Source organism: Pseudomonas sp. KCJK9058, from assembly GCF_046230975.1.
Taxonomy (GTDB): Bacteria; Pseudomonadota; Gammaproteobacteria; order Pseudomonadales; family Pseudomonadaceae; genus Aquipseudomonas; species Aquipseudomonas alloputida.
Genome location: NZ_JBJJLR010000013.1, coordinates 57,672 through 114,373 on the forward strand (window position 1 = coordinate 57,672; position 56,702 = coordinate 114,373).

The following is a 56,702-nucleotide window of genomic DNA, read 5'->3' on the forward strand; positions in this document are numbered from 1 at the left end:
CAATCGTTGTTGGAGTGCTGGGGTTGGGGCTGATTGAAACTGCCCCCCTGCGCGCAGTCGGGCGCAGCAACCTGACGGCGGTAAGCGAGTAGCGGTCCAGAGGCTCCGAACCGGGATCCTGGGGACGCCATGCAGCCCCGGGGTTCAGGTATAGCCCTGTTCTGTGAGCCAACGTCGCACCATTTTCTGATGCTCAACCTGCTGTCCCTCAAGCACAGCACTGAGCGCCAGGCCAGCCTGAAGCCCGCGAACTATCGGTGCCAGTTCTACACCTTGCAAATGCCAAACCCCCAGCGGCTGGTCCGCCGTCACCACGACCTCGGCTTCATCCACCAGCCCATCACGCAGTACAGGCCGCCGCTCAACCCGCACCGCTTGCCAATCAGCCGCCTGATGCAGGGGCTGCGCATCCGGCCAACCCTGGCGCCGGGCCCAGAACGGTTGCCCCACCCGGCTTTGTTCCTGGGCATAGAAGTCCCGGCCAATGCGGGCAAAACGCAAGAACAGCTGCTCGACCCGCTGCTGGTGAAACTGCCGCGCCAACTCGGCCCGCTCAGGCCTGCGCAGCAACGTATTGATCACCACCGGCGCCTGCAATGCCGAAGAGAGCGACTGAAAAATCCCGTTGCCCGACAGCGGGTCAACGGCCATGGCGGCATCCCCCACCCGGATCCAGTCCTGCCCGACACATTCACCCGCCAGAATGGCGGTACTGCTGCGTGCATGCACCTGTGCCGGTATCAATGCCTGATCGTCGAACAGTTCAGCGACCAACGCGCTGCGGCCCCGCAACGCCACGCAGTACGCTGCCAGCCCAGCCTTTCCCGGCAGCCCGGCAGCGTCCTGGGTGACTTGCCAGTAACAGCGGCCATCCTCCAGCCGTGCCATCCACGCCCAGCCATCCTCCAGGCTCTCCACCGCCGACGCAGGCGCTCCGGGGCTACCCTGCCAGACATTGAGCAAGCTGACCGTTTCCGGCCCACGCAGGCGGTCTGCGGCCAGGGGTGCCTGACGGCCTCGGGCCTCGACCAGGAAATCAGCAGTCAGCACCTGCCCATCGTCCAGGCGCACATGATGACCGCCCCCCTGCACGACCTCACGCACCCGCCCCTCGACCACACTCACGCCTGCGCGCTGAAGGTCTTCGCGCAGCGCCTGGTCAAAGCGTTGCCGGTCGAGCAAAAACTCCTGGTTCATGTGCAGGTGCTGGCCGTTCCAGAGCACCTGGCGAGTGGCCGGCATGGCCGCCTGGCTCAAGGCCCCGCCAAGGCCTGCGTGACGCAAGCCCTCCAGCACCCGCTGCGAAACGCCTTCAACTGCCGCGAAACGGCGCCATTGCGACACCACCGTCACGGTGTAACCCAACCGCCGCAAGCCAATGGCCGTGGCGGCACCCGCAGGGCCGGCGCCCAGCACCACAATGCGCAACTCAGCCATGGCGGCCACCTCGCCGCTCGGGCCCTTTGAAGGCCGCATGTTCACGCAACCAGTCATGCACTTGCTGGCGGTCCATTCCCTGGGCATCACGCAGCAAGGCGGCAATCTTCCCGCTCAACGCCGCACAACCCAGGCTCGCACCCGCCCGCTCACTCGCACCCACGTACGCGCCAAAATCCGCCTGTCGAGTACCCAGCCACGACCACTGGCCCGGTGCACAGCGGGCATCGCCAGTGACCCGAATGACACCCGGGTAGCTGGCCGGGAACACCGGCCCACCCTGTGCCGGGCTGGATGCACACAACAGCACGCCAGCCGCCAGCGCCTCGGCACAAGCCTGATGCAGCACGGGCCGGTCCTGCTGCAAGCCCAGGCTGAGGTTGATCAGCGTGGCCCCCGACTCCACCAGCCACAGCAATGCGGCAGCCACCTGCAACGCACTGGTGCTGGCCTGGGCACTGAACACCTGAGCCACCAGCACCGACACAGGACCGGCCTGGTGTTGCAAGCTGGCGAGCACCGCACTGCCGTGCCCAAGCTGGTCGGGGAGCATTTCACCTTCGCGCAACTGGCTGTCTTCCAGCCAGAAACGGCGGGCGTCCCGCAAGCCGTTGGCTTGCTCCGGCGAGCAGCCGCTGTCGATGATGCCAACGCGCACGTCAGTGCCCATGCTTGATCACCTCCTGCGCCAGCACCTGCAACTGGCCGTCATGCAGTTGCAGGTGCAGGTCGGCATCGGCCAGGGTCGAAGCCCGGTGGCTGATCAGAATGCGCGTGCGGCCGGCGAACAGCTGGTCGATGGCCGCGATCACTTCACGTTCGGTGGCCTCATCCACCGCCGAAGTGGCCTCGTCCAGCACCAGGATCGCCGGGGCCTGCAACACTGCACGAGCAATGGCGATGCGTTGTTTCTGCCCCCCGGACAACTGCTGGCCGCGCTCGCCCAGCAAGCCATCCAGGCCCAGCGGCAGGCTGTCGACCAGGCTGTCCAGCCGCGCCAGGCGCACCACCCGTTCCAGTTCATCACGGCTGGCCTCGGGCACACCATAAGCCAGGTTCTGCGCCAGGGTGCCACGGAACAGCACGATGTCCTGGCTGACCACGGCGATTCGCCTGCGCAGCGCAGCCAGGTCCAGGTCGCGCAGGTCGGTGCCGTCCAGCAGGATGCGCCCGGCGTCCGGGTCGTAGAAGCGCTGCAGCAGGTCGATCAGGGTTGACTTGCCCACGCCGGAGGCACCGCTGATGGCGACTTTCAGGCCACCCGGGATGCTCACCTGCACGTTGTTCAGTACCGCACCCTGGCGCCCCTCATGGGCAAAGCTCAGCGCCTCCAGGCGTAACTCGCCTGGGCCGTCAGGCATGGGCTGCGGATTGACTGCCTGATGCACGGTTACCGCTTCGCGCTTGAGCTCCATGACCCGCCCCAGGCTCACGGCCATGCGCTGCACCGCCACATACAGGCCCAGCAGGCTCTGCACCGGCCCCACGGCCATGCCCATGTAAGTAGAAAAGGCGATCAACGCGCCCAACTGCCAGGTACCCTGGATCACCCACCAGCCACCGACCAGGAACGCACAGGCGCGGCACCACGAGGTGAGCGTGCCGGGGATGGCCTGGGTGAAGAATTCGGTCACCTGCACCTTTAGCAGCTGGCGCATGTAACCTTGCCCAAGCTGGTCCAGGCGCCCTGCTTCCCGGCCTTGCTGGCCGGCCGCCTGGATGAACTTCATCGCCGGCAGGGTCTCGACCAGAAAAGACGACACATCCGCCGAGCGCTCACGCAGGTTGCGCACTTCGCGTTCCACCTTGCGCCGCATCCAGCGCAGCCACAGCACCTCGATCGGCACCAGCAGCGCCAACAACAGGGACAACTGCCACGACAGCATCAGCATCAACGCCACCGCGCCCACCAGGCCGATCACCGCCGACACCGCCGAGAACAGCGAGTCCACGGCAAAGCGCTGGATCTCGGCCACATCGCCATCCAGCCGCGAAAGGATGTCGCCGATACGCCGCCGCCCGTAGAAGGTCGGCGACAACTGCTGCAGATGGCGGTAAAGGTCGTCGCGCAAGGCGAACAGGATGCGCCCCGACAGGCGCGTGTGCAGGTAGCGGTTGACCCCAGCCAGCACCGTGCCCAGCAGGCCCGCGCCGATCATGATTGCCGCCATGTGCCAGAGGGTCTGGTAGTCCTTGGCCAACAGCCCTTCGTCGATCAGGGTTTTGACCAGCCAGGGTTGCGCCAGCGCCAGCAGCGATGCACCCAGCGACAAGCCGAGCAACAGGCCGATGGCACGCCGGTGTGGGCGCACGAAACCATACAGCCAGGCCAACGCCTGGCGCATGAGTACAGGGTCGCTGGAATCCACCAGCCTTGCGAACAGGCCGCCCACGTCAGCCGCGCAACTGCTTGAGCTTGCGGTACAGCGTCGCCCGGCTGATACCCAGTGCCTCGGCGGCGGCCGAGACGTTGCCCTGGTGGCGCGCCAGAGCACCGCGGATCTGTTCCAGTTCACTGTCCTTGAGGCTGCCGGAGGGCGCTGCGCTGCTGGCCAGTTCGTCCAGCAGGCAGTCGGTAAGGTGATCGAGTGTCAGCACCTGCTCGCCATCCTCGCGCATGGCCAGGGCGGTGCGCACCACCATTTCCAGCTGGCGGATGTTGCCAGGCCAGTCGAAGCCTTCGAGCAACGCGGTCAACGCCGGGTCGAGGGTTACGCCACGCGCATCAGCCTTGTCCAGCAGGCCCTGGATGATCGCCGCCAGGTCATCACGTTCGCGCAGGGCCGGCAGGCGCAGCGACACGCCGTTGACCCGGTAGAACAGGTCTTCACGGAAGTGTTGTTCCTGCACCAGGCGCTTGAGGTCGCGGTGGGTGGCGCAGATCAGCGCCACGTCGATGTCCTGCTCGTCGCCCGCCCCCAAGGGTGCTACGCGGCGCTCCTGCAGCACCCGCAGCAGGCGTGCTTGCAGGGCCAGCGGCATGTCGCCGATTTCGTCGAGGAACAGCGTGCCGCCATGGGCCTGCATCAGCCGCCCGACCATGCCACCCCGGCGCGAACCGGTGAAGGCGCCCTCGCGATAGCCGAACAGCTCGGACTCGATGAGCCCTTCGGGAATGGCCGCGCAGTTGACTGCCACAAACGGTTTGTCGGCACGCGGGCTGGCCTGGTGCAAGGCCCGAGCGACCACTTCCTTGCCGGTACCGGTTTCGCCCAGCAGCAACACTGGCAAACCATTGCCAAGCCCCTGGCGAGCCATGCGCAGGTTGCGCGCCAGGCGTTGATCACCTCCGGCCAGAGCATCGAGTGCAGGCGACTGTTTGCTCAAGGCCGGCTTGCCAGGTGGTGTGCTGGGGCTGACCCGGCCATGGCGCGGCAGCTGTAGGGCACGGAAATAGAACTCGCCCTTGGCGGTCTGCACGCTGCTCACCCCGCCCTGCCACAGGCGAGCGATAAAGGCCGGGGAACGTTCGCCCAGCAGGTCGGTGCTACGCCGCCCAATCAGTTCGTGACGCGGCACCTGCAACAGCTGGCAGGCACTGTCGTTGGCAGCCAGCACTTCGCCGTCCAGGCTCAGGGCCAACAGGCCGTGCCAGGCACTGTTGAGGTACTGCGGGCGGCTGTGGAAGGCCAGCACCAACTGGTCCGGGTGGCACAGGCCAAACAGGCGGCTTTCAATGTTGCCGGCAGCCAGCATCAGGGTCGACAGGCTGTCCTGCGGTTGCGCCATCACCCCTTCGCGGGTGATGTCGAGCACACCGATCACCTCGCCGCGCGGGTCGCGCAGTGGCACGGAAGTACAGGAGAACGGGCTGAGGCGGTCAAGGTAATGTTCGCCGCAGTTGATCAGCGTCGGCCGGCCTTCGACCACAGCGGTGCCGATGGCATTGGTGCCGCGCAGCGATTCGCTCCAGCAACTGCCCGGGTGCAGATCGCGCAGGCCTTCGCGTTGCAGCACGTGCTTCTGGCCTTCGATGGCCAGCACGTTGGCCTGGGCATCGCCGAGGATGACGATGCCAGCCTTGCCCTGGCGCGCGACCAGGTAGTCGAGTTCGGGGGTAACGGCATCGATCAGCAGGCGGTTGCGCTCCAGCAGCAGGCGCAGGTCATGGCCCTGTTCCAGGCCCAGGCCGACCTGCTCGCCTTGCAGGCAGTCCAGGCCGTGGCCCAGGCTGCGGCGCCAGGAGGCGTCGATCTCGTCGCGCAGCATGCCCAGCGGTAGTTCGCCTTCGCTGGCCAGCTTCAGGCGGGCCTCGCGGGATTCGTGCAGCGGGTCGTGGGCGTTTGTTATAAGTTGTCGCGCCATTTTCTACTCCGGCTGTGCCCCGCAATGTGACGGGGTACGGGCTTGGGAATTTTCCGCAGTGTGCGGGAGAAATGGCTGGCCGTCATCTGGTAGTGGATGGATTGGGGTGTAGCTGGCCAGATTACTTGAAGCTGGCGCAATCCCTGTGGGCGCTGGCTTGCCGACGATCACCGGCGTTGCCGGTGCGATACACCGCGTCGCCTGCTTCGCGGGCTTGCCCGCTCCCACAGGGTGGCACCAAGCCTGAGGACTGCGCTGTACCTGTGGGAGCGGGCGAGCCCGCGAAGAGGCCCTCGAGGTCAATCAGGGATATCGATCGCTATCACCAATACCCAAGCCCCGTCAGGCACTCGACGCCGCCTTCCGCCCAGCCAGCTGCTGCCTCTCAACCCCATCCAGCAACGCCTCCACCACCGCCTTGGCCGAATCCAACCCATGGTCATTGCTCAACAGCAGATCACGGCAGGTGCCCTTGGCCAGTTCCAGCGCCTTGAGGTTGGTCGCAAACGCCCCTTTCAGCAGCGTGGACAGGTGCACCAGCGCATCTTCGTAATCCACGCCGGAACGAACGGCGAACAACGGTGGATGGCTGCATTCGCAGGTGGAGAAACTGGAGGCCGCCGTGGTGGCGCGTACAGGAGGATCAGGTAAGCCTTTTGTCATTGTGTCGCTCCTTGATTCACTGGAGTCGCCACACAACGTGACCAAACGAATGGGTGGCGACTGTACGCGGGTTGGTCAACCGGGAATCAAGGAAACCGGCGCGCACGGAGGCGCCCCACGCACAGCCGCCATAAAACGAAACAGCCGGGCACAAAAAAGCGCCAACTGTATCGCAGAGCGGGCGCTTGTGCGCCTTGATGATTGCGGGTGACCAAACCCGACTGCTGGATTGACAGCAGCGGGAAAAGACTACCGAGGTCAGGGAAGGGTTTCAAGCTGAGGGCATGCGCAGTAACACTTCTGTTGCCTGATCGCACTCCTGGCGGGCTGCCACAACCGCCGCTCGATCCCCTGCGCCACCAAGTGCCCCACCGCCGCTTCAATCGCCGACAGCACGCACAGCTGCGCCGGTTCATTGGTGGGATACCCCACCTCGGCTTCCAGCAGTTTCTTGAACTCGATGAACTTGAACACGCAGGCACTGCGCCCTACCGCGTCGATGGTCTTGCTGGTCATCACGTTGGCCAGCACCTGCCGTGCACACGTCCACAGCGCGCAGGTTGACGGTGACCTGGTCCACCCGGTACTCGCCGGAGATGTCGATCCCCAGGTAGCAGGCACCTTCGCCACCGCTGCGCACGTTGGTGTCGGTTGGGCCTCATCTGGTTGATGGAGCCCGTTAGGGTTGAGCAAGGAAGATAAACACTGAGTTACAAATATCAGAAGCTTCCTACTTGGCGCCAAATCATCAACACCCCGTTTATTTCCATCCCTCCACGGCGCTCGTACCCTTCCAGTACACCCTCACCCTGAACGCTACTCCACGTTGCAGCGCCCACAGGGCTGTGCCCCGCGCATCAAGGACATGCCATGTACCGACAATCCGATCTGCGCTTCAGCTTCCAGCCCTTGGCCGGTGATCATGAATTCGAGGTAGTTTCATTCGAACTTGACGAAGCCATCAGCGCACCCTTCCAGCTGAGGCTGGAATTGATCAGTCACGAGGATGACGCCGACTTCGGTAATTTGCTCGATAAACCGGCGCTGTTCACTATTTGGAAAGGGCAGCGCCCACTGCGCTTCGTGCACGGTCTGATCAGCACGTTCAGCCAGGGCGAAACCGGCTTTTACCGCACTCGTTACCACGCCTTGGTCGAGCCGACGCTGGCCCGGGCCGAGTTGCGTTCAAACTGGCGCATCTTCCAGCAAAAAACCGTACCGCAAATCCTTGAACTGATGCTGCAGCGTCAAGGCATCAGCCGTTATGAAATCAGGAGCATCGGTGAGCACCAGGTACGCGAGTTCTGTGTGCAGGCCGGTGAAACCGACCTCCATTTCATCGCCCGCCTGGCGGGCGAAGAGGGTTTCGTCTATTGCTTCGAGCACACGCCGAAACACCATCAACTGGTCATCACCGACCGGCTACTGACGCTGGGACAGATCAGCCGATGGGCAACAACTGCCGATGAAGACAATGAAGGCTTTTTCGAACAGGACGAGGTCGGTCCCGACCAGGTACTGTACCGGGCCATGGGCGGTGGCGATCAGGCCAGGCCTTGCCTGAAGCGCCTGCATTACAGCGAACAGGTTCGTACTTCGCGGCAGGTGCAACGTGACTACACCTTTACTAACCCACAGTATCGGCAGGAACACCGAGCATCCGACAGTCGTATCACCCATCAGTCCCGGAACTATGAGCGTTTCGACTACCCCGGCCGTTACAAGCGTGATGCGGTTGGCGTGCCCTTCACAGCCAACCGTCTCACCGCCCTGCGTCATGATGCCTGCATTGCGGAGGTTGAAGGCGACGATGTACGGCTGCAGCCAGGCCTGAGTTTCACCCTTGTCGAACATCCCCGCAAAGATCTCAACGCACACTGGCGCGTGATGCGTGTGCACCATGAAGGCAGCCAATTCACCAGTCTGCAGGAAGAAGCAAGCGGTGCCGATCAGAGTACACGCTACACACAGGAAGCCGTGCTGGTGCCCGGCCGAATCGAATGGCGACCCGCACCGCTGGACAGGCCTCGTATCGATGGCCCACAGATGGCTACCGTTGTCGGTCCAACCGGCGAAGAGATCTATTGCGACGAATGGGGGCGGGTCAAGGTCAGCTTCCCATGGGATCGGGAAAGCAACAACAATGAGTTCAGCTCCTGCTGGGTACGCGTGTCGCAAGGCTGGGCCGGGGGCAGCTGGGGCTCGATGGCCATCCCGCGCATCGGCCAGGATGTGATCATCCAATACGTCAACGCCGACCCCGACCAACCAATGATCACCGGACGCACCTACTGCGGGGATCAACTGCCACCCTATGACCTGCCGGAACACAAGACCCGCATGACCATCAAGAGCCAGACCCACAAGGGCAATGGCTTCAACGAATTGCGATTCGAAGATGAACTGGGTCGCCAAGAAGTGTTCATGCATGCAGAAAGGGATATGAACACCAAGGTCAAGCACGACCAGACCCTCAATGTCGGTAACGACCGCACCACTGCAACAGGCCGGGACCACACCACCAGCATTGCGCGTGACGAATCAATCGAAACAGGCCGGGACCGCCGCGATCATGTTCACCAGGACCGTTTCACCAGGATCGACCGCAACGACATCCACACGGTCGGTAACTCAAGCCGCACCAAGATCACCGCCGACCACAGCCTGAACATCGGCGGCGACCAGTCTCTTGTCATCGAAGGCACGCGTGCCATTGAGGCCCGCACGGCGCAACGCCTGTTGACCCGGGCGTACATGCTTCAGGGTACGGAACGGATCCACATCCGTGGTCCGAGCGGCAAGATCATTTTCGATGCCGACGGTATCACCATCGAAGCGTCCAACATCCGCTTCAAAGGCAACGTCACCTACCAGACACCGGTACAGGCCCAACTCGATGCCATCGAAGCCGCTGTCCGCGAGGGCTCGCCGCTGATCGAAGAGTGCCCTTTTGCCGGTGAGGATGACGCATGAGCCTGCACCGCCAACTAACTGAGGGAAGCCTGTGCACGGGGACCGTGAACGCAAGCCTGTTCGTGCTTGCCGAAGCGTCGGCCAATCCGGACCTGCTGGGTAGGCTGGAGTTTCATGCCAGCCAACACCACAGCCTTTGGTATCTGGAATATGACGCCGGGTTGGAGAGGCATGCCCCAATACTCTTCCAACTGATCGCGGGCAGCGAAGTGGACGCGTGGCTAGGCGCACTGAAGGGGCGTTTCACCGGTACCGTGATCGAGGCCGCCTTGCCCCTTGAAGCGCTCGCACGGCACCTGCGCCGCTTTGGCAAAGCTCAGGCAGGACGACGTCGTTATTTTTTGAGGCTTGGTGACCCCCAATCATTAAGCCTGTACGTCGCCTCACTGACCTACCGCCCAGACATCCTGGGCCGGCTGTTCGACAACGGACGGGTACGCAGGCTCTACTTCCACGATGCGCGCACCGGGCTTGCGCTCGGCGCACAGCCGCTGTTTGAGCAAGCAGAACATGGCAGCGAACGGGAGGGCTGCCTGGCTTGGCTGCCACTGCGCCATGAGGTGTCGGGATGATTCTGCAAAGTCTGGATCTGGATGCACTACAAGGGGCGGTACTGTGGTCAACCAACCGCAGGCTGTCTGACTTCCTGCTAGAGACGTTGAATGGTTCGCTTCCGCGCTTTCATACCCGCGGCGAGGATGTTCCTCCCTTCGTAGCCAAAGCGGGGGCGCTCGTCAGCAAAAACGGTTACACCTGCGGCAAGGAGTACAGCTTGCTCGTGCTCAGCCATTTATTGTTAGGCCTGGGGTGGTGGGCCGATCCCGCGTGCGAATCGGTGTGGTCAATCAGACAAGCACCTGGCCTCACCCAGAATGAGCAACTTGACCTGCTGACCATGCAGGCGGCAAATCATCGTTCACGGTGGGAGCGTCAGCTTACCCCCATGCACGACATCACACTGGGGATGTTGCGCTGGACCGACGACGACCGCGACCAAGACCGCCGGTGGCGATCGCTGGAACAACTGATGGCCCTGCGTGGCGTACCTGAAGACGCATATCATGCGTGCTATTGCCGCTATGAGTCGGATGCCTGCAGCCGCTATGCGCTGCCCGTCATCAACCACGTGGAGCTTAACGGAAACGAAATCCGCGCCTATCGCTATTACGGCAAACGGCTACCGCAGCCCTCCGACGACCTGCACAAGCTGCCCCAATTGTCCCGCAACCGAGTGCTGCTGCATGTCCTCCTGGCCATAGCATTCGGTCGTTACTTCTTCCTCAACCCTTTGTTCACTCCCTGGGTGAAGTCGCTGGAGGCCACCGACTCGCCCAGCGAGCGATGCCACGCGTTGGCAAGTCAACTTGCAGCTCATCAACAGGCACTCAAGGAGCCGAGCCCGCATGTTTGAATCATCTGCTTTACAAGCCTTGAGTCATGCCGCACTCAACGGAGCGCTACCCATTCCTCCAGACATTTGCGTGCCGTGCTCTCTTCCCGGTGCAATGTTTTCGCTCGACGGTGGTGATGGCTGCGACCAGGTACTGGGCATTCCGTCGCAGAACGGCGTTGGCCCCGCTTGGTTTCGCAACAACCCCTGGATCCGCGACCCAGCACGCAATCACCGCGACACCTTCCTCCAGCAAGTGCTGGAACACGCTGGCGATACGCTGGGCAATGCCTGGCTGGCAGATTTTTACGCCTTTGCCGCTCGCGAAAAGCTGCAATTGGTATGCATCGACGATGAGATCCGCCTGGACGAACTGGCCCCACCAGTACTCGACCACATGGGCAAGCGCGACCAGCAAGGCTTCGGCTTCACCCTGCACAGCAATTTCCTGTTCACCGACCACAAGATCTACTTCGCCACCTTCACCCACGTAGAGTGGCGCGAAGCGCAACGGGAAGAATACATCGACGAGCACGGCACCCAGCGCATCAGTCCACCCTACACCTGGCACACACCCAGCGGCCTGTTCCCAATCAACCTGGCCTGCGAACAGCTGGCCCGCCACTATGCCGAAGCCAAGGGCCGCGCACGCCTGTGGCAAGGCGTTATCGGTGCGGGCGAATTCGCCCTCGGGCTTCTGGCAGTCATCCCTGTGGTGCGGGGTGTCAAGGGTGCCCTCACCCGCGGCCGCTATGCTTTCGTCGCGCTGGAAGCCGCCCTGGCAGCAGACGCCATGATCGATGGCAGCAGCCGCATGATCACCGGCGAAGGCCTGAGTATCGGCGAGCAGTTCTTCACCGACCTGGCGCGCCTGGCCAACCCGGACACCGCCGAGGCACGTGGCAAGCAAGTGTTCATGGCCATCAACCTGGCCTTGCTGCTGCCGGCCGCCATGGGCGGCGCCCGCTGGCTGATGCACAAGCTGCGGCCCGGCAGTATCACTACCGTGCGCCTGGACAACGCCGCACTGTCGCAAGAAGACGTCCGTCGCCTGGGCAACCGCAGCGCTGGCGAAGTCACCGTACTGGAAACCCGCATCCAGCGCCGCACCCGCGAAGGTGAGCTATCGGTCACTGCCCGCGAACTGCACTCGGTAGACCGCAATGCCAGCCAGGTCGCACTCGACGTGGTCGGCGGCAAGGCCGACTACGCCTTCATGGCCACCACCCTGCGTGACCGGCTGGTGGCACTGATCCAGCACAGCGTCGGCCCAGTGCGTATGGGCGGTAGCCTGACCCGCGTCGTCGCCGATGCCGGCGAAGAAGCCCTGGCAGCGGCCCTGGTCAGTCACTGGAAGGTCAAGCCCGAAAACATCCTCGGCATGAGTACCCACCCCTCCCGGCCCAGCCAGTTCGGCTTGAAGAACAAGAGCGACCAAGGCATCGACATGCTGGTGTACGTACCGCCTCCGCCTTCGATGACGGTACGAAATCCGACGACGCAGGAAATGCGCCATCACATTGATGGGCTGAAAGGCACGGCGCCGCTGAACGAGCTGAAGTTCGAGGCGGGAACGTTGTTGGTGATAGAAGTGAAAGCTACGTTGGGCAAGACGAAGACGCCAGGTTTTACCAGTACTCAAAAAGCAGGAGGAAGAGCCAACCTGGAGCGCATACAGGACTTGATTCGCAAGAAAAGGCAGGGTTGGGGAGAAAGCCTGATCCAAGCTGACCCGACCATTCTTACGAAGCACCATGCGATAGAGGACAACTTGGATTCACGAAAGATTTCATACCTGCATGCTCAAGTTTTTTTTGACTCGACAGGCCATTTAAGCAGCGTTACCGGAGCCCGAAACGGAATACAATTGAATCTCTGGAATTGATATGAGCAAACAGCTAAAAGACAAACTTAAAATCAGTCTTAAAACAATAAATGACTGGGCCAAACAAGATCTTTTCGTAAGGATAGACCTATTGGCTTCCTACCTCGCCACTGGGAAAACCATTAGCCTCGCTTGCAACCAAGTATTCAAAGCAGGCATGAATAATATTGGAAAAGGGCTACAGATTGCACCGCAGCATCCATTCGGGCCGGCTTCGCCGGTTTTTGTTCACGGCATCACAAAAATGTTGGTCGCTGAAGCGATCCAAGTCCAACGACTTGAGGGTACTGAAGATCACGCTGTCGGCGACCTGGACGGAATCGCTCACCTCATGTTATGCACACTCGCGATCGGCCAATTCGCGCTGATTGAGCCCTTTCACCAAGCTGTGCTTGCGGGTATTCAAAACGGATACGGCATCCGCGATGGCCACGCGTTGCCCATCGGCACCACCCTACGTTACGCCGCCTTTGGCCTGACCATCATCGGCGACTGGCTAGACAAACCGCTAGACCTCGACAAACACGCCCTGCCCCGCGACCCTGCCTGGGGCCAGCTGGTCGCTCACTGGCGCGAGCCCGACCCCGACAAGCTGATGCCGATGCTGGTCACCGCCTGCGATACCCACGTTGAACGCATCGCCCTGACTTCCCGCGAACTCGACTCCGGCAACTTCGAATTCGGCTCGCCCTTTGAAGCCGTTTACCCTGCCGAAATCCTCGCCATTCTCAACCTGCGGCGCTCGATGGGCCTGCCAAACCCTTCCATCGACCACCCACTGATGAAGACGCCCTACGCTCAGCTGACCTGCCCGCCAGGCATGCGCTTCGAGCCGGATGAGTTACTGATGCGTTTCCTGGCTGCGGCCTGCAAGTATGATCCCGATGCCGTACCGGCTGGGCTTTACGAAGCCGTCGTGCAGAACAGTGCAGAGGATTGAGCGATGTCCAGAAAAGGCGCAATTCGCAAAGGCGACCCTCACAGTGGCGGAGGCCGGATGGGGGAAGGACGCGGGATGGTTGTCAACGGGCGGCCGCAATGCATCCTTGGTGATCATGCGCCCTGCCCGCTTCATGGTGGGACATTTGCACTGGTATCTGGCGGTGATCGTGGTGTGCTGTGCAACGGTATTGCGTTGGTGTTCGAGCCGGCAGAGCTTGCGTGTGGATGCAGGGTTTCATCCACCTGCTCGGGACCTTACGCCAAAGATGAATGAGCGCGCAGCGGATCTTCGGGGCTTGTTCCACACATTGGTTTCGGGCCAATTAATCTTTTGCCAATGCGCCCTCACCTGACAATCAGCGGAGCAACCCTCGATATCGGATCGGACAAACGAGGCGGATAAAGATAACCACACAGAAGTGGCCGGACCGAAACAAGTGTGTGCGGGCTTGCCGCGCGGGCGGCGTTCGATCTTACAGGCGCCCAATCCCGATCGCCAAGCACCTGGACGCCCCGCCCTCAGTCCTGCACCGCATTCCCGCGCCCGGCCAACGGCTGCCTCTCAACCCCATCCAGCAACGCCTCCACCACCGCCTTGGCCGAATCCAACCCATGGTCATTGCTCAACAACAGATCACGGCAGGTGCCCTTGGCCAGTTCCAGCGCCTTGAGGTTGGTCGCAAACGCCCCTTTCAGCAGCGTGGACAGGTGCACCAGCGCATCTTCGTAATCCACGCCGGAACGAACGGCGAACAACGGTGGATGGCTGCATTATCGCGACACAAGGTCCACACATCGACCGCGCAGGTGCCGTTGAATCTGCTTCAAGGCTGCAGATTCTGGCTCAAGAACTTGTCCACCGTGGCCTTGCCATCAGCTGGATCCCCCGCCACCTGCCACAACCGCCGCTCGATCCCCTGCGCCAGCAAGTGCCCCACCGCCGCTTCGATGGCCGACAGCACGCACAGCTGCGCCGGTTCATTGGTGGTATACCCCACCTCGGCTTCCAGCAGCTTCTTGAACTCGATGAACTTGAACACGCCGGCACTGCGCCCTACCGAGTAGATGGTCTTGCTGGTCATCACGTTGGCCAGCACCTGCCCGGTGCGCACGTCCACGGCGCGTAGGTTGACGGTGACCTGGTCGACGCGGTATTCGCGGGAGATGTCGATGCCCAGGTAGCGGGCGCCTTCGCCGCCGCTGCGCACGTTGGTGTCGTAGGCGATGATGCCGCCTTCGAGCATCAGGTTGGCGGCCTGCAACGGTGGCAGCTCGCCCATGATGTTTTCCGCCACATCAGGCTTTTTCTGCGATGCGCGGATGATCTTGCGCTCGGTCAGCAGGTTCTGCAGCCCTTCACGCTCCAGCACCACGAACCAGCCGCTGGCACTCAGGGCGTCCATCAACATGCTGGCCGCGCCTTGGGTGACGCTGGTGGAGAACGAGCTGGCCGGGGTCGGCTTGTACTGCCCGGTCTGGTCGCGGAAGCCGTACACCACGGCCATCAGCCGGCCTTTGGGCCGTGGCATGTTGATCAGGTCGTAATAGGTCGAGGCCCGAGGGGTCAGGGTCGGGGTTTCCGAGTCCTGTTCGGCCGACATGGGTTCGCGCAGGCTGCAACCACTTTGCAGGCCCAGGGCGGTGAGGATCAGCAGCGCGCTCAGCAGACGTTTCATGGTGTTCTCTCCCCAACATAAAAGCCCTTCCCTCTCAGGGGTTCAGGCCGCTGACCTCAATGATCGAAATTTCTCCTGTGGCACGATCGGTGACCTTGATGCTCAAGGCCCCGGAATCGTCGATGACGTCGATGAGAAACGCATCGGTCGCCATGCTGCCGGTGTTGCCGTTGCTGATGTTGTCCAGCAACTGCGACAACATCCGCGACTCCAGCTGGTTGCTGAAGCGCTCAAGGGCTGTGGTGCCGGTAAAGGCCGAGGCACGGTCCTTGAGGTCCGGGTCGTCGTAGTCGTTCTGCGCCTGGGCGTTGTTCAGCAGCCATGTGCCGTTCAACGGGTTGCCGCCAAAGGCCGGGTTGACCGGGGTGTACACCAGCTCGGTGGCCTGGGCAGCACAGGCGCTGGCCAGCAGGCAGGCGGCAATGCAACGTGGAATGCGGTGGTTCATAGCTCGTCCCTCTCCAAGTCGGTGGTGTCCTGTAGCAGGCGTTGCAGCTTGCGTTGAATGATCTGCTGCTTGACCAGGTCGGCAGCGGCGACGGCCTCGTCTTTGAGCTCGGTGGTATTGGGTGGCAGGAAGCGGCGGTACACCACTTCACGCTCGAACTCCACCGTCACCAGGCTGCCCCAGCGGGCATCGGGGCGTTCGCGTACCACCAGGTTGAAGTCCAGACGGCTGGTGGCACGCAGGCGGTCGGCGAAGTAGTAGTAAAAGTCGTGGCCAATGTGCGAGATGGTGTTGTCGACGATAAAACCCTGCATCTCGTCTTCAGCACCCGCCTTGGCGCAGGTAGTCACCCCAGCCATCAGCAGCAGGCTCAGGCACAGCGCAGTCAGGCGCTTCATGGCGTGTCTCCCGGGCCCGCATTCGTCTGCACACCGCGTGCACTTTCGGTAAAGGCCTGCTCGGCGACGAACTGCCAGTCGCTGTAGTGCTCCATCCCCTCGAACCCGCTCCATTCGGCGCTGAAGCCACTGCGCTTGAAAGGGGTGGCGTCCGAGCGGCTGTACACCCCGGTGATACGGCCGTCGATCGAGCGCAGCAGGCCCCATTCGTCGCTGTTGCTGATCGGGTCAGGGTAAAGCCTGCGGATGTGCCGTTTGGCCTGCGGGAAACGGTTGTCCTGCAGCAGGTCGGCCAGGTCTTGCGGGTACTGGGCCAGCCCGGGGGATGCGCGGTAGTAGCTGCGCAGGGCCTGGGCGTACTGGCTGCCGACCCACAGCAACTGGCGTTCGCGGTCGCGCTGGGCGGCGCTCGCCCAGATCGTGCCGGTGGCCGCCAGGGCCACGCTGCTGACCGCAATCAGCAGCAGCACACCCAGGTAGGTGAAGCCGCCGTTGGCCTTACCATTCAGCGAAGAGGCTGCCATCACGCGCCCTCCCTGTGGCACCGCTCTTGATATCGGCCACGCCGCCCGCCACGCCCTCGGGCGGCGGCACCAACTGCCAGGCATCGCTGCGCTCGGTGATCGGGTCGACCGGTGTGTTGCGCAGGTAACGTTGCTCCACCAGTTGTTCCAGCGAATCGGGGTAGTGGCCGGTATCACCGTAGTAGTGGTCCAGCGCCTCGCGTAGCACTGCCAGGCTCTGACGCAGGGTGGCCTCGCGCGAGCTTTCCAGGCTGTTGAAGTAGCGCGGCATGGCGATGGTCATCAGCGTGGCGATGATCGCCATCACCACCAGCAGTTCGATCAGGGTGAAGCCTTTGCTGCGTTTCATGGCTGTCACCATTGCCCGTAAGGGATATTGTTCAGGCCTTTGCCGCGGGCCCTGGAATACACGTCGAACACGTCTTCGCCGTCGCGCGGGTTGTCGGGGCTGCTGTCGTAGGCACGCAGGCCCCAGCCGCCTTCGTCTTCATCCTTTGCCGCCACCAGCGGGTCGTGCGGGATGCGCCGCAGGAAGTAGAACTTGGCGCCCTTGGCACTGCGCACATCGCGCACGCCCTCTACCAGCACCTGCAGGTTCGGCGGGTAGCCACTGCTGTCCACACGCTTCTCGATGTAGCCGGCGTCGAAGGCCCGCTTGTAGGCATCGATGGCGTCGCGAATCTGGTACAGCGCCTCGCGCAGTTGCTGCTCCTTGCCGCGGCGTACCACCGTTTCGGTCAGCGGCGCGGCCATGCTGGCGAGCAACCCGAGCAGTGCCAGGGTCAGCACCACCTCGATCAGGCTGAAGCCGTGCATGCGACGCCGCGCGTTCATGGCCGTGGGCTCCCGTTGACCGGGGCGACCGCCATCTGGCTGTCCACGACCGGTTCATCGGTGGTCGGCGCATTACCGGGTACGTCCATCGGCGGCAGTGGCGCCATCTGGCGCACCTGCATGGCCGACTCGGTGCCCGTGGAAAACTCCATGTCCGACGGGCTCTGGTACGGCAGGTTACGTACGATGCGCGGGGTGATCGCCAGCACCAGCTCACTCTTGCTCATGTCGTCCTTGTTGCTGCCGAACAGCCGGCCCAGCCCTGGGATATCGCCAAGGCCGGGAATCTTGTTGCCACTGGCGTTGTGGTCGTTGCGCACCAGGCCGGCCAGCACCTGGGTTTCGCCGTCATGCAGGCGCAGGCTGGTCTGCGCGTTGCGGGTGTCGACCTGGACCGGGATGGTGCCCTGGCGGGTGGCCTCCAGCGGGGTGGCGTTGCTGACCTCGAGCGCCACCTTGATCGCCACTTCGTTGTTCAGGTGCACGGTGGGCTGCACTTCAAGCTTCAGGCCGACGTCCAGGTAGGTGACGCTCTCGGTTATGACCGGCCCTTGGGTCGACGGCACCGAGGTGGCGCTGATGATCGGTACCCGCTGGCCGATGTGGATGCGCGCTTGCTCGCGGTTGCTGACGCGGATCACCGGGCTGGCCAGGGTGTTGATGTCTTTGTCCTGGGCGTTGATCTTGGCCTGCGGCGCCGGCGCAATGCTGATGCGGCTGGAATTGATGCCCTTGAGCTGGTCGAGCACGCTGACCGGGTTGCCATCGTCGCTCAGCACGCCGAAGGTGTTCGGCCATTGCAAGCCAAGGTCGAGGATGCGCGAGGTCGCCACCTCCATCACCTCCACTTCCAGCACCACCTCGGGGTTGGACTGGTCCTGCGACTGCAGCAGCTTCTCGGCCATGCGCACCGCGTCCGACGTGTCGCGCATGGTCAGGGTGTTGAGGCGCTCGTCAACGAACACGTCGCGGGTCTTGAGCATGGTCTTGACCATGTTCAACGCGGTATTGGCGTCGATGCTGGTCAGGTAGAACGTACGCATGACCAGTTCCTGGTAGTCCTTGGTCTTCTGCGGCGAATCGGGGTAGACCATGACGGTGTTGTCGTTGACGATCTTCTGGCGCAGCTGGTTTTGTTCCAGCAGCAGCGCTATCGCGTCCTCGATGCGCACCTCGCGCACGAAGATGGTGGCTTTCATGTCCGGGCGCAGGTCCTTGTCGAAGATGAAGTTGATGCCGGCCACCTGCGACAGCACTTCGAAGATGGTCTTCAGGTTGGCATCGCGAAACTCCAGGGTGACCGGCCGCTCGAGCTTGCTGCGCAATTGCGGGTACGGCTGCGCGGTGCGTGCCTGCACGTTTTCGATGTCGCTGCGCAGGGTTATGCCCTTCTGGTTCTGCGGGTCCAGACGCAAGACTTCGCGCATGTAACGTTCGGCACCGAACAGGTCGCCCTGGCGCAGCGCCGCCTGGCCAAGCGCTACGCGTTCGTCCAGGGTGCGGATCAGCTCCAACTGGCGAATGCCATCCTGGGCGCGGCGGTTGTTCGGTTCCAGGGTGAGCACCCGGCCATAGCCCATGCGGGCATTGGCGAAGTCGTGGCGGACGCGGTCGCTGTCGGCCTGGCTAATCAGGGCCTCGACTGCCGCCTGGCGGCTGTGGGCCAGGGCGATATTCAGCTCTGTGTCACGCGGGTCGTCGCGCAGGGCCTCTTCCAGGCGGGCGATGCCGGCCTCGTACTGGCCCTCTTTCATCAACTGGTCGCTGTCCTGGCGAACTGCACTGGAGCCGCAACCGGCAATGGCCACGCACAGCGCCACGAGCAGAAACGGAGCAGGCTTGCACAGCTTTGACGACTTCATGGTGCGCTCCCGACAGACAAGGTCTGCGACTGGTGCAAAGGCAGGTAGACCAGGTTCAGCTCGCTGGCCGATACCCGATCGAGGCGATAGGTGTCTTCGATCACGTCGCCTTGGCGCACGACGTAGAGTTTTTCGCCGCTCTGCAGGAAGACCTGCAGGTCGTCGCGGTCACCCATGCGGCCGATGAACTGGAAAGGCAGCTCCGGGGCCGTCGGGGCCGCGGCGACGACAGGTGCGGTCATAACCGGTTGTTCGGTGACCGTGGCCAGGGTTTTGGGTGGCGTCCATTGCTGGGTTGGGAACAGGTCGCGGGCGGCCTGTTCCGGCCCTTTCGCGGGTAAGCCCGCGCCGACCATGGACGCAGCGCTTTCTGTTGCAGGCGCGGGTTTACCCGCGAAGGCCGCGACGCCATCGTCCTGGCCAAACCAATGGTCCGGTGCCCAGGCCAGCGCCGCGCTCACGCCAAGGAAGCCGGCCCAGATGACTGCACGTTGTGTGTTCATCATGACCTCGACAGGTAAAGGGTCATGCGCAGGCGGGCATTGAGCTCGCTGTCGCCGATGCGTTTGCGTTGCAGCTCAAGGTCTTCCAGCACCAGCGTCGGCAGTTGCTTGAGCAGGCCCTTGATAAAGCCGCGAATCTGCGGGTAGCTGCCGCGCACTGGCAACACGATCTGGTAGCGGGCCAGCTGGGTCTTGGGGTCGATGCCCAGCGCGTATTCACCGCGGGCCAAGCTGATGCGCTCGGCGCTGGCCAGGCGGTACAGACGCTCGATCAACTCGCTGGCCTGGGGCTGACCGGGCAGTTGCTGGCGCAGGCTGTCAAGGGCCTGCTGCTCGGGCTGGACCGCAATCTTCAGCTCACCCCGCTTGACACGCCCTACCTGTTCGCTGGCCTGCGCTTCGCTGGCGCGCAGTTCGCGTACGCTTTGCCATTGCGGCAGCACACCGGCACACCCCACGCCAATGGCGAGCAGGCCCACGGCTACGGCAGCCAGGCCTACCGGGCCGACAACGCGCAGGCGCTCCTGGAGGATCAGGCGGCTGAACGATTCAAGGGCGCGCATGGCCGATCTCCCAGGTGGCGGTGAGGGTGAAGCGCACCGGGTGCTCGGGCCGCGCAGCGAGCACTTCGTGGTTGAGCAGCGACACGTCGCTGAGCTCGTCGCTGGCTTCCAGCCGCTGGTGGTACTGCAGCATCGCTTCGAGGTTGCGCGCCTCGGCGGCAATGCGCACCTGGCCCTTGCGCGCATCCGGCGTCAGGCCGAGCAGCGCGACGTCGTCCTGCGGCATGGCTTCAAGCATGGCGAACAGTTGCTGCCAAGGACGTTGCAGTTGCTGCGACACACTGCGCATTTGTGCCAAGCGCTCAGCCTGCTCCCGGCTGGCAGCGCTGTTCTTGGGTTGTGCGATGGCCGGGCGGCGGCCCAGTTGCAGTTCCAGGCTATGGACGCTGGCTTCCAGTGCCACTTGCTCGGTCTGCAAGCGTTGCTGCAGCAGCACCAGGCCGGCGACCATGGCGCTGGCAAGGACGAGCAGCGACCAAACCAGCGGTCCGCTGCGCCGTGGCTGGAATTCCAGGTCGAGGCGGCGCATGTCAGGCCACCGCCCGCCACATGGCGCACAGCGGGTCGGCTTCGCTGGCCGGCTGGCACAATTGCACGGCCGCCAGTTGCGGCACGTCGCAGCGGCCCGGGGCATGCAGGTACACCCGCGGCAGGTGCTCGCCGTACAGCTCACAGGTACGCTCGATCAGTGCTTGCAGGGCCTGGTCGCTGTCAGCGCAACCTTGCGCCAGCACTTGCTGCCAGGCACCGCCGGCGGCCAGCAGCAATACACTGCGGCGTGGCTCGGCCAGCACGAACAGGAAGTCACCCTGCTCCAGCTGTGACCAGCAACGGTTGTAGGCAGCCATCAGGTATGGCTGCACCGAGCGCAGGCTCAGGCGGCTTTCCCGGCCCAGTGCCTGCAGCCGCTGCAGCAAGGCTTCGGGCAGCGCCGTGGCGATGCGGGCGGCACCGGCAGGCTCCGGTGACAGCACGATGCGCCAGTCGTCCAACGGCTGCCCGTAGAGGTTTTCGAAGCAAGCGCGGGCATAGGCGTCCAGCTCGCGAGGGTGGCCGATGGCGTCACTCCAGGGCACCAGGCAGAAGCGGCTGTAGCGGGCCGACAGCAACACCCGCAACTGGGCGCCACGTACCGCATGCTCGGCCAGCAGTGCGGCCAGCCCGTCGACGGCAGCATCCCAGGTCGGTTGGGTGGCGTCGCTGCTGAACGCGCGGCTGCCCAGCCATTGGTGGTGATTGTTGTGCCAGCGACCCAGGCCGACACCCTCGGCGCCCAATACGGCGCAGTAACGATCAGATGAATGTGACACGGTTGATCTCCTCAAGGGTGGTACGGCCATCGCGGACCAGGTCCAAGGCCGAGGCTCGCAGCAGGCGCAGGCCGCGCTGGCAGGCAAGCGTCTTGATCTGCGCCAGCGGGCGGCGCTCCACGATCATTTGCCGCAGGTCGTCATCCAGGTGCAGCAGTTCGGCAATGGCACTGCGGCCGCGGTAACCACTGCCACGGCAGTGGCCGCAGCCCTTGACGCGGACGAACGTCCAGCCGGCCACCCCCTCGCGGGTCAGGCCTGAGCCATACAGGGTGTCGTCATCGTGTTCGCAGGGCGTGGCGCAGTGCGGGCAGGCCAGGCGAATCAGGCGCTGGGCCAGCACCGCATTGAGCGCAGAAACGAAGCTGTAGGGGTCGACCTGCATCTGGCTGAAGCGGCCAATCACGTCGAACACGTTGTTGGCGTGGATGGTGGTGAACACCAGGTGGCCGGTGAGCGCCGATTGCACGGCAATCTGGGCCGTGTCGGGGTCACGGATTTCGCCGACCAGGATCTTGTCCGGGTCGTGACGCAGAATCGAGCGCAGGCCGCGGGCGAAGGTCAGGCCCTTCTTCTCGTTGACCGGGATCTGCAGCACGCCGGGCAATTGATACTCGACCGGGTCCTCGATGGTGATGATCTTGTCCACACCATGGTTGATCTCGCTGATCATGGCGTACAGGGTGGTGGTCTTGCCGCTGCCTGTAGGGCCGGTGACCAGGATCATGCCGTAGGGTTCTGCCGCCAACCGGCGCAGGGCGCGCAAGGTTTCGTCGGCAAAGCCCAAGGCTTGCAGTTGCACGCCGCTGACCCGGTCGGACAAGTCCTGCTTGTCGAGCACCCGCAGCACGGCATCTTCACCGAAGATGCTAGGCATGATCGACACCCGGAAGTCGATTTGCCGGTCGCCCACGGCCACCTTGAAGCGGCCGTCCTGGGGCACGCGTTTTTCGCCGATGTCCAGCTCGGCCATGACCTTGATGCGCGAGATCACCTGATCGGCGAAGGCGCTGCCACTGGCCTTGCCGGCACCGTTGAGCACGCCGTCGATGCGGTACTTGATGGTCAGGCCCTGGCCGGTCATGCCCAGGTGGATGTCGCTGGCGTGCAGCTTGAGGGCGTCGTACAGGGTGGAGTTGACCAGCTTGACCACGCGGCTCTGGTCTTCGCTGATACTGGCCAGCGACAGGCGTTGCAGCGGGTCGCTTTCGCTGCTGGCGTCGGCGTCGTGGTCAAGGGCATCGACTGCGTGGAAGCTTTCTTCATGACGGGCCAGGAAGGTGGCCAGGTCGGCGGCGTGGGCCAGGTAAAGCGGCGCGCCTTGCAGTACGTCGTCGATCCAGGCCAGGCGGGCGTGGTCGAAGGGGTCGGCGAACACGCCCAGCAGTTGGCCGCCTTGCTCGATCAGCACACATTCGCGCTTGAGGCACTGGGCCAAGGCCAGCTTGTCGAAGCGTGGGGTGCTGGCCAGCAGGCTGTGGCTGTCGAGTACCGGGTAATGCAGGGTCAGGCCCAGGCGCTGGGTGAAGGTGTCGGGGGTGTCGCAGGCCAGGCGTTCCAGGCAGTCGAGCAGGCGCTCGTCGGTGGCTTGCAGACGGGCCTGGGCCAGCAGTTCGCGGGGGTAGGTCTGGCACGGGTTTACCGGAGCCGGCCCTTTTGCGGGTGAACCCGCTCCTACAGGTTCAGTGCAATCCTGTGGGAGCAGGTTCACCCGCGAAAGGGCCGGTGCAGGCTTTGCAGATTCCGGGGTTGCATCGAGTGCTTCTGGCATGGCCTGCGACTCCGCTCAGGGGCGCGTCGCAGGCTGGCTCGGCCAGGGGTGCGGGCGCCGCTATTCCCCTGTGAGCAGTTGATCGTCGTCGGGCCCTGGTGGCTTGGCGCCATTACGGCGGCGGTCGGCCAACACCCAGCTTCCATCGTACAACTGCAGGGGGAACGATTCGTTCCTGTTCTGGCGTCGTTCGACGAACCCTTCGGCCGGGTTGTCCGTGGCCCTGCGCCGGCGCTCGATGCCCAGCAGGTCGAAGATCGCACGCGCCAGCTCCATCAGTGGGAACGGCTTGAACAGGACGTGACTCACACCGAGTTCGGCGGCCCGCTCACGCACCTCGACGGTGGGGTGGGCGGTGATCAGCACGAAGTGGCATTGCCTGTTCTTGCGTACAGCCTCCAGAACCTGAAAACCTTCCATGTCGGGCAGGCGGTAATCCAGCACAACTACTTGCGGTGCCAGGCTTTCAGCCTGTTCGATACCACTGGCACCGTCGTGGGCAACATGAACTTCCAGGCCTTGCGCCTGCAGGTACGCTTGCAGGTTCTGCGCAAGAGTCTGTTCGTCATCGACTACCAATACTCTGTTCACCAAGGTCGACTCCCCAATACTGCCCGGTTCCCCGGTCTGCGAAGTACGCCCTTGTAGAGACTTGAGCAGGCTTCGTGCCAGGCGTGAATAGTCATGTTGCACCACTGTAAGTCACTGATTTTACTAAGGTGCCGGCCAGCAACCGACAGACGCTGAACAGGCACACCCAACCGGTTCCCCACAAGCGGGGGAAATGATGGCACATTGCCAAACCTTAATTCCCCAGGATTGGGGCAAGCGCCCTCAACGGTCTCAGTTGGCGATCTCCACTTTAGCGGACTCGCGCAAACGTTGGCGCACGGATTGGCGCGCCTGCGCCTCCCGCTGACCGATGAGCGTTGCCCTGGCCAAGGCCAGGCCGTGTTCGCGTATGACCGATGGATTATCACTTTGGTTCTGCGCTCCTTGCAGTCTCTCCTGGTTGGCATCATAAAATGCCTCCACTTCGCCCTGGCTCGGCGCGTCGACTGCGCTGAGCTGGGCGTACACCTGCTGGGCCGCCATCTCATGCCGGGTGTATTCAGTGTACTGTGCCCTATCGAAGCCTGCCTCTGCCAGCCGCCTTTCGAATACCGCCGGGCTGCCAAATGCCGCTTCCACCTCGCCAATCTGTGCCGACACGTGTTCATCGCTGATGGCTATGCCTTGGCGTTGCGCTTCCTGCCACAACAGTTCCTTGTCGATCAGCTCGTCCAGCGCCTGGTCACGCAGGCGTTTATACAGGCCTGGATTGCGGATGCTGGTCACCGCCCGACCCTGGGCGTCCAGGTACTCGCTGAAGTAGCGCTCCAGGCGCATCAACCCGATCTCGACACCATTGACCCGCGCCGCTGGCACATCGGCCCAGCTCACCCTGGTCAGCACCAGCAACAGGCACAACCACACGATCCGCATGACAACCTCCGCTCAAGGGCTGACCGGCACTGGCCGGTAGGGGGTGACCGCAGTAAAGCGTGGCCCGGGCAGGGCCACCGCCACCACATGGGCACCTGCCATGCCCTGGCGGCGACCAGGGCCAAAGCCCAGTGCCGGGGTCAGGCCGGTGGGCACATCGTGCAAGCCTTCGAGCGCAGCGATCAGTTGCTCGCGGCTGGCATCCCGTCCAATCTGCTTCAGCGCTTCGCTCAGCAGGCGCAACGCGCACAGCGTATTGACCTGCAACGACACCTGGCGCGGGTCCAGGCCCTGGCGCTGCTGCAGCCCGGCGAGCGTTGCCTGGCCTTGCTCGGTCCAGTCCTCTGGCACGTAGGGGTAGGCCAGAAACAGCCGCTGCGACCACTGCGCCGGCAAGCGCGCCACAGCGCCGGCTACCTGACTGGAAGCGGCGAACAGGTAGGGCTCGCGGCCCGCCACCTGCAACGCCGCCGCCAACTCGGCAAAGGCCTGGGCGCGGCCAAGGAAGACGATGCCCTGCCCGTCCACCGCCTGGCCGTCGAACGCCTGGATAGCGGGTGGCGCCCAGCCCTGCTGTCGTAAACGCTCGCGCACCTGCTCGGCCAACGCGGCGTGTTCGTTACCGGCATACACCACGCGTAACTCATCCGGCGCCAAGCCCAGCGCCACACGGGCATGGCCTGCCAGGCTCAGCAATTGCTCGGGCAAGCCGGGCAGCGGGTCGAAGATCTGTGCGCTGCCGCCGCTGCGCGGGGTACTGCCGACCATCGGCACGTTCTGTGGCGCCAGCAAGGTCGTCAGGCGCTGGTCGAGCATGGGCGCCAATGGCGCGATCAGGGCGAACACCCGCTTTTGCTCGAGCAACTGTTGCAAGGCGCGTTCGGCACTGACCGGGTCGGAACCTGGGTCTAGTACGACCAGTTCCAGGCGCCGCCCGTGAATGCCGCCTTGCTGGTTGAGTTGACCCACGCCGTCTTCCAGCACGGCGCGTACCACCTGCCCGGCTTCAGCCAGCGGACCGCTCGCGGGCAGCAGGGTCCCAAGGCGCAGCACGCCCTCTTCCACACCAGGGTCACGTTCTTCGGCCAAGCGTTTGAGATAGGCGGTGAGGTTGCGCTGGTCGGCCAAGGTCAACTCGAAGCGTGGCATGGCCGGGTCGAGGCGATTGCCAGCCGGGTCGATACCCTGCTGGATGGCCCGCGCCAGGCTGCTGTCGGTGTAGGCCGGGTAGCGGCGGCCGTTGGCCTCGCGCGGGCCCTGGCCGAGTGCCAGGCGTTGCCAGTCGAGGCCGGGGGGGCGAACACCGCCTTCGGCACGGCCACGGCCGTCGCTGCCATGGCAACTGGCGCAGGGCAGCACGCTGGCGGGGACTGTGATGTCACTGGCGCCGACCCGGGCTTGCAATTGAGCGTCGCTACTGGAAACGCCCTCGCGGTAGAGGCGTTTGCCGGCTTGTTCGTGGTCGGTCAGGCCCAGGGCCAAGGCTGAGGTCGAAGATGCCATGCCAAGCACGCATGTGAGCCATATCGCAAGCCCTGTGGGCGCGGCCTTGTGTCGCGAAAGGCGCGCGCAGCGCGCCCCTCTTTCTGCGCGTGAGCTGCCACTGCCGGGGCTGCTGCGCAGCCCTTCCGCGACGCAAGGCCGCTCCCACAAAAGCGGATGCCACAGAGGCCAATTCCCCAGGCGGCCCATGATACTCACCGACCGGCCAGCGGCTGGGTCAACAGCTGCATGCGCTGGGCAATCGCCGCTGGCGGTGCATCCGGGCGAATCTTGCTCCAGCGTTTACCTGCAACATCACCGGCAATCAGCTGCGTCGAATGCTGCTCGGGACTCGGCAGGAACTGCCCTATACGGCCAAGCACCAGGTCGACATTGGCCTTGTCACCGGTCAGGAACAACCAGTTCGGCCCATCCACCCCTTGCTTGGCGGCGAACGCCTTCAGCGCCTCGGGGGTGTCGTTCAGCGGGTCACTGCTGATCGACACGAAGGTCACCTGGGCGGCCAGGGCTGGCCCCATGGCCTCGCGCACCTCGCGCAGCTTGCGGGTGATCAACGGGCAGGCATCGGTGCAATGGGTGAAGATCACGTTGAGCATCACCACCTTGTCCTTGAGCACGTCACTGTAAAAGCGCAGCTCGCGGCCATTCTGGTCCTTCAGCACGGTGTCGGTGAACCAGGTCTTGGCGTCGCGTGTACCGCCACCACTGGCCATCGCCTGCGGTGCTGGCTGCGGCTCGGGGGGTTGCGGCGCATGGCCTTCGTGGGCGAACGCCACCGACGTGAGGATCCACAGGCAGCCACCCAGTACCAGCCAGTCGAATGCGCGCATGCCAGCGCGGTGGGAGGTTGCAGTGCTCATGGTTGCACCTCGTGATGGTCGGCAATGGCGGTGCTCTTGGCATGTACCCGGCGAGCACTGAGGCGGTTGATTTCATCGATCAATACGCCCGGGTCGGTGAAGCCGTAGTAACGCGTCCAGTGCCCGCTACGCCCGTCACCCACCAGTATCAGCGGCGGGTGCTGGCTGAGGTCGGCGTTGAAGCTGCCCAGCCCCTTCAGGGTTTCGGTGATGGCGTACGGGGTACCGGTCAGCCAGCTCCAGCCCGGCCCTTTCTGGAATGCCTTGGCATAGTTTTGCAGGCGCTTGGCGTCGTCACGCTGAGGGTCGACACTGATCGACACCAGGCGAACCTCCTCGCCTACCCGGCCGCCCAGCTGCTGCTGGACCTTGCCCATAATCGACGACACCACCGGGCATACCGTGGTGCAGCTGGTGTAAATGAAGCCCATGACCACCAGATGGTCACCCACCAGGTCTTTCTCAAGGCGTACCGGCATGCCTTCCTGGTTCAACAGCGACACATCGGCAAAACGCACACTGGCCTTTTCCTGATGCGCCGCCGGGGGCTGCCCGGCATGGCCGTCATGCTCGTGACCGGCGTGGGCCATGGCCAGGTGGCTGGCAAATGCCAGGCTCAGGGCCAACAGTGTGCAAGCAGGCTTGGCGTTCATCGCACATTCCTCACGTCAGTCTGGGAAGCGTTGGTTGCAGCAGCCGGCAGAACGCGCAGGCTGGTGTAGTTTTCTTCGGCAAACTTGCGCCCCAACGAGGGCGACTGCACATGCAGGTACCAGGCACCGGCCTCAGGCAAGTTCAGCGCCGCCTGGTAGACCCCCTCGCCCACCTCTTGCAACTGCAGGTTGCGCGGCATCGACGATGGCGCCAGGAAGTAGCGCAGGCTCAAGTCGTTCAGGCCCAGGCGCGGCTGCCCGTCGTCACCGACAATCCGTACCCGCGCGGTGAAGTCGCTGTGCTGCGGCAGCGGCTGGTCGAGGCCAATGAACTCGGCACGCGCACCTTTACGTTTGCTGGCATCGCTCCCTGCGGCCACTTCGGTACTGAAGCAATGAATGATTTGCGGCTGGTTGAGCAGGAAGGCAACGTCGAACTTGCCGGCGGCGGGCAGCTTCACCGTCGAGCCATACACCCCGGGGGCCACTTCGCGCAGGCTGCGGTCAACGACGATGGCGGCGCGGGCCTGGTGGCCGCGGTTGTTGTAGCCGGACATGGGGGCATTCATGCCTTCGGCATAGAAGTAGGTGGTGTTGTCCACCGGGTTGACCACGAACACCGAATTGTCATCACGCGATACCGACAGCCCCTGGGCCAGTGGCAGGTCGCCGGCCTGGCGCGGCGCTGCGGGGCCAGCCTCGAAGCCTTGCACGATGGGCGCACGCCCCTCGCCCAGGCTGGCCAGATTGATCATGCTCACTTTCGGCGAGGCCAGGCCACGCACATAGGCATAGCCTTTGGTGAACGTCAGCTGGTACGGTTCGGCCGCCACCGGGATGCGGTGGATCAGCTTGTCGGTACTGGCGTCGATGACCAGGGCCTGGTTCTCCAGGGTATTGAGCACGATGCCGTAGCGGCCATCATGGCTGAAGCGCATCGGCCCCAGGCCCTGTTCGGCCTGGACCGTGTGGCGCAACTGATGGCTGCGGGCATCGAACACCCGTACGCTGCCCTCCTCGCCATCGACCACGTACACAGCCTGGGACAGCGCCGAATAGCTGACCGACAGCGGGTGCGGGCCTACCTTGATGGTCTTGGCCAGGCGCATTTCCGGGATGTCGATGACGCTCAGGGTGCCGCTGTCGCGATTGCTGACATAGGCATAGCGCGAGTCGGCGCTGAAGGCGATTTCGTGGTGCCCGGTACCGGTGTTGAAGTGCTTCATGGCGCTGCGCCCCGGCACGTCGATCACTGTTACCCCGCCTTTGCCCGGGTCGCTGCTGTTGTTGCCAACCCACAGCCGATGCTGGTCCGGCTGCAGGGCCACGCGCAGCGGCTGGTCGCCGGCGTCCAGGTCGGCCACGCGGGTGAAGGTTTCGGTATCGATCACCGAGACCTTGCCCAGCTCGGGTATCGACACGAAAACCTGCTTGTCGTCGCTGGTGGCCGCCCAGTCCATGGGCCGCCCTGGCAGCTCGATGCGGGCCATGGTGCTGGTCACGCCCCCCACCGACACCGTCGGGTCGATCACTGTCAGGCTGGCGTCATTGTTCAGCATCAGCAAGAAGTAGCTGTTCAGGTCGAGCAGCGGCCGGGCCCCGATGCTGCTCTTGAGAAACAGCGCGACACGCGCCTTGCAGCTCTGCTCGCGGTCCCCGGCCGGGGCCGACTGCGCCGGGTCGATCCACGCCCCCGGGGCCATGCCCGACAGCGGTTGGCCACTGGTCTGGTCGCTGAGCTTGAAGCGGATGTTGGCGAAGCCGCCCTCCTTCAGTTCGCCGCCGGCCAATGGCCGGGCCTCGAACTCCACGTTCACGCCGTCCCGGCTGAGCCGGTGCAAGGCCTGCGAGCCGCCCCGTTCCTGCAACAGCTCGCGCGGGTCGCACCATAACTTTTCGTACGCCACGCCCAGCCCGATCAACGCTACCCCCAGCACTACCCCCAAGTAAGCAGGGCGAGTCTTTTTGTTCATGCTCGCGTTCCCCTTCCGTCACTGCGCCGGGGCCGTTGCCGGCGGCGCTTCATTGGTCACCCGCAAGATCCCCCACAGCCCCGAGAGGTTGCCGTAGGCGGCGTAGTCGCGGAACAGGTAGTCACCCGCCACCGCGTTGGCACCGCCGGCACTCGGCAACATGAAGCTGAAGTGCGCCGCTGGCAGTACGCTTTCCTGCGCGCCGATGAACATGGCCATCGGGTTGTAGCCAAAGCGCACCGAACCGATACCAGGCAGGCTAATCGGGTAACCGTCCGCATCGCTCTTCTCGGCCTGGTAGTTGTGCAGTGGCCATACGTGCCCGTCCAGCTGGTAGACCATGCCGCGGCTGCCACCACTGGGCATCACGATATGGTTGCGCACCGGTTGGCCAGGCTTGGCGTACAGCACCGGGGTTTGCGGGTCGCCACCGACCAGGGCGTTGGCGTAGGCCATGTGGGCGTTGGGTACATCACCAAAGCCCAGGCCATTGGCGCGGCCGAATGGCGAGTCGGGCGCCATGCCGAAGCGCAGCCACAACGGTTCGGTCTTGTAGTTGACCGCCATGTTGCCGTTGTCTTGCGGGTCACCGGCAGCACCGTTGCCTTCGGTATTGATGCCTTCTACCGGACGACCATCGGCCCAGCGCATGTTCAGCGCGCGCTGCCACACCGTGACGAAGTCGCGGTAGTCCGGCTGGCCGCTGACCTTCACCGTGGCCTGGGTACGGGTAGCAGTATCCTCGGTCCAGGTGGCGGTTTGCGGCAGGATGCTCATGGCGCCCACCAGACCTTTTTGCGGCTGCTTGATGAAGTCTGACGGGGTCAGGTTGAGGCCGCCGAACTCAATAGGCGTGGTGTTTATGTTGTCCACCGTGCGGCCCAGCTGCGACACCGGTTTGCCTTCACGCTCCAGGTGGCCGGCGTAGTACTGGTACTCCTTGGTCGGGTAAGCGCCGCTGGTGCCGGCACGTGGTGGCACGGTCTGCACAGGGTTCAGGCCAACGTTGGCACCGTCTGACTTGGTGATGTCGTAGGCCAGCAGTTGTGCATGCAGGCCCACGTGGCTGGACGGCCGCATCAGGTTGTTGGCAAAGGCGGTGGAGCCTTCGCTGTCGAAGCGGTCACGCTTGACCACGTTGTGCATCACTGCAGTGCTCGGCAGGTCTGGCATCACCAGTGGCAAGCGGTTCTCCAGGGTGATGCTGATGCAGTCGCCGGCATTGGCGCGCAGTACCAGCGGCTCTACCGGGACACCCGCCTTGAGCTTGCCGGTGGTGGCATCGAGGTCAGCCTTGCGCACGTACAGGATCGCGGTCGGGTCATGCAGCGGCGCACTGTGGCCACCGATGGTGAAAGGCTCCCCATCTTCGGGGTCTACCCCGCTCACCAGCGGGATGGCGGTTCTACGGCTGTTGAACACCAGGGTGCCGCCGTTGGCCTTGAGCGCGCCACCGACATGCTGGCCGACGCCCGCCGGGTCGTTGATGCTGACGCCGTTACGGTTTTCGAGGATGTCGTTGGCCAGCGCTGCGACGATCTCGTAGCTGCGCTTGACCGTGGTGCGGGTACCGATGCCGTTCGGGTTGGCCGTGGTTTTGGGGCAAATGCCGTTGAAGTTCACGGTGTTGCGCATAGCCACCGGCTGCGGGTTGTTGGGCAGCGGGAACAGGTCGGCACGCTGCGCGGTGTAGTTGCGCATGATGCCCCAGATACCGTTCCAGTAGCCCTCCAGGGCCGCGTCCAGCGAGTACAGGTAGTCGCCGTTGGTGGCTGCCGAACTGGAGATCATCGACACCGGCGCCATGAAGCCCAACTGCTCGGAGATGCCGATCATTTGCGACGACTTCCAGCCCGAGTTGGAGCTGTTGCCGAAGCCAGAACCGTTCTGCAGCCATTTCACGCCGTGCAGGGTGACGTTGTGCTCCTCTTCATGGCCACCGGCGTGCATGCGCAGGCGCACGTTGTCGCCGGAATAGGTGCGCAGCAACGGGGTGAACGGGTCGCCCGGCTCGGCGCCAGCCGTGTTGATATGCGGCGGGAACAGCGTAGTGCCGCCGGTAGGGCCGACTGCCGAGGTAATCGCCGATGGCGACAGGTTCATCGCCGGGATGGCGCGGTCGGTACGGGTTTGCAGGGCATAGCTGAGGTCGCCGGCCAGGCCGTCGGCCTGCATGCCACGCTTGCCGTCCGGGCCGACCTTGTTCGGGTCATACACGCGCAGGGCCAGCGGCTCGTTGCGGTAGTTGACGACGAACATCCCCGGATCATCCACCGAGATCGCCTGCGGGCATGGCCGGCTTGGGCAGCCCGGGTTGAGACCGCCGCGTTTCTCGACGATGGCTTCGAGCAGGTTCGACGCCTTGCCGCGCACGGGCGGGTTGATGGCGTAGCGGAAGCTGTCGGCTGTGGCCGGGTACGACTGGGCATTGGGAATGCCGTCCGGCCCTGCGCCCACGTACACCCCGGCTTCATAGGCATGCTGGAAGTCACTGTACTCCAGGAAGAACTCGCGGTAGCTGTCGTTCTTGCCGTCGCCATCGTGGTCGCCGGTCTGGATCACCGCCTGCCACGAGGTCGGGCCGCCGTCCTGGCGCGTGGCCGGGTTGTACAGCTGCTCGCCGGTTTCGGCGTGGTACCAGGTGGAGCCGGCCGGTTCGGCCAGCACGGTGGCATACAGGCCCAGTTGCTGGTGAGTCGATGGGCCAAGGTGGTCATGGGTGAAGATGGTACCCAGGCCGCGGTCGACGTTATGCACGTTCACCAGCGGGTCTGCGAACCAGCGCTGCATCGCGGTACGTGCGCCCAGCCAGTCGGCGCGACCAAAGCGGCCGAAGTACGGGTGCTGCCTGGCTTTCGGGCAGGCTGCGGTGCCTTCGCGGCTATCCCCTTCAGTGCAGCCATTGTAATTACGAATGGCCTCTACGCGCTCGACCACGCTACCGGGCGAAAGTATGCCGTCTTCGTAGTTCCAGCCGTTGGCCGAGCCGTCGGCCGCGGTCAGGTCCCACTTGGGCAGGTGGATGTGCTGGCCGATCACGTCGGTCGGGGTGCGCACCTGGTAATCGTCCATCTCATAGATGTTCGGGATCAGGTTGGTGTGCTGGTACATCGCGCAGTCGAAGGTGTTCATGCGCATCACCAGCGGCTCTGGCGGGCGCTGCTTGGTAATGACCGGCCAGGCGTCTTCCCACAGGGCAATGATGCGTGCCTGCGGGAAGTGGTAGCCCACTTTGTTGTACACCGCGTCGAACTGGATGTTGGCCCCTTTGTAGATGCGTGGGCGGTCGGCAGTGAAGGCCGAGGCGCCACGGAAGTTCACGCCCGTCAGGCTCTCTCCACTGTTGAACTCCCCAACCCCGGAAGACTGGGTCAGGCGTTTTCCACGGTCATCCATGCACGGTTCGTAGTACGGCGCACCTGCAGTCGGCAACGCGCCGTTGGTGCGGAACGCCTTGGCCACCGGCTGGCTGCCGGGGATCAATGCATAGCTGGGGTGTTCAGCCATGGCGTGGAACTGCATGGCGGCCTGCTCGACATCGGTGCCCTCTTCCGGCAGGTAAATGGGCTTGGCCTTGTGCACGACCTTGGTGAAGTCCAGTTTGGTGGTGGTGGTCTCCGCCACGCCACCGGCGGACACACCGTCCAGTGCATGGCGGCCAAGGCCGCCGTCCCAGCCATCGACCTGGTTCGCATCCAGGTTGGCCCACAGGGCTTTACCACTGTCTTTCAGTTGCCGGGCCAGGGCCGGGTCGAGCATGTCCAGGGGCGGGGTTGGCGGGCGGTTGCCCACGCTGCTTTCCATGCCGCCGATCCAGAACGGGTAGCCTGGGTTTTTCAGCGTGCCGTCGGCATTGCGGTTGGCCTCGGTGCGATCGACCAGCGCCAGCGAGCCCACGGCCTTGCGCACGGGCGCCTCGCTGGCGTGGTCGTCATCATCCTCGTCTTCGTGGTCATCATCGTTGGCAGCAAGCAACGCTTCGGAGAGCTTGGGCACGACCACGACTTTGCCGGGCATGGGCGCCATGGCCTTGCCGGGCAACGGCACGATGGCCGGAATCGGCGTACCGGCAACGATCTCGCCATCGGGCAGGGCCCGGGCGCCAACGGCCGGCTTACCGCTACGCAGGGCGAACGGGGTACTGTGGAAGCCATTCTCGCCCTGCCCGCTCACCTCCAGCCGCGTGCCTTCCTCGAACACGTCATGTACCCGCCACATGGCCCACATGCCCTGGGCGAAGTGCGGGTAGAAGTGACAGTGGTAAATGGCATCGCCGGCAACGCGGTTGCGGTTGCCCGAACCACCGTTGGCGATTTCGTAGGTGTAGCCGACGCCGGCGCCGATGCCTTGGGCATCGATGTAGTCGGAGTTGTCGTCATTGGGGTTGAACAACCACTGATGGCCGTGCAAGTGGAAGATGTGCTGCTCGTGCCCGTTGTGGGTGTTGCGGAACTTGGTGAAGTCACCGATATAGCTGTGGTGCACGTTGGCAGGCTCTGAGGGGTAGAGGGCCATGCTGGCCTTGACCCCGACGGCGCTGGCCGGCGGCACCTCGCCCGGGCGGATGTGTTCCAGGCCGACGTTGGCCGGTACATCCACCAGGGTGCCTATATCGCCGACCGTGTGGGCGCTGAGGAAGAACTCCTCATAGGCACACGACAGGCAGTCGTGCATCGGGCCCACCCCCAAGCGGTTGGCCACCACTTCGGCACCCATGCCACCAGAGCCGTAATTGATCATGAACGAATCGCGCGCCGGCTCCAGCACGTGGCCCATCACCGGGTCGGCCCAGTAGCCAGGGAAGGCCTGGGTACCGGCAACCTCGTCGGCGAACTGCGAGGCGAAATCACGGAACGCTTCCAGTCGGTTGGGCAGCGCCGGGTTGCGTTTGCCCGCGCTTTCCAGCGGGTAAGTGGAACTGGGGAAGCTACCGTCAGGGTTGGGCCCCATGACGATGGCATCGGTTTCGCTGCTGATGATCTCGTTGCCGTTGACCATGGCAATGATCGGTTTGCCGGCCTTGCCTTCGGCGATCCACGGTTCGACCTGCGGATAACGGGCTTCGTAGTCGATCACGGGCTGGCCGGTGGCGGTTCGACCCGTGGTGGCCAGGCGCATTTCTTCTTCAGTGAGGGTGTTGCGGTAGGTACGGCCCAGTTTGGGCACGACCACCACCTGGCCGAACAGGCCGTTGGAGACGTTGCCCGCCGTGCCCTCGCCGCCGAACGTAGCGGCTTTGCTGGTGGCGGCGAAGGCCCCTTCGCGCTCGGCATACAGGGTGTAGCTGCGGGTGCTGCCGGGGCTGACGAAGAAGTTGCCGTTGCGCCCGGTGTAGGCGGAAATATCGGCAATGCTGTTCACCGCCTGCATCCCGTTGACCTGGAAGCCAACCATACGCTCGGCCACCTGTTCGTCGGCGACAAAGCCTTCACCGCCTTCGTTTTCAACCTCCGGCCCCTCTTCCTCGCCCTCGGGCTCTTCAGCCTCGATACCGTGCTTGTTGGGGTTCGCCTTGTAATCCAGCAGGTTGGTCAGGTTGACCGTCAGGCAGTCACCGGCCGCCACGCGCAGCACGATAGGCCGCGGGCGCTTGTCCGGGCGCAGGGTGACCTTGCCCGGTACCGCGGCCCCGCCCTTGCTGAGGGGGACCTGCTTGTCGTCCACCACGTCCTCACGGAGGGCAAACATCATGCCGTTGGCGTTTTGCGCGCCAAGGCGGTTAAACATCAGTGGCTGGTCCAGTGCCACCACGTTGGCGACCAGGGTGCGCTGGCACTGCACAGCCGCCTCACTGGTTGCTTCCCAGCCAAGCAAGGCGAGTACAAGTGATGACAGGATGGGGCCTTTGAGCGGCGTCGACATGCTGCACCTCCGGGACACAGGATCTCTGCGGTGAGCTGGAGCAAGGTGTGTGCCAGAAGAAAAATCCAATATTAATCAATAACTTGTACGATCAACCGCAACGGATTGGGGAGGATCCCCCAGCAGGTTCCCCCGAATCGGGGGACGGAATCCCGTGGGGGCAAAGGCTGCTCCACAAGCGCGCGCTGGCATCAGACAAGGTAAAAACGCACGGTACCCTTGCACAATTGTCGATTGTGCAAGGCAAATTCGCATGCCAGGATCCTGCGATCCTCCAGCGAACTCCAGACTTCACTTGGAAAATCAATAACAAAGCAGGGAGAACGCAATGACTGCACACGCCCATACCCCGGCAGCAACCGACCATGTACTGGCCGAGGTCCGTAACCAGATCGGCCACCTGACCCTGAACCGCCCAGCCGGTCTCAATGCCCTGACCCTGGACATGGTGCGCAGCCTGCGTCAGCACCTGGACCAGTGGGCCGACAACCCGCAGGTACGCGCCGTGGTCCTGCGCGGCGAAGGCCCCAAGGGGTTCTGTGCCGGTGGCGATATCCGCTCGCTGTACGACAGCTTCAAGGCCGGCGACACGCTGCATGAAACCTTTTTCGTCGAAGAGTACGCCCTCGACCTGGTCATCCACCGCTACCGCAAACCGATACTGGTGGTGATGGACGGCTTCACCCTCGGGGGCGGCATGGGCCTGGCGCAGGGCTGCGACCTGCGCGTGGTCACCGAGCGCAGCCGGCTGGGCATGCCCGAAGTTGGCATCGGCTACTTCCCGGACGTGGGCGGCAGCTACTTCCTCTCGCGCATCCCCGGCGAGCTGGGCATCTACCTGGGTGTCAGCGGTGCCCAGATCCAGGCGGCCGACGCCTTGTATTGCGGCCTGGCCGACTGGTACCTGGCCAGCGACCAGCTCGCCGCCCTCGACCAGGGCCTCGACCAGCTCGACTTCAGCGACCACCCGCTGAAGGACCTGCAAAACCTGCTGGCCAGGCTCGGTACCCAGGTACTGGATGATGCGCCACTGGAAAAGCTGCGCCCGGCCATCGACCACTTCTTCGCCCTGCCCGACCTGCCAGCCATCGTCGAGCAACTGCGTGCGGTGAGCCTTGGCGACAGCCACGCCTGGGCGGTGGCCACCGCCGATCAGCTGGAAACACGCTCGCCTCTGGCCATGGCGGTTACGCTGGAGATGCTGCGCCGGGGGCGCGAGCTGGGCATTGACGACTGCTTTGCCATGGAACTGCACCTGGACCGCCAGTGGTTCCAGCACGGCGACATCATCGAAGGCGTGCGTGCCCTGATCATCGACAAGGACAAGCAGCCCCGCTGGAACCCGCCGACCCTGGCCGCGCTGCAAAGCCAGCGGGTCGAACAATTCTTCGAAGGCCTGTGAGCCCGGGAGTACACAGATGCAAGACCTCGAACTGAGCGAAGAACAGATCATGATCCGCGACATGGCCCGGGACTTTGCCCGTGGCGAAATCGCACCCCATGCCCAGGCCTGGGAAAAGGCCGGCTGGATCGATGATGGCGTGGTGCGCAAGATGGGCGAACTGGGCCTGTTGGGCATGGTGGTGCCCGAGGACTTCGGCGGCAGCTACACCGACTATGTCGCCTATGCCTTGGCCGTGGAAGAGATCGCCGCCGGTTGCGGCGCCACCGGGGCGATGATGAGCATCCACAACTCGGTAGGTTGCGGCCCGCTGCTGGCCTACGGCACCGCCGAACAGCAACAGCAGTGGCTGCCTCGCCTGGCCAGCGGCGAGGTGATTGGCTGCTTCTGCCTGACCGAGCCACAGGCCGGCTCCGAGGCGCACAACCTGCGCACCCGCGCCGAGCTGGTGGATGGCCAGTGGGTCATCAACGGTGCCAAGCAGTTCGTCAGCAATGCCCGCCGTGCCGGCCTGGCGATCGTCTTCGCAGTGACCGACCCGGAGCTGGGCAAGAAAGGCCTGTCGGCGTTCCTGGTGCCCACCGACAACCCTGGGTTCAAGGTTGATCGCAGTGAGCACAAGATGGGCATTCGCGCCTCCGACACCTGCGCAGTGACTTTCGACAACTGCCGCATTCCTGCCGCCAATATCCTCGGTGAGCGTGGCAAGGGCCTGGCCATTGCCCTGTCCAACCTCGAAGGCGGCCGTATCGGCATTGCCGCCCAGGCCTTGGGCATCGCCCGCGCCGCATTCGAAGCGGCGCTGGTCTACTCGCGTGACCGCATACAGTTTGGCAAGCCGATCAACGAACACCAGAGCATTGCCAACCTGCTGGCCGACATGCAGGTGCAGGTGAACGCCGCACGTTTGCTGATCCTGCACGCCGCCCGCCTGCGCAGCGCCGGCAAGCCGTGCCTGTCGGAAGCGTCACAGGCCAAGCTGTTCGCTTCGGAGATGGCCGAGCGGGTGTGCTCGATGGCCATCCAGGTGCATGGTGGGTACGGCTATCTGGAAGATTACCCGGTGGAGCGCTACTACCGGGATGCGCGGATTACCCAGATCTATGAAGGGTCGAGCGAGATCCAGCGCATGCTGATTGCACGGGAATTGAAAAACTATCCGCTGTAACGCAAAGGCAACGCGGTTCTTGGGGGGGCGGGCGACGCTGTGGCTGGCACCGGCTTTGCCGGTGTTCGCGGGCGCGCCCGCTCCCACAGGACCCTCTCGCCTCAGCGCCAATACCGCGCGTCATCCACCACCCTGGCATGCCCCTCGAACAGCGCCGGCAACTGCTCCTTGAGGTAGTCGATCCAGGTGCGCACCTTGGCGTCCAGGTAGTGGCGTGACGGATACATCGCATACAGCGCACTCTCCCTCAACCGATACGGTGCCAACAACCGGCGCAAGCGCCCCTGCTCGATCGCCTCGCTGGCGGTGTAGAACGGCAGCAGGCCAATGCCCATGCCCAGCTCGCTGGCCACCAGCATGGCGTCGGCAACGTTGGTGGAAAAACTGTCATTCGGCGCAATCACGCACTGGTCAACCCCTTGCGGGAACACCCAGTCGCCTTCGTACATCGGGTAAGCCATGCGCAGGCAGCGATGGCCGTGCAAGTCTTCCGGGCGCTCCGGTACACCGTGGGTATCCAGGTAACCGGGTGCCGCGCAGGGGATGCTGAAAATGTTGCCCAGCGGCACAGCGATCAGCTGCGAATCCGGCAGCGCACCGTCCACGGTGATCACCACATCATGCCCTTCTGCCAGCGGGTCGGGGTTGCGCTGCGACAGCGTCAGCTCGATCACCACTTCCGGGTATAGCGTGTTGTAGCCGGCCACCAGCGGCATCAGCAACAGCCCCATGCCGTGCGGGCAGTGCAAACGCAGATGGCCGCGAGGCGTGAGGTGCGCCCCTCGCGCTTCGCCCACGGCTTCTTCGGTCAGCAGCATGATCTGCCGTGCACGCTCCAGAAACCGCTCACCCGCCTCGCTCATGCGCAAGCGCCGGGTGGTGCGGTGCAGCAGGCGGGTCTGCAGCTGGTTCTCCAGCTCGGCAACGATGCGCGAAACCTGCGCTGCAGAAATATCCAGAGCATTGGCAGCTGCAGCGAAGCTGCCACATTCCACCACACGGGTGAAGGTACGCATGGCATGCAGCATATCCATGAAGGTGTGCTCCTTTCTTTGTCTTATTCTTGCGTTACAGGCAGGAATCTATCACGGTTTAGCCCATTTATTGTGGATGACCAATGAATAGATCATTAGCCATCCATTAAAAAAGGAGCCTGTCATGAAACGCTCGATCGCTGTCCTTGCCATTGCCGCTGCCTTCGCCTCGTTCGGTGCTTTTGCCGATGCCGGCAACAACCAGCCAGTCAGCAGCCAATATGAATACGGCATGCCGCTGGACGTGGCCAAGGTCATCTCCATCACACCGGCCAGCAACGCCGCCGACTGCCAGGTAGGCACCGCACACATGGTGTACGTCGACCATCAGGGCCAGAAGCGCGAAATCGACTACCGGGAAATGGGCAACTGCTCGCAGCAGTGAGTCAGGCCAGCACCTGGGTGATCCAGCCCACGTGCTGATTGAAATCGTCGATCTTCGCCTGAGGCACCGCATCGCGGGCCCGCTGGAAATTGGCCAGGGTCTGCTGCTTCTGCCGCAGCATGCGCCGCCACTTGACCACAAACGCCTCGCTTTTTTCCTGCATCAACACGGGGCCGAAGTACAGCTGTTCAGCGCTATACACCCCCCTGCCCGGCTCGGCGACGATGATCTCGTAATCGAAGCGGTTTTCCCGTAGCAGCTCTTCGCTGACGATCTGGTAACCATTGCCCGCCAGCCACTGGCGCAGTTCGCGCTCACCGCCATTGGGCTGCAGTACCAGGCGCGTGACGCCGCCAAGGCGCTGCTTGCCGGCTTCGAGTATCTCGCACATGGTGTCGCCGCCCATCCCGCAGATGCTCACCACCGAGATACGGTCTTGCGGCTCGACCGCTGCCAGCCCATCGGCCAGGCGCACGGTTACCTGCGCTTGCAGGCCGTTTCTGCGCACATTGCGCTGGGCCGAGGCGAACGGCGTCTGTGCCACTTCACCCGCTACAGCGGCCTCGAGCACGCCACGCAGCATCAAGGCCACCGGCAGGTAGCCGTGGTCCGAGCCAATGTCGGCCAGGCGCGCGCCCTGTGGCACATGGGCGGCCACGCGCTCCAGGCGCCTGGACAAAGTCTGTTCGTTCAACGTAAACCTCTGGTTTTGCAATCGCCTGCGATTCTGACGGCGAACGCCGCGCATTTCAAACGCCGAGGCACCCTCGACCGGGCAGGTGCGCTCGCGTAGGCTTGCCGTTTTCCTTCCGTTGCAAGGCAGACACACCATGGCACATGCAGACATCATCTACACCCCGGACCCGGACGCCGAGTCGATTTCCTCGGACGTTGCCGAGTACAACGGCGTGCTGGTCACCACGCAAATCCCGACCCACGCCGACGGCAGCCTGGAACTGGGCGGCATCGTCGAGCAGAGCGAATGCACCCTGCAGGCGCTGAAAGTGGCCCTGGAAAAGGCCGGTAGCGGTATGGACCGCGTGCTGCACCTGACCATCTACCTGACCGACATGGCCGACCGCGCAGCGTTCAACGAGGTGTACCAGCGCTTCTTCAGCAAGCCCTGGCCGGTGCGTGCGGCGGTGGGTGTGGCTTCACTGGCCTTTGAAGGCATGCGTGTGGAAGTGACGGCGATGGCTGCCAAGCGCTGAGCTGCGCTTGTTGGGGTGCGCAGCGCCCCCAACATCGTTGACTGACTGCAAGATCGCCGGGGCCGCTCTGCGGCCCTTTCGCGACGCAAGGCCGCTCCCACAGTTGCGCGTACCCGCAGCCAATCCCGCACCTCTCGGCACCCCAATGATGCCGCCAGCCCGTTTCACCGCTACAATGCCCGCCTAAACCGTGACAGCCCGAAAATATAACGACATGTCCCTTCCAAAGAATCACCTGGAACTGCTCAGCCCTGCCCGTGACGTGGCCATCGCCCGTGAAGCGATCCTGCACGGCGCTGACGCCATCTATATCGGCGGCCCGAGCTTCGGCGCGCGCCATAACGCCTGCAACGAAGTCAGCGATATCGCCGAGCTGGTCGAGTTCGCCCATCGCTACCATGCACGCGTGTTCACCACCATCAACACCATCCTGCACGACAACGAGCTGGAACCGGCGCGCAAGCTGATTCACCAGCTGTACGATGCCGGCGTTGACGCGCTGATCGTGCAGGACCTAGGGGTGATGGAGCTGGACATCCCGCCGATCGAGCTGCATGCCAGCACCCAGACCGACATCCGCACCCTGGAACGGGCCAAGTTCCTCGACCAGGCTGGCTTCTCGCAACTGGTACTGGCGCGGGAGCTGAACCTGCAGCAAATCCGCGCCATCGCCGCCGAAACCGATGCCGCCATCGAGTTCTTCATCCACGGCGCGCTGTGCGTGGCGTTCTCTGGCCAATGCAACATTTCCCATGCGCAGACTGGCCGCAGCGCCAACCGTGGTGATTGCTCGCAAGCCTGCCGCCTGCCCTACACGCTGAAAGATGACCAGGGCCGCGTGGTTGCGTTCGAGAAACACCTGCTGTCGATGAAGGACAACAACCAGACCGCCAACCTGGCTGACCTGGTCGATGCCGGCGTGCGCTCGTTCAAGATCGAGGGCCGCTACAAGGACATGGGCTATGTGAAGAACATCACCGCCCATTACCGCAAAGAGCTCGATGCCATCCTTGAAGACCGCCCTCAGTACGCCCGCGCGTCCAGCGGCCGTACCGAACACTTCTTCCTGCCCGACCCGGATAAAACCTTCCACCGCGGCAGCACCGACTACTTCGTGACCGACCGCAAGGTCGATATCGGCGCCTTCGACTCGCCAACCTTCACCGGCCTGCCGGTGGGCGTAGTGGAAAAGGTCGGCAAGCGTGACATGCAAGTGGTCACCGACGTACCGTTGACCAACGGCGACGGCCTCAATGTGCTGGTCAAGCGCGAAGTGGTGGGCTTCCGCGCCAACATCGCCGAACCGCGTGGCGAATTCGAAGAAGACGGCCAGAAGCGCTACCGCTATCGCGTCGAGCCCAACGAAATGCCCGAAGGCCTGCACAAGCTGCGGCCCAACCACCCGCTGTCGCGCAACCTCGACCACAACTGGCAACAGGCCCTGCAACGCACTTCCTCCGAACGCCGGGTCGGCGTGGAGTGGCACGCCGTCCTGCGCGAGCAGCGCCTGATGCTTACCCTCAGCAGTGAAGAAGGCGTGAGCGTGCAGGTGGCCCTGGACGGCCCATTCGGCGTAGCCAACAAGCCGCAGCAGGCACTGGAGCAGTTGCACGACCTGCTCGGCCAGTTGGGCACCACCCTGTACCACGCCGACCGCATCGAACTGGATGCCCCGCAGGCGTACTTCATTCCCAACTCGCAGCTCAAGGCCCTGCGCCGCGAAGCCATCGAGGCACTGACTGCAGCACGCGTGCAGGCGCATCCGCGTGGCGGGCGCAAGGCCGAGACTACGCCACCGCCGGTGTACCCCGAGTCGCACCTGTCGTTCCTGGCCAACGTATACAACCAGAAGGCCCGCGACTTCTACCACCGCCACGGTGTGCAACTGATCGATGCGGCCTATGAAGCGCATGAAGAACACGGCGAAGTGCCGGTGATGATCACCAAGCACTGCCTGCGCTTCTCCTTCAACCTGTGCCCCAAGCAGGCCAAGGGCGTGACCGGCGTGCGTACCAAGGTGGCACCGATGCAGCTGATTCAGGGTGACGAAGTGCTGACCCTGAAGTTCGACTGCAAGCCGTGCGAGATGCATGTGATCGGCAAGATGAAGAGCCACATCATCGACCTGCCGACCCCGGGCAGCGCGGTGGCCCAGGTGGTGGGGCATATCAGCCCCGAAGACTTGCTCAAGACCATCCCACGCGGACCGCACTGAGTTCGCCGGGCAGGGCCTCTTCGCTACACGGGCTTGTGGTTTTGGTGGTTCCCTGTAGGAGCGGCTTTAGCCGCGAATACGGTAGCCGCGACAACGGTGAACGGCAGGTGGAAATTGGCCAGCAGGCCCGGCCCTTTCGCGGGTAAACCCGCTCCTACGCAGGCTTGTGCTTCCCCTGTAGGAGCGGGTTTACCCGCGAATACGGTAGCCGCGACAACGGTGAACGGCAGGTGGAAATTGACCAGCAGGCCCGACCCTTTCGCGGGTGAACCCGCTCCTACGCAGGCTTGTGCTTCCCCTGTAGGAGCGGGTTTACCCGCGAATACGGTAGCCGCGACAATGGTGAACGGCGGGTGGAAATTGGCCAGCAGGCCCGGCCCTTTCGCGGGTGAACCCGTTCCTACGCAGGCTTGTGGTTCCCCGGTAGGAGCGGGTTTACCCGCGAATACGGTAGCCGCGACAACGGTGAACGGCCGGTGGACATTGGCCAGCAGGCCCGGCCCTTTCGCGGGTGAACCCGCTCCTACGCAGGCTTGTGGTTTCCCGGTAGGAGCGGGTTTACCCGCGAATACGGTAGCCGCGACAATGGTGAACGGCGGGTGGAAATTGGCCAGCAGGCCCGGCCCTTTCGCGGGTGAACCCGCTCCTACACGGGCTTGTGTAAGAGCGGCTTCAAAGAACGGCGCAAGCGTACCTCAGCAGCAATCACCGTATCTGGTGCTTGTGCAGCAACCGATAGAACGTCGGCCGTGAAATGCCCAGCACCTTGGCCGCCACGCTCAGGTTGTCGCTGTGCCGGTTGAGCACATCGCACAGCGCCTGGCGCTCGGCGCGCTGCTTGTATTCTTCCAGCGTGCCCAGCGGCTGTTGTTCCGGGTCGAGCAGTTGCAACCCCAAGTCCTGCGCCTCGATCTGCCGCCCTTCGGCCAGCACCAACCCGCGGCGCACGCGGTTGGCCAGTTCGCGCACATTGCCCGGCCAGTCATGCCGCCCCATCGCCGCCAGGGCATGGTCGCTGAACGACCGTGGCCGACGCCCGGTCTCCACGCTGTAGAAATGGGCAAAATGGTTGGCCAGCATCGACAGGTCACCATGCCGGTCGCGCAACGGCGCAGTCACCACCTGCAAGACGTTCAGGCGGTAATACAGGTCTTCGCGGAAACGCCCTTGCTCGATGGCCCGCTCGAGGTCCACATGGGTGGCCGCCAGCACCCTTACATCCACCGGTATGGGCTGGCTGCCACCCACCCGCTCGATGTGCTTCTCCTGCAAAAAACGCAGCAAGTTGGCCTGCAACTCCAACGGCAGGTCGCCGATTTCATCGAGGAACAACGTGCCGCCGTCGGCCGCTTCGATACGCCCGGTCTTGCGCTGGTGGGCACCGGTAAAGGCGCCCTTCTCATGGCCGAACAGTTCGGACTGGATCAAGTGCTCGGGGATCGCCCCGCAGTTGATCGCGATGAACGGCTGCTCGCTGCGTTGCGACTGGCGGTGCAAGGTGCGCGCCACCAGCTCTTTGCCGGTGCCGCTCTCTCCGCGGATCAGCACAGGCGATTCAGTGGGTGCCAGTTTACCCAGCAACTTGCGCAACTCGCGGATAGGCCGGCTTTCGCCGAGCAGCTCATGGGTCGTCTCATCGACCTTGACGGCCCCCTTGCCGCGCAAGCGCGCCATGCCGAAGGCCCGGCCCAGGGTTACCTGCACGCGGGAGACGTCGAACGGCAGGGTATGGAAGTCGAAAAACCACTCACACACAAAATCACCGAACGCCGGCATGCGCAACTGATCGGCGCTGAGCACGGCAATCCATTCGGTGTTGCTGCGCTTGATCATGTCCTTGACCGCGTCCGGGTGCCTCAGGTGCGAAGCCTGCAAGCGCAATAGCCCGACATCGCACGTGTGGTCCAGCGCAGCCCCGAGCATACAGCTGTCCACATCCCAGCCTGCGTTGCGCAGGCCAGGTAGCAAGCGGTGACAATCGTCGCAGGGGTCGACGATAAGCAAACGGCGTTGAGCGGCAGGCTGCTGCATGACCGATCCTTGGCGCCAGTTTTTGGTTTTTTGAAGTAAAACAGCAAGTTGTGGCGCCCGTTTAACAGTAGCAACGAAGTTGACGGTTCCCAGTACCGTCTGTCTGCCGAATCATTTTTTTACAAACCGCCACGGGAATTTTCGCACTTTATCGACATCACATGGCGGCGCCGGCAAGAACAGCGTCGACCCTGAAAAAAAATTTACAGCCAATGTGTGACTTACCCACGAACAACGAGCATCAGTAGACATAACCCCGCGCTGCACTTCGCGATCAATGAGGCGACTTTGAAGCAACGCGGACTTCACTTCGATGTTTGGGACCATAGAGAGACCGAACCATGAATGCCCCGCTCCGTGTCAACGAAGCACTGCTGATTGCCGACCACGCCTTCGAACCTTTCCAGTGCGTAGCCTGGGATGCACCCAACGGTACTGGTGAACTGAGCCTGGCAGTGATCGACCGGACCAGCACCCGCATCGGCGCCAAGCAAGTGTCGTCGCGCATCTACTCCGACCCGGCCCAGTGGGCCAGCCTGATCGAAGAAGTGCGCGCCGAATTGTGTGAAAAGGGCTACGACCTGCAACCGTGGTCGATGCCGAAGTAATATTGGCCAGCACAACAAGTGCGTGCATGGTCACGCACTTGTACAACTTCTCTGTTGCTGTTGTGGCAACTTTCCCAATTGCGACAAAGTGTCGCAACCTGCCAGTTCAATCCATCACCTTGAATTGTTGCAAGTGCTGGTAATCAGCCTGCAATTGTTCTGCCAGACGCTGCGCGCGTCCCAGGCGCACGGGCGCCAGTTCCATATCGACCAACAACGTGGCGCATGGCATCGGCTGCACGGTATTGCTGTGCTGCAGGCGACCGTCGGTGAACACCAGGCAACGCAAGGCCTCTTGCGGATGGGCTCGCTGCCGCGCCTGTAGCCAGTGCCGCGCCTGTTCCAGTGCGGCGATCAGCGGCGTGCCCCCACCTGCCCCCAAGGCCTGCAGCCAGGGTTGCAAGGCAGCGGATGCCTTCAGCCCGTGGCGCTGCCACTGTGGTGTGCGCCCGCTGGCAGTCAGCAGGGCCAGGCGGGCGCGCTGGCGATAGGCCTGGTCGAACAATGCCGCCAGCAGCCCTTTGGTCTGTGCCAGCGCCTGATGCCGCCGGGTTGAAGCCGAGGCATCGACGATCACCAGCCACAACTCAGCAGGCCTGCCTTGGCGCTGCTGCCAGCACAGGTCTTGTCGCTGGCGTGGCCGCCCTTTGAGCAAGGTCGGCAGCCAGGCTACCCGGCCGGCCGCCGCATTTCGCACGAGGCCACGGCGGGTACCGTTCTGCTTGCCTATGCCCGCTCTGGCATCCGCCCCTTTGGCTGGTGGCTGGGGGATGCTCAGGGCTTTTTTGCCCAGTTCGGCACCTCCCGGCGGGCGCCGCTGGCCACCGGCTGTGCCGGTAATGCCCCCCAGTCGCCCTGCCCGCCCCGTTCACCCGGGTTGCCGGCGCCAGGCTGCTGGTCAGGCGGCTGTGGCGCCGACGGCGGGTTGGCCTGGGGCGTCATACGGCGGCGATGGCGCAAGGCGAATTCGGCCACCGCCTCGACATCCACTTCTTCGATAGCTGCAGCCCCACGCCAGGCACAGTGGGCGCGCGCAGCGCGCAGCCACACCAGGTCGGCGCGCAGGCCGTCCACGCCGGCGGCGTAGCAGCGCTCGGTAATCCAGGCCAGCGCCTGGTCATCCAGGGCAATGTCGGCCAAGGTCTGGCGCGCCGCCTGGCAGCGCTCACGCAGTTGCGCCTGGGCCTGGGCCCAGTGTGCGCAGAACGCCTGAGGGTCACTGTCGAAGGCCAGGCGGCGGCGAATGATCTGCTGCCGGGCCTCGGGTTCCGGCAAGCCCTCCAGCGCCACGTTCAGGCCAAACCGGTCGAGCAACTGCGGGCGCAGTTCGCCCTCTTCCGGGTTCATGGTGCCGATCAGTACGAAGCGGGCGCTGTGCCGATGCGAGATACCGTCACGCTCGATGCGGTTTGTGCCGCTGGCAGCCACGTCAAGCAACAGATCGACCAAGGTGTCGGGCAGCAGGTTGACCTCATCGACATACAGCACACCGCCGTCGGCCTGGGCCAGCACGCCCGGGGAAAACTGCGCCTTGCCCTGCCCCAGCGCGGCATCCAGGTCGAGGGTGCCGACCAGCCGCTCTTCACTGGCGCCCAATGGCAAGGTGACGAACGGGCCTTCGCCAAGCAGGTCAGCCAGGCCACGGGCCAGGGTGCTCTTGGCCATGCCACGCGGCCCTTCGATCAACACACCACCGATCCTGGGGTCGATAGCGGTCAGGCACAGCGCCAGCTTGAGGTCGTCTGCACCGACCACGGCCGCCAGCGGAAATTGTACGGGTTCACTCATTTCAAGCCTGTTCCTCGCCATCGAGCAGTTGGTCCTCAAGGGCTTCGCGGTAGTCGCCCGGCGCCTGCCACAAGCCGCGCTGCTGGGCCTCCAGCAGGCGCTCGGTGAGGTCGCGCAGGGCCTCGGGGTTGTGCTCGCGCATGAAATCGCGGGTCGCCGGGTCGAGCACATAGGCATCGGCCAGCCCCTGGTAATGATGGTCGTCGATCAGGTGCGTGGTGGCGTCGAAGGCGAACAGGTTGTCGACTGTCGCGGCCATCTCGAAGGCACCCTTGTAGCCGTGACGCTTGACCCCGTCGATCCACTTGGGATTGAGCGCACGCGCGCGGATCACCCGGTTCAGCTCTTCCTTGAGGGTACGGATGCGCGGTCGGTCGGCCTGGCTGTGGTCGCCATGGTAGCTGGCCACCACCGCCCCGGACAGGGTTTCCGAGGCCGCCAGCATGCCGCCCTGGAACTGGTAGTAATCGTTGGAATCGAGCAGGTCGTGCTCGTGGTTGTCCTGGTTCTGCAGCACCGCCTGCACCTTGGCCAGGCGCTGGGCGAACTGGGCGCGGGCCGGGGTGCCGTCGTCGCTGCCGCCGTACGCATAGCCACCGTGGTTGAGGTAGACCTCTGCCAGGTCGTCGCGGCTGTGCCACAAGCGCCCGTCGATGGCGTTCTGCACCCCGGCACCGTAAGCGCCGGGTTTGGCACCGAACACCCGCCAGCCAGCCTGACGTGCAGCCTGCTCGGCATCCACGCCTTGAGCCTGCAGCGTGGCCCGTTCGCTGCGCACACGGGCAGCCAGGGGGTTGAGGTCGTCAGGTTCGTCCAGCGCGGCCACGGCCTGCACGGCGGCGTCGAACAGGCGGATCAGGTTACCGAAGGCATCGCGGAAGAAGCCGGAAACGCGCAAGGTCACATCCACCCGGGGGCGGTCGAGCAGGCTCAACGGCAAGATTTCGAAGTCGTCGACGCGCTGGCTGCCGGTGGCCCAGACAGGCCGCACGCCCATCAGCGCCATGGCCTGCGCAATGTCGTCGCCGCCGGTGCGCATGGTCGCCGTGCCCCACACCGACAGGCCGAGCTGACGCAAGTGATCGCCGTGGTCCTGCAGATGGCGCTCGAGGATCAGGCTGGCCGAGGCGAAGCCCAGGCGCCAGGCTGTGGTGGTGGGCAGGTTGCGCACGTCCACCGTATAGAAGTTGCGGCCAGTGGGCAGCACATCGAGGCGCCCTCGGCTAGGCGCACCACTGGGGCCGGCGGGCACGAAGCGCCCGGCCAGTGCTGCCAGCAGGCCATGCATTTCAGCCGTGCCGCAGGCGTCCAGGCTGGGTGCGACCGCTTCACGCAGGGCCTGCACTACAGCGTGCACCGGTTGCCACTCACTCAGGTCGGGTAACTGTGCTGTGCCTTCCAGCGCCTGCCCGATCACCTGCAGTGCCAACAGCTCAAGGCGCTCGCGGGTGTCGCCACAGGTGCGCCAAGGTTCATTGCTCATGGCCTGCAGCTGTTCAGGGCGTATGCCCTGCCACGGCTGCCCAAGGTCGCAGTCGAGCGGGTCCCAGCCCGGCACCAGTGCTTTGGCCAAAGCCCGCAGCAGGCTGGCATTACCGCCACGGCCGTCGCCACGCTCGACCCGCAACAACGCCAGCAGCGTATCCAGGCGTAGCCGCCCCTCAGGTGACTGACCAAACACGTGCAGGCCATCGCGAATTTGCGACTCCTTCAGGTCGCACAGGTAGGTATCCAGGCGCGGCAGCCATAGCGCCGCATCGTCCAGTTGCCCTTCCAGTTGCAATTCACGGTCGATGTGGTTGGCCTTGACCAGCTCGAGGATGTCACGCTGCAACTCGCGGGCACGCCGTGGGTCGAGCAACTGCGCTTCATAGAACTCGTCGGCCAGTTGTTCCAGGTGGCGCAGCGGGCCATAGGTTTCGGCACGGGTCAGCGGCGGCATCAGGTGGTCGATGATCACCGCGTGGGTGCGGCGCTTGGCCTGGGCACCCTCGCCCGGGTCATTGACGATGAACGGGTAGATGTTCGGCAGCGGACCCAGCAGCGCGTCCGGCCAGCACTGCGCCGACAGCCCGACGCCTTTGCCGGGCAGCCATTCGAGGTTGCCATGCTTGCCGACGTGGATCACCGCATCGGCGGCAAATGCGTGACGCAACCAGAAGTGAAATGCCAGGTAGCCGTGCGGCGGCACCAGGTCAGGGTCGTGATACACCGCGCTGGGGTCCACCTGGTAGCCCCGCGCCGGCTGGATACCGACGAAGGTCAAGCCAAAGCGCAGGCCGGCAACCATCAGCCGGCCGCTGCGGTACATCGGATCCTGTTCGGGTGGCCCCCAGCGTTCCAGCACTGCCTGGCGGTTGGCCTGCGGCAGGCGCTCGAAGGCCACCTGGTAATCGGCCAGGCTCAGGCTCTGGGCACAGGGGCGCTGGTCGAGGTGGTCGAGGTCGTTGGTCACGCCACCGAGCAACTGGTGGATCAGTTGCGTACCGCTGCCCGGCAGTTCGGCCAGCGGATAGCCTTCGGCCTGCAGCGCCTTGAGGATGTTGAGTGCGGCGGCGGGCGTGTCCAGGCCGACGCCATTGCCAATGCGGCCATCCCGGGTCGGGTAGTTGGCCAGCACCAATGCCACGCGCTTCTGGGCATTGGGCAGGCGGGCCAGCTCGACCCAGCGGCGGGCCAGCTCGGCGACAAAGTCCATGCGCTCGGGGTGGGCGCGGTAGCAGACAACGTCGGACTGGCTGCGCTCGCTGCGCCAGGCCATGTCCTTGAAACTGACCGGGCGCGTGATGATTCGCCCGTCCAGCTCCGGCAATGCAATGTGCATGGCCAGGTCGCGCGCGCCCAGGCCCTGCTCGCTGGCTTCCCAGCCTGGCTGGTTGTCCTGCGCGCAGATTGCCTGAAGCACCGGGATGTCGCGGCGAAACGGGCGCAGGTTGGGGCGCTCGGGGCTGGACAAGGCGAAACCGGTGGTATTGACCAGCACTTCGGCGCCGACCTCGTCCAGCCAGGCTTCGACCTGTTCCAGGCAGGCGCTTTCCTTGAGGCTGGCCACGGCGATCGGCAACGGGTTCAGGCCGGCAGCCTGCAGGCGCTGGCAGAACACGTCGATGAACGCGGTATTGGCCGCTTGCAGGTGCGAACGGTAGAACAGCAGCGGCGCCACTGGCTGCTCGGGGTGCCAGTGCGGGTACCAGTCCTCGAGTGTCGCGCTGCCCTTGGCGGGGTGATAGACCGCCGTGCGCGGCAAAGGCTGCGGCTCGTCCCAGGCATAGTCGCGGCCCAGCCATTGGCTGGCCAGGCAGTTGAACAGGTTGATGGCGTTGGCCTTGCCGCCCTGGCGCAGGTAATGCCAAAGCCGCTCGGCCTGCTCACCGCGGACGTTGCCCAGGCTGGTCAGCTCCGGGTCCGGGCGGTCATCGCCCGGCACCAGAATCAGCTGCACGCCACGGGCGGCCAGCTCGACCAGTTGTTCGACACCATAGCGCCAGTAACCAACGCCACCGTGCAGCGACACCAGGATGACCTTGGCGTGGCGCAGCACCTGGTCGACATACAGGTCGACCGAGGCATGGTTCTGCACCTGCATCGGGTTGGCCAGGCGCAGGCTGGGAAAGTCTTCGGGCAATTGCTCGGCGGTGTCGGCGAGCAAGGCCAGGTGTGAATCGCCGCTGCAGAGAATCACCAGCTCGGCGGGTGTCTGGCCGAGGTCGGCAATGCTGTCATCCGGTACGAAACCACCGGGCTGGGTCCGCAGCAGGTGCATGGGTCAGGCGCCCAGTGCCTGGCGCAGGCGCGCTTCCAGCTGGGCAGCATCGAGGTCCTGGCCGATCAGCACCAGGCGGGTGATGCGCGGCTCATCGGCGCGCCAGGCGCGGTCGAAGTGCTTGTCGAAACGGGTGCCCACGCCTTGTACCAGCAGGCGCATCGGCTTGCCCGGGATGGCGGCGAAGCCTTTGGCACGCAGGATACCGAACTCCACCACCAACTGGGTCAATGCATCGAGCAGCAGGCTTTCGTCGGCTTCTGGCAGGTCGATGGAGATGGAGTCGAAAGCGTCGTGGTCATGATCGTCATGATCGTCGCCGTCGTGGTGCGAATCGTGGTGGGTTCGGCGGCCATCGATATGCGCCTCGGACTCGGCACCCACGCCCAGCAGCACCTCCAGTGGCAGCTTGCCGCTGCTGGCCTCGATCACTTTCACCGCCGGCGGCAGTTCTTCGGCCACCTCGGCACGCACCTTGGCCAGGCCTTCGGCGTCGATCAGGTCGGCCTTGTTCAACACCACCAGGTCGGCGCTGGCCAACTGGTCAGCGAACAGCTCATGCAGGGGCGATTCATGGTCCAGGTTAGGGTCGAGCTTGCGCTGGGCATCGACCTGGTCCGGGTAGGCAGCAAAGGTACCGGCGGCCACGGCCGGGCTGTCGACCACGGTGATGACCGCATCGACGGTGCAGGCGTTACGGATTTCCGGCCACTGGAACGCTTGTACCAATGGCTTGGGCAGGGCCAGGCCGCTGGTTTCGATGAGGATATGGTCGAGGTCGCCACGGCGGGCCACCAGCTCGCGCATCACCGGGAAGAATTCTTCCTGCACGGTGCAGCACAGGCAGCCATTGGCCAGCTCGTAGACGCGGCCGCTGGCTTCTTCTTCGGTGCACCCGATGCTGCACTGCTTGAGGATCTCGCCATCGATGCCCAGTTCGCCGAACTCGTTGACGATGACCGCAATGCGGCGCCCCTGGGCGTTGTCGAGCATGTGGCGCAGCAAGGTGGTCTTGCCCGATCCGAGGAAGCCGGTGACGATGGTGACGGGGAGCTTGGCCAGTGTTTTCATGTCGCATTGCCCTTGGCAGTGTGGCGCGGGCATGCAGGACGACAGCCGCGGGCCAGGCCGGCCGGGCTTGTTCGCCACCGGATCACCCCGCCCGGTTGAAAGTCGAAAACGTGACGAGGCAGGTCTCCTGGCTTGCACCGTTCCATGTCCCCGTTCAGTCGAACAGCGGGCTGGCGGGATGACGCCTTCCCGCGCGCTGGCGCAGTGGCTGTGTCGATCCGTTGTCGGTGCTTACAGTTGCGGGGGCAGCCGCGGCTTGTACCGCGTTCCCGTCTTAGCTTCGGCCAGGCCGAAGAACCTCGAAGTGGGCAAGGCTACGCAGTGGCTGGCGGGTGGTCAACCATTGCTGCCGGCTGGTCGACCATAAGGGGAGCAACTGCGCTACAGTGGCACCTTTTCAACGGACAAGGACGCCCCATGCCCCTCGCCCCCGCCCTACCGGTACTGCGTATGTTCTCGGCCGACAAGGCCAAGGCTTTCTACCTGGATTGTCTGCAGGTGCAGGGGCAGGCCCCGTTAGACAACCACCTGCGCTTTTGCCAGCAGATCGATGACGAGGCCAACCCATGAAGGCACTGGGCAAACGCGAAATAGGCCGCCTGGAGCGGGAGTTGGTGGCATGCCTGACCGATGCCTGCGAAACCGCCAAGGCGGAGATTGTCGGCTTCTGTTGGCTAACCCATCGCCTCAACCCGGAGGACTTTCCGAGCAGCCTGCGTATTACCTGGGTATTCGAGCAAGAGGCTGACAAGGCAGCGGCCGTGGTCGGTGATGCGAAGGCGCGCATGCTGGCACTTACCGCTCTGGCGCTGGAGCAAGCCGGCATTCAGCTGGACCATCCGGCCTGGCATGTACGATTCGACAGTGAAGAAGCCTGCGCGCACGGCCACGGCGGAGACTGGGCCAAGCGCTTGCAGACGCAGCGCTGAGCCCCAACCGGCAGCCGATGCTTTACCCGGCCCCAGACGGTCCGTTAGGCTACGCATTCTCTAAATGACGAGGTGTTCGTCCAATGCGCCATTGATGCCGCCGTCCTTTCGACGGCCAGTCTTCAGCCTCCGGTTCGTACCGGAGATGTCGCGGCATTTGTGGAGTTGTGCATGACGAACACGTCGATTATGACGCTGGACAGCGTCTCCTTGGCCTTGCCTGATGGCAGGCCGCTGTTTAGCAACCTCAACGAAACCTTCGACCAACGCCGCACCGGCCTGGTCGGGCGCAATGGCGTGGGCAAAAGCCTGCTCGGGCAGATTCTTGCCGGCCAGCGTGAACCGAGCAGCGGCCATTGTCGGCGCCTCGGGCCTGTCCATTTGCTGGACCAGCAAGTCATCGCGCGCAGCGCCACGCTGGCCGACCTGGCCCAAGTGGGGCCGGTGATTGCGGCGCTGGAGCGCATCGAGCAAGGCAGCATCAAGCCCCAGGATTTCGACACCGTTGGCGAGCGCTGGGATATGCGCGAGCAATTGCAGCTACAGCTTCAGGGCCATGGCCTGGGTCAACTCGACTGGCGCCAGCCCGCACGGACCCTGAGCGGTGGCCAAGCCATGCGCGTGGCATTGATCGGCGCGTGGCTCAGCGATGCCGATTACCTGATCCTCGACGAGCCAAGCAATCACCTGGACAGCAACGCCCGTGCCCAGCTGCTGAGCATGATCGAAGCCTGGGACCGTGGCTTGCTGGTGATCAGCCACGACCGCAGCCTACTGGCGCACATGGCACGCATTGTCGAATTATCCAGCCTGGGCTTGCAGGCCTATGGTGGCAACTACAGCCTCTATAGTGCGCAAAAAGCCAACCAGACGGCGCAGGCCCAGCAGCAACTTGCCCGGCTGAAGCAGGAGCAGCGACGCCAGGCCCGTGAACTGCAGCGCCAACGCGAAGACCTGGAGCGCCATCAAGCCCGAGCCGGGCGCCAAGCCAAGCACGCCAACCAGGCCAAGATTCTGGTCGACCGCAAGCAGGAGCGCAGCCAGGCCACTGCTGGCAAGCAGCGCCGCGACCATCGCGATGCTCGGCAAACGCTACTGGGCAAAGTGCGTGACGCCGCTCGCGAGGTGGAGCAAGACAGCGCTATTACCTTGCACGCGCCCACTCCTCAGCGTCATCCGGGCCGAGAGGTCTTGGCCTTGCAGGCACTTTGCTTGCCCCATGGCACCCGCAAAGCGCTTGACCTGCGCTTGTGCCTGGGCCAGCGCGTAGGGCTGATCGGCGCCAATGGCAGTGGCAAGTCCACCCTGCTCAGGCTGCTGAATGGGGAATTGCCGGCATCGCCCGACAATGTGCGCCTCATTGGTGAGACCGCCCTGCTCGACCAGCACTGCAGCACACTGGCAGGCAACCGTAGCGTGCTCGAACACCTACGCCAAGCCAACCCGACGCTGGCCCAGGGGAAATTGCGCAGCCGCCTGGCGCAACTGGGCCTGGATGCGGCCCGTATCGAACTGCCCAGTAGCCTGCTGAGCGGCGGCGAGCGTATGAAGGCGGCGCTGGCCGCCGTGCTGTACCGCGAACGGCCGCTCGATCTGTTGCTGCTGGACGAACCCGGCAACCACCTGGACCTGCCATCGCTGACAGCCCTGGAAGGTATGCTTGGGCAGTTTCGCGGGGCGCTGATAGTGGCGTCCCATGATGCGGTATTGCTGGAAAACCTGGCGCTGGATGAGTACTTGCTGTTGTAGACACCGAAAAAAAAGCATCGCAGCCTATCAATTCGTGACTGGCCGTTCCCGATCCGCCAAGGATGGTTTAAGGTGGCATGGTGCGCATATAACAGCAGCCCGAGCGATCGGGCACTTGCAAGACAATGAGGGTGTCATGAGCAACGAAAGCATTAATTGGGACAAGCTGGGTTTCGACTACATCAAGACCGACAAACGCTACCTGTCCGTATGGCGCAATGGCGAGTGGGACAAGGGCACCCTGACCGAAGACAACGTACTGCACATCAGTGAAGGCTCCACGGCCCTGCACTACGGCCAGCAGTGCTTCGAAGGCCTGAAGGCCTACCGTTGCAAGGACGGCTCGATCAACCTGTTCCGCCCGGACCAGAACGCGGCCCGCATGCAGCGCAGCTGCGCACGCCTGCTGATGCCGCACGTGCCGACCGATGTGTTCATCGAAGCGTGCAAGCAAGTGGTCAAGGCGAATGAAAAGTTCGTGCCACCGCACGGCAAAGGCGCCCTGTACCTGCGCCCGTTCGTGATCGGCACCGGCGACAACATTGGCGTGCGCACCGCCCCCGAGTTCATCTTCTCGGTGTTCGCCATCCCGGTTGGTTCGTACTTCAAGGGCGGCATGAAGCCGCACAACTTCCAGATTTCCAGCTTCGACCGTGCTGCCCCACAGGGCACCGGCGCGGCCAAGGTCGGTGGCAACTACGCTGCCAGCCTGCAGCCGGGCGCTGAAGCGAAGAAGGCCAACTTCGCCGACGCCATCTACCTCGACCCGCTGACCCACACCAAGATCGAGGAAGTCGGTTCGGCCAACTTCTTCGGCATCACCGCCAACAACGAGTTCGTCACCCCGAAATCGGCCTCGGTACTGCCAGGCATCACCCGCCTCTCGCTGATGGAACTGGCGCAATCGCGTCTGGGCCTGACCGTGATCGAAGGCGATGTCGAGATCAGCAAGCTGGACCGCTTCGTCGAAGCCGGTGCCTGCGGCACCGCAGCCGTGATCACCCCGATCGGCGGCATCGAGTACAACGGCAAGCTGCACGTGTTCCACGACCTGGAAAAGGTCGGCCCGGTTACCCAGAAGCTCTACAACGAGCTGACCGGTATCCAGAGCGGCGATGTAGAGGCACCGGCAGGCTGGATCGTCAAGGTCGCCTGAGGCGCATCAGCTGTATGAAAACGGGGCATGCCAGCGATGGCATGCCCCGTTTTTCATGGGTTTACGCGGCCACCTTGAGGTACGGGTTTACCCGCGAATACGGTGGCGGCAGCGACGGTGAACGGCGGGTGGAAATTGGCCAGCAGGCCCGGCCCTTTCGCGGGTAAACCCGCTCCTACGACGGCCTGTGTCCAACCCACGATGTGTGTCCACCACCGTGGTAGGAGCGGGCTTACCCGCGAATACGGTAGCGCCGGCGACGGTGAACGGCGGGTGGAAATTGGCCAGCAGGCCCGGCCCTTTCGCGGGTGAACCCGCCCCTACGACGGCCTGTGTCCAACCCACGAGGTGTGTCCACCACCGTGGTAGGAG

Annotated in this window: 49 protein-coding genes, 1 pseudogene and 1 riboswitch (1 of these 51 only partly in view); of the genes and pseudogenes, 17 read left to right on the top strand and 33 right to left on the bottom strand. The window is 64.0% G+C overall.

Going from position 1 to position 56,702, the window contains the following annotated elements:
• A protein-coding gene (locus ACK59Z_RS10035) for an MFS transporter (RefSeq protein WP_108190388.1) crosses the window boundary here: on the top strand, positions 1-92 show its end. 1,162 nt of this gene lie to the left of the window's left edge; the window shows 92 of its 1,254 coding nt (coding positions 1,163-1,254); the start codon falls outside the window, past its left edge; it ends in the stop codon at positions 90-92.
• Positions 93-144: 52 nt separating this feature from the next.
• Here ACK59Z_RS10035 and ACK59Z_RS10040 read toward each other — a convergent pair whose 3' ends face one another.
• From ACK59Z_RS10040 to ACK59Z_RS10065, 6 genes and pseudogenes are all read right to left on the bottom strand, one after another.
• Positions 145-1,437 (bottom strand): NAD(P)/FAD-dependent oxidoreductase, encoded by a 1,293-nt coding sequence (locus ACK59Z_RS10040; protein WP_108190389.1) that lies wholly within the window; start codon positions 1,435-1,437, stop codon positions 145-147.
• Positions 1,430-2,107 carry a S8 family serine peptidase gene (locus ACK59Z_RS10045; RefSeq protein WP_108190390.1) on the bottom strand — a complete coding sequence of 226 codons (678 nt, stop codon included), beginning with the start codon at positions 2,105-2,107 and terminating at the stop codon, positions 1,430-1,432. The genes ACK59Z_RS10040 and ACK59Z_RS10045 overlap by 8 nt, the downstream gene beginning before the upstream one ends.
• Positions 2,097-3,830, bottom strand: coding sequence for an ABC transporter ATP-binding protein (locus tag ACK59Z_RS10050; protein WP_409292927.1), 1,734 nt, complete (start codon positions 3,828-3,830; stop codon positions 2,097-2,099). Before ACK59Z_RS10050 ends, ACK59Z_RS10045 begins: the two co-directional genes overlap by 11 nt.
• Position 3,831: 1 nt before the next feature.
• Complete coding sequence (locus ACK59Z_RS10055) at positions 3,832-5,742, bottom strand: sigma-54-dependent Fis family transcriptional regulator (RefSeq protein ID WP_014859944.1); 1,911 nt, start codon at positions 5,740-5,742, stop codon at positions 3,832-3,834.
• Between the two features lie 342 nt (positions 5,743-6,084).
• Complete coding sequence (locus ACK59Z_RS10060; RefSeq protein ID WP_029380666.1) at positions 6,085-6,321, bottom strand: hypothetical protein; 237 nt, start codon at positions 6,319-6,321, stop codon at positions 6,085-6,087.
• A gap of 342 nt (positions 6,322-6,663) precedes the next feature.
• A pseudogene (locus tag ACK59Z_RS10065) lies at positions 6,664-7,054 on the bottom strand (CsgG/HfaB family protein); the annotation flags it as partial.
• 221 nt (positions 7,055-7,275) lie between these two features.
• Here ACK59Z_RS10065 and ACK59Z_RS10070 point away from each other — a divergent pair.
• The 6 genes from ACK59Z_RS10070 (at position 7,276) to ACK59Z_RS10095 (ending at position 13,869) form a co-directional block, all read left to right on the top strand.
• On the top strand, positions 7,276-9,378 hold the full coding sequence (locus ACK59Z_RS10070; RefSeq protein WP_108190393.1) for a type VI secretion system Vgr family protein: 2,103 nt from the start codon (positions 7,276-7,278) through the stop codon (positions 9,376-9,378).
• Entirely contained in the window at positions 9,375-9,950 is a 576-nt protein-coding gene (locus ACK59Z_RS10075; protein WP_003247981.1) for a DUF4123 domain-containing protein, read from the top strand. Before ACK59Z_RS10070 ends, ACK59Z_RS10075 begins: the two co-directional genes overlap by 4 nt.
• On the top strand, positions 9,947-10,789 hold the full coding sequence (locus ACK59Z_RS10080; protein ID WP_108190394.1) for a hypothetical protein: 843 nt from the start codon (positions 9,947-9,949) through the stop codon (positions 10,787-10,789). The genes ACK59Z_RS10075 and ACK59Z_RS10080 overlap by 4 nt, the downstream gene beginning before the upstream one ends.
• Before the next feature lie 94 nt (positions 10,790-10,883).
• Positions 10,884-12,653, top strand: a complete 1,770-nt coding sequence (locus ACK59Z_RS10085; RefSeq protein WP_108190395.1) for a hypothetical protein — start codon at positions 10,884-10,886, stop codon at positions 12,651-12,653.
• A 1-nt stretch (position 12,654) separates the two neighbouring features.
• Complete coding sequence (locus ACK59Z_RS10090) at positions 12,655-13,593, top strand: hypothetical protein (RefSeq protein WP_258229804.1); 939 nt, start codon at positions 12,655-12,657, stop codon at positions 13,591-13,593.
• Positions 13,594-13,596: 3 nt separating this feature from the next.
• The gene (locus ACK59Z_RS10095) at positions 13,597-13,869 is read left to right on the top strand and encodes a PAAR domain-containing protein (RefSeq protein WP_108190396.1); all 273 of its coding nucleotides are present in this window, start codon (positions 13,597-13,599) and stop codon (positions 13,867-13,869) included.
• A gap of 245 nt (positions 13,870-14,114) precedes the next feature.
• On the opposite strand, the gene ACK59Z_RS10100 is transcribed toward ACK59Z_RS10095, so the two are convergent.
• The 20 genes from ACK59Z_RS10100 to mnxG form a co-directional block, all read right to left on the bottom strand.
• Positions 14,115-14,351 carry a hypothetical protein gene (locus ACK59Z_RS10100; protein WP_003247974.1) on the bottom strand — a complete coding sequence of 79 codons (237 nt, stop codon included), beginning with the start codon at positions 14,349-14,351 and terminating at the stop codon, positions 14,115-14,117.
• Between the two features lie 68 nt (positions 14,352-14,419).
• The gene (locus ACK59Z_RS10105; RefSeq protein WP_014756948.1) at positions 14,420-15,271 is read right to left on the bottom strand and encodes a CsgG/HfaB family protein; all 852 of its coding nucleotides are present in this window, start codon (positions 15,269-15,271) and stop codon (positions 14,420-14,422) included.
• 34 nt (positions 15,272-15,305) lie between these two features.
• A complete protein-coding gene (locus ACK59Z_RS10110) occupies positions 15,306-15,719 on the bottom strand; it encodes a curli assembly protein CsgF (protein ID WP_003247970.1) in 414 nt (137 codons plus the stop codon).
• Positions 15,716-16,117: a curli production assembly/transport protein CsgE gene (gene csgE, locus ACK59Z_RS10115; RefSeq protein ID WP_003247969.1), complete on the bottom strand. Its 402-nt coding sequence runs from the start codon at positions 16,115-16,117 to the stop codon at positions 15,716-15,718. Before csgE ends, ACK59Z_RS10110 begins: the two co-directional genes overlap by 4 nt.
• A complete protein-coding gene (locus ACK59Z_RS10120; protein ID WP_003247967.1) occupies positions 16,114-16,641 on the bottom strand; it encodes a type II secretion system protein in 528 nt (175 codons plus the stop codon). Before ACK59Z_RS10120 ends, csgE begins: the two co-directional genes overlap by 4 nt.
• Positions 16,616-16,990, bottom strand: a complete 375-nt coding sequence (locus tag ACK59Z_RS10125; RefSeq protein WP_003247965.1) for a type II secretion system protein — start codon at positions 16,988-16,990, stop codon at positions 16,616-16,618. The genes ACK59Z_RS10120 and ACK59Z_RS10125 overlap by 26 nt, the downstream gene beginning before the upstream one ends.
• 5 nt (positions 16,991-16,995) lie before the next feature.
• A complete protein-coding gene (locus ACK59Z_RS10130; protein WP_003247963.1) occupies positions 16,996-17,475 on the bottom strand; it encodes a type II secretion system protein in 480 nt (159 codons plus the stop codon).
• Positions 17,472-19,337: a secretin N-terminal domain-containing protein gene (locus ACK59Z_RS10135; protein WP_108190397.1), complete on the bottom strand. Its 1,866-nt coding sequence runs from the start codon at positions 19,335-19,337 to the stop codon at positions 17,472-17,474. Before ACK59Z_RS10135 ends, ACK59Z_RS10130 begins: the two co-directional genes overlap by 4 nt.
• Positions 19,334-19,840, bottom strand: coding sequence for a hypothetical protein (locus ACK59Z_RS10140; RefSeq protein ID WP_060544960.1), 507 nt, complete (start codon positions 19,838-19,840; stop codon positions 19,334-19,336). The genes ACK59Z_RS10135 and ACK59Z_RS10140 overlap by 4 nt, the downstream gene beginning before the upstream one ends.
• Complete coding sequence (pilO, locus tag ACK59Z_RS10145; protein WP_003247957.1) at positions 19,840-20,403, bottom strand: type 4a pilus biogenesis protein PilO; 564 nt, start codon at positions 20,401-20,403, stop codon at positions 19,840-19,842. Before pilO ends, ACK59Z_RS10140 begins: the two co-directional genes overlap by 1 nt.
• Positions 20,390-20,932, bottom strand: coding sequence for a pilus protein (locus ACK59Z_RS10150; RefSeq protein ID WP_014859950.1), 543 nt, complete (start codon positions 20,930-20,932; stop codon positions 20,390-20,392). The genes pilO and ACK59Z_RS10150 overlap by 14 nt, the downstream gene beginning before the upstream one ends.
• Before the next feature lies 1 nt (position 20,933).
• On the bottom strand, positions 20,934-21,713 hold the full coding sequence (locus ACK59Z_RS10155) for a hypothetical protein (RefSeq protein ID WP_004577514.1): 780 nt from the start codon (positions 21,711-21,713) through the stop codon (positions 20,934-20,936).
• On the bottom strand, positions 21,697-23,484 hold the full coding sequence (locus ACK59Z_RS10160; protein ID WP_258229805.1) for a GspE/PulE family protein: 1,788 nt from the start codon (positions 23,482-23,484) through the stop codon (positions 21,697-21,699). The genes ACK59Z_RS10155 and ACK59Z_RS10160 overlap by 17 nt, the downstream gene beginning before the upstream one ends.
• Before the next feature lie 60 nt (positions 23,485-23,544).
• Positions 23,545-24,078 (bottom strand): response regulator, encoded by a 534-nt coding sequence (locus ACK59Z_RS10165; protein WP_019437656.1) that lies wholly within the window; start codon positions 24,076-24,078, stop codon positions 23,545-23,547.
• A 249-nt stretch (positions 24,079-24,327) separates the two neighbouring features.
• Entirely contained in the window at positions 24,328-24,969 is a 642-nt protein-coding gene (locus ACK59Z_RS10170) for a SurA N-terminal domain-containing protein (RefSeq protein WP_108190400.1), read from the bottom strand.
• A 12-nt stretch (positions 24,970-24,981) separates the two neighbouring features.
• Positions 24,982-26,472, bottom strand: coding sequence for an ABC transporter substrate-binding protein (locus ACK59Z_RS10175; protein WP_230064345.1), 1,491 nt, complete (start codon positions 26,470-26,472; stop codon positions 24,982-24,984).
• Between the two features lie 194 nt (positions 26,473-26,666).
• Positions 26,667-27,332 (bottom strand): SCO family protein, encoded by a 666-nt coding sequence (locus tag ACK59Z_RS10180; RefSeq protein WP_012052145.1) that lies wholly within the window; start codon positions 27,330-27,332, stop codon positions 26,667-26,669.
• Positions 27,329-27,985 carry an SCO family protein gene (locus ACK59Z_RS10185; protein WP_070095875.1) on the bottom strand — a complete coding sequence of 219 codons (657 nt, stop codon included), beginning with the start codon at positions 27,983-27,985 and terminating at the stop codon, positions 27,329-27,331. The genes ACK59Z_RS10180 and ACK59Z_RS10185 overlap by 4 nt, the downstream gene beginning before the upstream one ends.
• On the bottom strand, positions 27,982-29,958 hold the full coding sequence (locus ACK59Z_RS10190) for a cytochrome D1 domain-containing protein (RefSeq protein WP_409292934.1): 1,977 nt from the start codon (positions 29,956-29,958) through the stop codon (positions 27,982-27,984). Before ACK59Z_RS10190 ends, ACK59Z_RS10185 begins: the two co-directional genes overlap by 4 nt.
• An 18-nt stretch (positions 29,959-29,976) precedes the next feature.
• The gene (mnxG, locus tag ACK59Z_RS10195; RefSeq protein ID WP_409292936.1) at positions 29,977-35,820 is read right to left on the bottom strand and encodes a manganese-oxidizing multicopper oxidase MnxG; all 5,844 of its coding nucleotides are present in this window, start codon (positions 35,818-35,820) and stop codon (positions 29,977-29,979) included.
• 328 nt (positions 35,821-36,148) lie between these two features.
• Here mnxG and ACK59Z_RS10200 point away from each other — a divergent pair, with 328 nt between their 5' ends.
• Both ACK59Z_RS10200 and ACK59Z_RS10205 read left to right on the top strand, forming a co-directional pair.
• Positions 36,149-37,222, top strand: coding sequence for an enoyl-CoA hydratase/isomerase family protein (locus ACK59Z_RS10200; protein WP_108190405.1), 1,074 nt, complete (start codon positions 36,149-36,151; stop codon positions 37,220-37,222).
• 16 nt (positions 37,223-37,238) lie between these two features.
• Positions 37,239-38,390: an acyl-CoA dehydrogenase family protein gene (locus ACK59Z_RS10205; protein WP_014590771.1), complete on the top strand. Its 1,152-nt coding sequence runs from the start codon at positions 37,239-37,241 to the stop codon at positions 38,388-38,390.
• A gap of 101 nt (positions 38,391-38,491) precedes the next feature.
• Here the strand turns inward: ACK59Z_RS10205 and ACK59Z_RS10210 are convergent, their stop codons facing one another.
• Positions 38,492-39,424, bottom strand: coding sequence for a LysR family transcriptional regulator (locus ACK59Z_RS10210; protein ID WP_003247933.1), 933 nt, complete (start codon positions 39,422-39,424; stop codon positions 38,492-38,494).
• A gap of 124 nt (positions 39,425-39,548) precedes the next feature.
• Between ACK59Z_RS10210 and ACK59Z_RS10215 the strand changes: the two genes are divergently transcribed.
• Positions 39,549-39,809, top strand: a complete 261-nt coding sequence (locus tag ACK59Z_RS10215; RefSeq protein ID WP_003247932.1) for a DUF2790 domain-containing protein — start codon at positions 39,549-39,551, stop codon at positions 39,807-39,809.
• Position 39,810: 1 nt separating this feature from the next.
• On the opposite strand, the gene ACK59Z_RS10220 is transcribed toward ACK59Z_RS10215, so the two are convergent.
• Positions 39,811-40,503: a tRNA (adenine(22)-N(1))-methyltransferase gene (locus ACK59Z_RS10220; protein ID WP_409292938.1), complete on the bottom strand. Its 693-nt coding sequence runs from the start codon at positions 40,501-40,503 to the stop codon at positions 39,811-39,813.
• A gap of 136 nt (positions 40,504-40,639) precedes the next feature.
• Between ACK59Z_RS10220 and ACK59Z_RS10225 the strand changes: the two genes are divergently transcribed.
• Together ACK59Z_RS10225 and ACK59Z_RS10230 are read left to right on the top strand one after the other, a co-directional pair.
• Positions 40,640-41,020, top strand: coding sequence for a RidA family protein (locus tag ACK59Z_RS10225; protein WP_004577524.1), 381 nt, complete (start codon positions 40,640-40,642; stop codon positions 41,018-41,020).
• Between the two features lie 214 nt (positions 41,021-41,234).
• Positions 41,235-43,235, top strand: a complete 2,001-nt coding sequence (locus ACK59Z_RS10230; protein ID WP_003247926.1) for a U32 family peptidase — start codon at positions 41,235-41,237, stop codon at positions 43,233-43,235.
• A 705-nt stretch (positions 43,236-43,940) separates the two neighbouring features.
• On the opposite strand, the gene ACK59Z_RS10235 is transcribed toward ACK59Z_RS10230, so the two are convergent.
• On the bottom strand, positions 43,941-45,266 hold the full coding sequence (locus ACK59Z_RS10235; protein ID WP_019437001.1) for a sigma-54 dependent transcriptional regulator: 1,326 nt from the start codon (positions 45,264-45,266) through the stop codon (positions 43,941-43,943).
• Between the two features lie 341 nt (positions 45,267-45,607).
• Between ACK59Z_RS10235 and ACK59Z_RS10240 the strand changes: the two genes are divergently transcribed.
• Entirely contained in the window at positions 45,608-45,874 is a 267-nt protein-coding gene (locus tag ACK59Z_RS10240; protein ID WP_003247923.1) for a hypothetical protein, read from the top strand.
• Positions 45,875-45,980: 106 nt separating this feature from the next.
• Here the strand turns inward: ACK59Z_RS10240 and ACK59Z_RS10245 are convergent, their stop codons facing one another.
• The 4 genes from ACK59Z_RS10245 to cobW form a co-directional block, all read right to left on the bottom strand.
• Positions 45,981-46,571, bottom strand: coding sequence for a VWA domain-containing protein (locus ACK59Z_RS10245; RefSeq protein WP_108190406.1), 591 nt, complete (start codon positions 46,569-46,571; stop codon positions 45,981-45,983).
• A gap of 77 nt (positions 46,572-46,648) precedes the next feature.
• Positions 46,649-47,662 carry an ATP-binding protein gene (locus ACK59Z_RS10250; protein WP_108190407.1) on the bottom strand — a complete coding sequence of 338 codons (1,014 nt, stop codon included), beginning with the start codon at positions 47,660-47,662 and terminating at the stop codon, positions 46,649-46,651.
• Position 47,663: 1 nt separating this feature from the next.
• Complete coding sequence (gene cobN, locus ACK59Z_RS10255) at positions 47,664-51,425, bottom strand: cobaltochelatase subunit CobN (protein ID WP_409292941.1); 3,762 nt, start codon at positions 51,423-51,425, stop codon at positions 47,664-47,666.
• 3 nt (positions 51,426-51,428) lie between these two features.
• Positions 51,429-52,496 carry a cobalamin biosynthesis protein CobW gene (cobW, locus tag ACK59Z_RS10260; RefSeq protein ID WP_003247913.1) on the bottom strand — a complete coding sequence of 356 codons (1,068 nt, stop codon included), beginning with the start codon at positions 52,494-52,496 and terminating at the stop codon, positions 51,429-51,431.
• Between the two features lie 99 nt (positions 52,497-52,595).
• A riboswitch (cobalamin riboswitch) is annotated at positions 52,596-52,813 on the bottom strand.
• Positions 52,814-52,913: 100 nt separating this feature from the next.
• Here cobW and ACK59Z_RS10265 point away from each other — a divergent pair.
• The 4 genes from ACK59Z_RS10265 to ACK59Z_RS10280 all read left to right on the top strand — a co-directional run bounded on the left by ACK59Z_RS10265 (position 52,914) and on the right by ACK59Z_RS10280 (position 56,330).
• Positions 52,914-53,066 carry a hypothetical protein gene (locus ACK59Z_RS10265; protein ID WP_004577132.1) on the top strand — a complete coding sequence of 51 codons (153 nt, stop codon included), beginning with the start codon at positions 52,914-52,916 and terminating at the stop codon, positions 53,064-53,066.
• The gene (locus ACK59Z_RS10270; protein ID WP_392522985.1) at positions 53,063-53,425 is read left to right on the top strand and encodes a hypothetical protein; all 363 of its coding nucleotides are present in this window, start codon (positions 53,063-53,065) and stop codon (positions 53,423-53,425) included. Before ACK59Z_RS10265 ends, ACK59Z_RS10270 begins: the two co-directional genes overlap by 4 nt.
• Before the next feature lie 171 nt (positions 53,426-53,596).
• Positions 53,597-55,174: an ATP-binding cassette domain-containing protein gene (locus ACK59Z_RS10275; RefSeq protein ID WP_409292943.1), complete on the top strand. Its 1,578-nt coding sequence runs from the start codon at positions 53,597-53,599 to the stop codon at positions 55,172-55,174.
• 136 nt (positions 55,175-55,310) lie between these two features.
• A complete protein-coding gene (locus tag ACK59Z_RS10280) occupies positions 55,311-56,330 on the top strand; it encodes a branched-chain amino acid aminotransferase (protein ID WP_003247906.1) in 1,020 nt (339 codons plus the stop codon).
• Positions 56,331-56,702 lie beyond the last annotated feature (372 nt).

What these genes read in the sequence shown, in the direction of transcription:
- ACK59Z_RS10160 (WP_258229805.1), bottom strand. Translation starts at nt 23,484, where the DNA reads ATGCCAGAAGCACTCGATGCAACCCCGGAATCTGCAAAGCCTGCACCG.
- ACK59Z_RS10090 (WP_258229804.1), top strand. Translation starts at nt 12,655, where the DNA reads ATGAGCAAACAGCTAAAAGACAAACTTAAAATCAGTCTTAAAACAATA.
- cobN (WP_409292941.1), bottom strand. Translation starts at nt 51,425, where the DNA reads ATGCACCTGCTGCGGACCCAGCCCGGTGGTTTCGTACCGGATGACAGC.
- ACK59Z_RS10095 (WP_108190396.1), top strand. Translation starts at nt 13,597, where the DNA reads ATGTCCAGAAAAGGCGCAATTCGCAAAGGCGACCCTCACAGTGGCGGA.
- ACK59Z_RS10210 (WP_003247933.1), bottom strand. Translation starts at nt 39,424, where the DNA reads ATGGATATGCTGCATGCCATGCGTACCTTCACCCGTGTGGTGGAATGT.
- ACK59Z_RS10275 (WP_409292943.1), top strand. Translation starts at nt 53,597, where the DNA reads ATGACGAACACGTCGATTATGACGCTGGACAGCGTCTCCTTGGCCTTG.
- ACK59Z_RS10205 (WP_014590771.1), top strand. Translation starts at nt 37,239, where the DNA reads ATGCAAGACCTCGAACTGAGCGAAGAACAGATCATGATCCGCGACATG.
- csgE (WP_003247969.1), bottom strand. Translation starts at nt 16,117, where the DNA reads ATGAAGCGCCTGACTGCGCTGTGCCTGAGCCTGCTGCTGATGGCTGGG.
- ACK59Z_RS10130 (WP_003247963.1), bottom strand. Translation starts at nt 17,475, where the DNA reads ATGAACGCGCGGCGTCGCATGCACGGCTTCAGCCTGATCGAGGTGGTG.
- ACK59Z_RS10085 (WP_108190395.1), top strand. Translation starts at nt 10,884, where the DNA reads ATGTTTTCGCTCGACGGTGGTGATGGCTGCGACCAGGTACTGGGCATT.
- ACK59Z_RS10225 (WP_004577524.1), top strand. Translation starts at nt 40,640, where the DNA reads ATGGCACATGCAGACATCATCTACACCCCGGACCCGGACGCCGAGTCG.
- ACK59Z_RS10040 (WP_108190389.1), bottom strand. Translation starts at nt 1,437, where the DNA reads ATGGCTGAGTTGCGCATTGTGGTGCTGGGCGCCGGCCCTGCGGGTGCC.
- ACK59Z_RS10240 (WP_003247923.1), top strand. Translation starts at nt 45,608, where the DNA reads ATGAATGCCCCGCTCCGTGTCAACGAAGCACTGCTGATTGCCGACCAC.
- ACK59Z_RS10280 (WP_003247906.1), top strand. Translation starts at nt 55,311, where the DNA reads ATGAGCAACGAAAGCATTAATTGGGACAAGCTGGGTTTCGACTACATC.
- ACK59Z_RS10270 (WP_392522985.1), top strand. Translation starts at nt 53,063, where the DNA reads ATGAAGGCACTGGGCAAACGCGAAATAGGCCGCCTGGAGCGGGAGTTG.
- ACK59Z_RS10185 (WP_070095875.1), bottom strand. Translation starts at nt 27,985, where the DNA reads ATGAACGCCAAGCCTGCTTGCACACTGTTGGCCCTGAGCCTGGCATTT.
- ACK59Z_RS10135 (WP_108190397.1), bottom strand. Translation starts at nt 19,337, where the DNA reads ATGAAGTCGTCAAAGCTGTGCAAGCCTGCTCCGTTTCTGCTCGTGGCG.
- ACK59Z_RS10180 (WP_012052145.1), bottom strand. Translation starts at nt 27,332, where the DNA reads ATGAGCACTGCAACCTCCCACCGCGCTGGCATGCGCGCATTCGACTGG.
- ACK59Z_RS10140 (WP_060544960.1), bottom strand. Translation starts at nt 19,840, where the DNA reads ATGAACACACAACGTGCAGTCATCTGGGCCGGCTTCCTTGGCGTGAGC.
- ACK59Z_RS10110 (WP_003247970.1), bottom strand. Translation starts at nt 15,719, where the DNA reads ATGAACCACCGCATTCCACGTTGCATTGCCGCCTGCCTGCTGGCCAGC.
- ACK59Z_RS10075 (WP_003247981.1), top strand. Translation starts at nt 9,375, where the DNA reads ATGAGCCTGCACCGCCAACTAACTGAGGGAAGCCTGTGCACGGGGACC.
- ACK59Z_RS10080 (WP_108190394.1), top strand. Translation starts at nt 9,947, where the DNA reads ATGATTCTGCAAAGTCTGGATCTGGATGCACTACAAGGGGCGGTACTG.
- ACK59Z_RS10215 (WP_003247932.1), top strand. Translation starts at nt 39,549, where the DNA reads ATGAAACGCTCGATCGCTGTCCTTGCCATTGCCGCTGCCTTCGCCTCG.
- ACK59Z_RS10125 (WP_003247965.1), bottom strand. Translation starts at nt 16,990, where the DNA reads ATGAAACGCAGCAAAGGCTTCACCCTGATCGAACTGCTGGTGGTGATG.
- ACK59Z_RS10250 (WP_108190407.1), bottom strand. Translation starts at nt 47,662, where the DNA reads ATGAGTGAACCCGTACAATTTCCGCTGGCGGCCGTGGTCGGTGCAGAC.
- ACK59Z_RS10190 (WP_409292934.1), bottom strand. Translation starts at nt 29,958, where the DNA reads ATGAACAAAAAGACTCGCCCTGCTTACTTGGGGGTAGTGCTGGGGGTA.
- ACK59Z_RS10175 (WP_230064345.1), bottom strand. Translation starts at nt 26,472, where the DNA reads ATGGCATCTTCGACCTCAGCCTTGGCCCTGGGCCTGACCGACCACGAA.
- ACK59Z_RS10120 (WP_003247967.1), bottom strand. Translation starts at nt 16,641, where the DNA reads ATGGCAGCCTCTTCGCTGAATGGTAAGGCCAACGGCGGCTTCACCTAC.
- ACK59Z_RS10200 (WP_108190405.1), top strand. Translation starts at nt 36,149, where the DNA reads ATGACTGCACACGCCCATACCCCGGCAGCAACCGACCATGTACTGGCC.
- mnxG (WP_409292936.1), bottom strand. Translation starts at nt 35,820, where the DNA reads ATGTCGACGCCGCTCAAAGGCCCCATCCTGTCATCACTTGTACTCGCC.
- ACK59Z_RS10170 (WP_108190400.1), bottom strand. Translation starts at nt 24,969, where the DNA reads ATGCGGATCGTGTGGTTGTGCCTGTTGCTGGTGCTGACCAGGGTGAGC.
- ACK59Z_RS10045 (WP_108190390.1), bottom strand. Translation starts at nt 2,107, where the DNA reads ATGGGCACTGACGTGCGCGTTGGCATCATCGACAGCGGCTGCTCGCCG.
- ACK59Z_RS10265 (WP_004577132.1), top strand. Translation starts at nt 52,914, where the DNA reads ATGCCCCTCGCCCCCGCCCTACCGGTACTGCGTATGTTCTCGGCCGAC.
- ACK59Z_RS10055 (WP_014859944.1), bottom strand. Translation starts at nt 5,742, where the DNA reads ATGGCGCGACAACTTATAACAAACGCCCACGACCCGCTGCACGAATCC.
- ACK59Z_RS10150 (WP_014859950.1), bottom strand. Translation starts at nt 20,932, where the DNA reads ATGCGCCGCCTCGACCTGGAATTCCAGCCACGGCGCAGCGGACCGCTG.
- ACK59Z_RS10235 (WP_019437001.1), bottom strand. Translation starts at nt 45,266, where the DNA reads ATGCAGCAGCCTGCCGCTCAACGCCGTTTGCTTATCGTCGACCCCTGC.
- ACK59Z_RS10070 (WP_108190393.1), top strand. Translation starts at nt 7,276, where the DNA reads ATGTACCGACAATCCGATCTGCGCTTCAGCTTCCAGCCCTTGGCCGGT.
- pilO (WP_003247957.1), bottom strand. Translation starts at nt 20,403, where the DNA reads ATGCGCGCCCTTGAATCGTTCAGCCGCCTGATCCTCCAGGAGCGCCTG.
- cobW (WP_003247913.1), bottom strand. Translation starts at nt 52,496, where the DNA reads ATGAAAACACTGGCCAAGCTCCCCGTCACCATCGTCACCGGCTTCCTC.
- ACK59Z_RS10105 (WP_014756948.1), bottom strand. Translation starts at nt 15,271, where the DNA reads ATGAAACGTCTGCTGAGCGCGCTGCTGATCCTCACCGCCCTGGGCCTG.
- ACK59Z_RS10230 (WP_003247926.1), top strand. Translation starts at nt 41,235, where the DNA reads ATGTCCCTTCCAAAGAATCACCTGGAACTGCTCAGCCCTGCCCGTGAC.